The sequence below is a fragment of the Streptomyces sp. NPDC057565 genome (assembly GCF_042801455.1).
GTDB classification, from domain to species: domain Bacteria; phylum Actinomycetota; class Actinomycetes; order Streptomycetales; family Streptomycetaceae; genus Streptomyces; species Streptomyces yanii.
In genome coordinates this window covers 1-56108 of sequence record NZ_JBHVFU010000029.1, presented here as the reverse complement: position 1 = coordinate 56108, position 56108 = coordinate 1, and the positions used below count along the sequence as shown (strand labels likewise).

The following is a 56108-nucleotide window of genomic DNA, read 5'->3' as shown; positions in this document are numbered from 1 at the left end:
TGGGCGGTGGAGACGAACCAGGACTCGAACGCGGACGGGGGCAGATAGACGCCCTGCGACAGCATCGAGTGGAAGAAGGCGGTGAAGCGGAAAGCTTCCTGCTTCTTGGCGTCCTCGTAGTTACGCACCGGCTGGTCCGTGAAGAACACGGAGAACATGTTGCTCGCCGCGGACACCGTGTGCGCGACGCCCTCCTTGGTGAACGCCTCGCTCACCAGGGACCGGATCTCCGCGGAGACCGCGTCGACCTTCGTGTACGCCGCGTCGTCGAGCAGCCGCAGCTGGGCGAGACCGGCGGCGGTGGCGATCGGGTTTCCGGAGAGGGTGCCCGCCTGGTACACGGGGCCGACCGGGGCGAGGTGCGCCATCACATCGGCGCGCCCGCCGAAGGCCGCGGCCGGGAAACCCCCGCCCATGACCTTGCCGAAGGTCATCAGGTCGGGCCGCACGCCGTCGATGCCGAACCAGCCGGCCCTCGAGGTACGGAATCCGGTCATGACCTCGTCGGAGATGTACAGCGCACCGCCCTCGGCGCAGAGCTCCTTGAGCCCGGCGTTGAAACCGTCCAGCGGCGGCACCACGCCCATGTTGCCGGGCGAGGCCTCGGTGATCACACAGGCGATCTCACCGGGGTGCGCGGCGAACGCGGCCCGCACGGCCTCCAGGTCGTTGTACGGCAGCACGATCGTGTCGCCTGCCTGCGCGCCGGTGACGCCCGGAGTGTCCGGCAGGCCGAAGGTCGCGACCCCGGACCCGGCGGCGGCAAGCAGCGCGTCGACGTGCCCGTGGTAGCAGCCGGCGAACTTCACGACCTTCGCCCGGCCGGTGAACCCGCGGGCCAGCCGGATCGCGGACATGGTCGCCTCGGTGCCGGAGGACACCAGCCGCACCTGCTCCACGGGCTCGATCCGGGCCACGATCTCCTCGGCGAGCGCGACCTCGCCCTCACCGGGCGTACCGAACGAGGTGCCGCGGGCGACAGCCTCCTGGACTGCGGCGATGACCTCGGGGTGGGAGTGGCCGAGGATCATCGGCCCCCACGAGCACACGAGGTCGACGTACTCACGGCCGTCGGCATCGGTGAGGTACGGACCGGTACCGGACACCATGAAGCGGGGCGTACCGCCCACGGCCCGGAAGGCACGTACGGGAGAGTTCACGCCACCGGGCGTCACGAGGGACGCACGGTCGAAAAGCGTCTGCGAAACTGGGGCTTCGTATGAATACGGCACTTTGGTCCTGATCTGCGATTCGGAAGGTCGGGGGGCCGGGCCGGAAATCCGGCCGCCAATGAGCAGGAAGCGTGATCTCCTCGTATGACGAAAGGACGTCAGCCCTCTCTCGTCTGCAAAACTGGGGCGTCATAGGGAAAGCTCACACAAGCCATGGTGTCAGAGCCTCCGGCGGTCTTGCGGACAGGTGTTTCACACCACGCCCGTGGGGGAGGTCACTGGCACGATGATCGGGTTGCGCGGCGGGGGCTGTGTCTCCTAAGTAGTAGTCGGATGGATGAGATATGCATCGCGGTGGCGAAGTGGGCGAAGGGACCGACGACCTGGGGCCCGAGCCTGCCCGCCGAGGTCGGCACCGGCGTGAGGCCGAGCGTCGGCAGGGCATTCAGGCCGGCAGTGCGCAGTCCGGAAGCGGGAGTGGTGGCCGGGTGGGGGTGACCTACAAATATTTCGGGGCCCCCGACGGGGCCACGGCCGCGCGGGTGCCCATTTCCATGCGCCCCGAGGAGCTCGGCGGCGACGAGCTGGGCATGGGCGGCATGTTCACCAAGATCAAACCGGAGACGGTGGCGGCCATGGTCCTCACCGGCATCCAGGGCATACCCCTGCACAGGGTCCCCCCACTGGAACTGGTCGTCCTGCATCCGGACTACGCCGTGGTCAAACTCCCCATGACGGTCGTCGACCCGCTGCGCGGCGTCGGCGAGGAGTCGGTCGGCGCCGCGGCCTTCATCTGGTCCACGGTCCCGGACCGCGGCGGCCCGCGCGACGCGTTCAACGTCTACCAACTGCTGCACGAGTGGCAGGATTTCAGCCACCGCCTGCATGACGCGGGGCATCAGGCGTACTGCCTGGTCTGGCCCTGACCTGAGGTTTCGATGATTTCGGGCGGAGTTTCCGGACCCCCGCCCTCGTGGATGACCGAGGGCCGGCCGAGGGACCGCAGCTCATGTCGGCCGAGGTGCTCGACGATGTGGTTGCGGACGGTCGCCTCATGGCGGAGCGCGGTCGTCGGGCCGACGGAGTTCGCGTCGAGCCACTTCTGCGCGTAGGCGCCGAGCGTCTGTTTCACCCCGGCAGGGACGGCGTAGGAGCCGCGCCGGAGTTCGACATCCACCTCGGCAGCGCGATTGTCGGCCTCTGCTTCCGCGTGGCGGGCGTGTCGTGAAAGTGCTCCGGCGCCGTCGGAGGTGGCTGCAAGGCAGCGCTGCACGCCTGCGACCTGCGTCTCCTGCCGGATCCCCGGCGACCTGACACACGCCCCGTGCCGCCACAGCAGCGTGGCAGGCTTGACGTATTCCCATATCGGCATACGATGCTGCCATGGCACGGGCCTCGACGACAGCAGACGCGTTCAACGCCGTGGCGGAACCGCAGCGCCGGCGGATCCTCGACGTCCTGGCCGGCGGTGAACACACCGTCACCGCCCTGGTCGAGGAGCTTGGGCTGACGCAGCCGCAGGTCTCCAAGCACCTGCGCGTCCTGCGGGACGTCGGTGCCGTGGACGTCCGGGAGGACGGCCGACACCGGCTCTACCGGCTCAACGCCGAGGCGCTGAAGCCGATCCACGACTGGGTCGGGAGATACGAGCGGTTCTGGTCGGCGCGGTTCGACCGGCTGGACGCCGTCATCGAGGACCTGGGGCGACAAGAGCACCACGACGAGAGAACGGAGAACAGACCATGACCAGCAACTGCACCGCGACCCTCACCCTGCCTGCGGACGACCAGATCCTCATCACCCGGGACTTCGACGCGCCCCGCCGACTGGTCTACCGGGCGTGGACCACGCCCGAACTGGTCAAGCGCTGGTGGTGCGGCGAGCGCGGCACGATGGACACGGTCGAGATGGACTTCCGTGTCGGCGGCAAGTGGCGGTACGTCATGACGGCGAACGGCGGATTCGAGGTCGCCTTCCACGGCGAGTACCGCGAGATCGTTCCCGAGGAGCGGATCGTCTGGACCGAGGTATTCGAGGGTGCGCCGGGAATGACCCCGGAGGAGGCGGAGAAGAACGCCGCGGTGAACACCGCCGTCTTCACCGAGAAGGACGGTCGCACGTCACTGTGGATGCTCACCGAGGTGCCGGACCGCACCGTCCGCGACGCGATCATCCAGTCCGGCATGGAGACCGGCATGCAGGAGCAGATGGTGGCGCTGGAGAAGCTGGCGATCTCGCTGGCCGACTAGGGTGTGCGTTGAATGCGCTGGTCACAGCCACTCGTTGATGGCCACCACGAGGACGTCTCCTCGGAGCGGACCGCCGACTTGTCGTACCTCGTGGCCACGGCCAGATGCCTCTTGAGGCAGTTGACACCGCATTCCACCGCGTGCCGCTCGCGGTGGTCGACCGGCGCGGACTTCGGCGGCCGACCACCCCGGATGCCGCGTTTCCTGCGGAGGATTTCAGCCATCTTCTGCTGACGCGGGGCATCGGGCGTACTGCCCGGTCCGGCCCTGAGCTGGGGTTCCCGCACGTCCCGACCGCCCCGAGCCGGTCCCGACCCCACCCCGTAGCCCGGCTGTCACCCATGGGCTCTACGGTTCTCCCCTGTTCTGGTGCACGCCGCAGGCTGCACGTTCGGGAGGGGAACCATGATCACCAGCGCCGTAACCGCGCGTCTTGTCGCCACATTCACCGCGCCCCTGGACCGGGAGCGCGACGCCGCGTACGCCCCGTCCGTTCTGCGGTGGCCGGACCGGCGGCTGCTGATACAGCGGGGCGATGTCGAGGCGGTCGCCGTCGGGCTGGACGACGGGTCCGTCCCGCGGACCCGCTTCCCGGCGCCGTGGCCGCGCCGTTTCGGTACGTTCACGGTGGCGCCGGGCGGGGAGCTCGCGGTCTTCGCGGGGGTGCATGCGGTGCGCGCCGTCGATCCGGCGGGCGTGGTGCGCTGGGAGGTGCGGCACGGCTGCTGGGAGGGCGGCTGCCGCGTGCTGCACGAGTCGTACGAGGAGTACGCGGACGACAAGGCGCACCTGTACGCGGACAGCGGCTCGGCAGTGTTCTCGGCGGACGGGTCGCTCGTGTGGGCCCATGTCCGCGGCCCCGTCGCCTCGGCCGGCCCGGATCCGGAGGCGCTCGACGAGTGGCTGGTCATCGATGCCGCCGACGGGCGGGTGCTGGGCCGGGCGGACGCGGAGACCGTGGCCGCGGGCTCGGAGCACGTACCGCACCCGGATCCGGCACAGATGGGGTTGAGCGTCGGCGAGGGCCAGGACGGGGCACCGCTGCTGTGGGGGCGGTGGGACGGGGTGGAGCTCTCCGTGGAGCAGTTCGGCGAGCAGGAGCGGATCCTGACGTCGGTGAGCCCCACCGGTGAGTACTTCCTGACCGTGGCCCACGACCTGGACTCGCTCGCCCTGCACCGGGTCGCGGACGGCGAGGTGGTGGCCGAACTGCATGCGGAGGACGCCGTGCCCCGTCATCCCGACGCGGATCCGGACGACTGTGAGGCCGACGAGGTGATGTGGGACTACGAGTGCGGCTTCCTGGACCGGGAGACGGCGATCACCAGTACGGACCAGGAGGAGGAGTTCGGCCCGGTCCGGCACTGGCTGCTGGAGACGGCGGGAATGCGGCCTGCCGGGCAGATCGCGTACCCTTTCCCGGTCTGCGGCACGCCCACGGCGCTCGGCGACGGCACCTGGTACACGGTGTCCAGGGACGGGGATGCCCTGCACGTGTGGACTCCGGACAACCCGAGGGTGTCCGATTGACGCCCACATCCGGCCATTCATTGGCCGAAGACTAATCTTCAGCCCGCCTGCCGGACATGCCGATGCAGCCCGTACTGCCCACGTGGGCATATACGGGGCATCGACATCGAGGAGGTCCGCCATGGGTGACACGCTGCTGGCCCTGTCCATCCCCCTGCTGGTCTTCGCCGGGGGGATCTACGCAGGGTGCGAGAACTGGTGGCGGCGCCGGCACCCGGCGCCGCCGTCGCCGTACACCCATCAGGCGGCCCGCCTCGCCGAGCGCGAGATGGCCGAGGCGGCGACGGAGATCGTCGACGAGGCGTACGCGACGCTCGGTGCGTTCTACGGCGCCGCGGAAGCGCCGGAACCGGCCGCACAGAGGCCGACGCCGACGGAAACCATCGGCGCCGCGAGCGCCCCGGGCGTCCCCGGGGTCACGCCCGGGGCGGCTGCCAGGCCGGGTCGCGGCCGGTCATACCCAGCATCCGCTCAAAGGGGCTAGCACTGTCCGGCACGGGAAAGGGTTCGCCGTACACCTTCGCCTTCCGTGCGTTCGGCGCCATGTCGGCGATACCGGGCCCGAGTTCACGCACCACGGCCTCGTCCGGAACGAATTCCTGCCCGGTGGCGCGCGCCAGGTCCCATGCGTGCACGGTCAGATCGCCCAGCACCATCTGTGCGACGGTTCTGGCGGGGAACCCCATGGAACCCGCGGTCCCCTCGTCCGCACCCGGCGCGCCCCACGCCGCCACCAACTCGGCCGTCTCCTCGCCGAAGCGGCTGCGCCAGTCGCCGGTGACCGCGGTCGGCCTCGCGCCGAAGTCCGGCTCCTCCCTGGCCGCCAGGGCCTGGAAGTTGACGACCACCTGGAAGAGATGATCGACCAGGGCCCGTACGTCGTACTCCGTGCACGGCGTGGGATCGCCCAGTTGGCCGTCGTCGATCCCGCGCACCACGGGAATCGCCCGCTGTGCGGCCACGTCCAGCAAGTCACTGATCTTCTTCATGCTTCAACCGTGCATCCGGCGATCGCCCGCTTCTTGAAGAAACGCGGCACAGATGACTCGAACTTTTGTGCGGCATAGGATCGCCGCCATGTCAGGTCCTCGACGCGACTACCGCGGCATCGTCGACGCCCACGAACTCTTCTCGCACGTGCACTTCCGCCGACGCGAGCCCGCCCCCGGGCTGCGGACGCAGGTGGCGAACTACTGGCTGATCGACTGGGACCTGCCGGAGCCGTACGTCTCGCACGTGGTGCCGCACCCTTCGGTGAACCTGGTCTTCCAGCGCTACGAGAGCGTCGGCGAACCCCCCTTCGCGGAGGTCGCGGGCATCGGGCTCCAGCTGTTCAGCCAGAAACTGGAGGGCCGGGGACGGGTCTGCGGGGTGAAGTTCCGGCCGGGCGGCTTCCGGCCCTTCGCACCGGACCACCCGGTGTCGCGGTGGTCGGGCCGCCGGCTCGTGGCGGACGAGGTCCTCGCCGTACCCGCGCCCGTGGCGGCCGTGCTGGACCCGGCCGAGGAGGACGCACGGGTCGCGGCGCTGGACGCGTACCTGCTGGCGCTCGCCCCGGAACCCGACCCGCAGGCCGAGCGCGTGATGGCGCTGGTCGAGCGCGTCCGCACCGACCGTACGATCCGCCGCGTCGACGAACTCGCCCGCACCGAAGGGCTGTCGGCGAGGTCGCTGCAGCGGCTCTTCGCGACCTATGTGGGCGTCGGCCCCAAATGGGTCATCCTGCGCTACCGCATCCACGAGGCGCTGGAACGCGCCGAGACCGACCCCGAGGTGGACTGGGCCACGCTCGCGGCGGAACTCGGTTACAGCGACCAGGCGCACCTGGTCAGGGACTTCACGACGACGCTCGGAGTGCCGCCGACGGCACTCGCCGGGCGCTGATTGTCATTGCCGCGCCCTACTGTTGGCGCATGGAGCACACTCCCTCGTCATCCGCGTCTCCCGTACGGATCGAGCCCTGGTCGGACGGCGACCTGGAGCTCCTGCGCCGAGTCAACGCGCCGGAACTGATGGATCATCTGGGCGGCCCGGAGTCGGAGGAGCAGCTCATGGTGCGCCACGGCCGCTATGTGGAGATGAGCGCGGACCGCACGGGCCGGGGCAGGATGTTCCGGATCACCCTGACCGACGGAAGCAGGGGCGAGGCCGTGGGGACGATCGGATTCTGGGAGCGCACCTGGCAGGGCCAGGAGGTGTACGAGACGGGATGGGCCGTCCTCGCCGGCCACCAGGGGCGGGGCATCGCCACGGCCGCGACCAGGGCCGTCGTCGAGCAGGCGCGGGCCGAGCACAAGCACCGCTATCTGCACGCCTACCCGTCCGTCGACAACGGCGCGTCGAACGCGGTGTGCCGCAGGGTGGGCTTCATCCTGATCGGCGAGTGCGACTTCGAGTACCCGCCCGGCCATGCGCTGCTGACGAACGACTGGCGACTGGACCTCACTCCGGAGCTCGGTTCCGGGCCCGGCCCCGGGCTCAGTCCGAATTCCGGGCCAGAGGCTTGCTGAAGCTGAACGCGACGATGTCCAGCCGCTCCCGCAGATAGAAGCGGTGGGCATCGGTGCGCTGGGTGCCCGAGTCCAGACTCAGGTCCAGGCAGCCGGCCTCCCGGGCGCGCTGCTCCAGATACCCCAGCAGCCGGCGGCCGACACCGGTGGACCGGGCGTGCTCGGCGGTGACCAGATCGTCGACGTACAGCTTGCGGATCTGGCTGGTGTTGTCGACGATCCGCCATCCGGCCGCGCCCACGCATGCGCCGTCGCCGTCGTGGACGGCGGTGAAGCGGAGCCCCTGCGGGTACCCCTTGTCGTACACCTCGCGGAAGAGGTCCTCCGTCAGATGCGGACGGAGTTCGCGCAGCACGGGGAGAAGGTCCGTGGCCAGTCGGGGGTCGCCGGGTTCGAGGTCCGTGATCTTCATGCGGGAACTGTAGGCGCAGCCCCGGGGCTTGCGAGGGGGATCCGGCAGCCATTCTCATGGTCGATGGCCCATCAACCACGAGAACCGCTTCACCGAGCGACGGGGGGACCCGATGCTGCTGGCGCACATCAGCGATCTGCATCTCGACGGAACGGCCCGTGCCACGGACCGCGCGAGCAGGGTGGTGAACTACCTCAACTCCCTGGCCCGGCAGCCGGACGCGGTCCTGGTCACCGGCGACATCGCGGACCACGGCGCACCCGAGGAGTACGCCGAGGCGGCCCGCCTGCTGGCCGCGCTGACCGCGCCCGCCCTCCCGTGCCCCGGCAATCATGACGACCGGTCCGCGTACCGCAAGGTCCTGCTGGCCGACGAAGAGGGAGAGGGGACGGGCGACGGCACCGCGCCCATCAACCGGCTGCACCACGTGGCCGGTTACGCCCTGCTGCTCTGCGACTCGACGATCCCCGGCGAGGACCCGGGCCGGTTCGACGACGAGACCCTGGAGTGGCTCGCGCGCACGCTCGACGAGCTGGGCGACACCCCGGCCATTCCTGCGTTCCACCACCCCCCGGCCGCCGTCCACCACCCGTACCTGGACTCGACGAACCTGACCAACGCGGCACGGTTCGCCCAACTCCTCGCCGAGCGCCCCGTCGTCAACGTCCCGGCGATCCTGACCGGCCACGCCCACACCCCGATGGCATCGACCTTCGCCGGGCGGCCTCTGCTCGTGGCACCCGGAGTCGTGTCGACGCTGCGGCTGCCGTGGGAGAGCGGCGAGGGGCTGATCGATCCGGAGGCGCCGCCCGGGGTCGCCTTCCACGTTCTGGACGAGGGCGACCCGGGCGCGGGTGGCCGCATCACCACGCACTACCGCGTCGTGCCGTAACCGGCGGCGCTCAGCCCGGCGCCACCCGCGGGCCCGCCCAAAACGTTTGACGGGCGGGCCCCCCTCATGGATATTTATCTGCGCTGCGCAGCTTATGTGTTACGCACAAAATAACTGAAGGAGCTCACCCCGTCATGCTCACTCTCGTCACCGGAAGCCGCGGCCGTGTCGGTTCCGCACTCGTTTCACTCCTGCACCGCGGCGGCCACGCCGTGCGCGCCGCCTCTCGTGACCCCGCCCGGCTCGACCCGCCCGCCGGAGTACCGGCCGTGGCGTGCGATCTCACCGATCCCGCCACCTTCGCCCCCGCGCTGGACGGCGTCGACTCCGTCTTCCTGTACGCCGAACCTGCCGGGATCGACTCGTTCCTCACCCGGGCGGAGGCAGCCGGAGTCCGGCACATCGTGCTGCTCTCCTCCAGCTCGGTACTCGACCCGGACGCGCAGGAGAACCCGATCGCCCGCTCCCACCACACGGTCGAGCAGGCGCTCGCCGCCTCGCCGCTCACCACGACCTTCCTGCGCCCGGGCGCCTTCGCGACCAACGCGTACCAGTGGTCCGCGGCGGTACGGAGTCACGGCGCCGTGGACCTGCCCTACCCGTGCAGCCACACCAGTCCGATCCATGAGGCGGACATCGCCGAGGCCGCCCTCGCGGTCCTCACCGAGCACCGGCTGCAGGGCGCGGCGTACCACCTGACCGGTCCCCAATCGCTCACAGCCGCCGAACAGATCGGCCTGCTGGCAACAACCTCGGGGCGCCCCGTCACGGTCAACGCCGTGAGCCGGGAGGCCTGGAAGGAATCCGTGGTCCCGCACATCCCCGAGGAGGTCGCCGAGGGACTGCTCAGTTACTGGGCATCCACGGACGGTTCACCGGCCGAGGTGACCGGCGAGACCGAGAAGCTGACCGGCCACCCGGCCCGTACGTTCGCCGCCTGGGCCGAGGAGCATGCGGACGCGTTCCGCGCCTGAGCCGACCCACCCCCCTCCTGCTGCCCCACGTCCATGTATTCCCTGGCTCACACAGACCGCCCGGTGGCATGCTGACGACGTGAACGGACCGGAGATCCACCTCGAAGTCGCCCCTGAACTGTGGCTCTTCGTTGCCCATGAACGCCGCAACGGACGCACGTCAGTGACCACCGACGGAGCCTCGACGCTCGGCCATGTCGTGGAATCGCTCGGCGTCCCGCTCACCGAGGCCGGCCAACTGCTCGTGGACGGCCGCCCCGTCCCCGTCTCGCACATCCCGGGGGCGGGCGAACTGGTGGAGGTGCGCGCGGTGGCGCGACCCCAGCGCGTCGAGGGCGCGCCACTGCGCTTCCTGCTCGACGTCCACCTCGGCACGCTCGCCCGGCGGCTGCGGCTGCTGGGCGTCGACGCCGCGTACGAGAGCGAGGACCTCGGCGACCCGGCGCTGGCCGCCCTGTCGGCGAAGGAGCAGCGGGTCCTTCTCTCCCGGGACCGGGGACTGCTGAGGCGGCGGGAGATCTGGGCTGGGGCGTACATCTACAGCGATCGTCCGGACGACCAGCTGCGGGACGTGCTGGAGCGGTTCACACCGGAACTGGCCCCGTGGACCCGGTGCACGGCCTGCAACGGACCGCTGACCGACGCGGACAAGGAATCCGTCCGGGATCAGCTGGAGCACGGCACACGGCAGTCGTACGACGTCTTCGCGCAGTGCACGGAGTGCGGTCGGGTGTACTGGCGCGGCGCCCACCACTCCCACCTGGAGACGATCGTCGCCGACGCGGTGCACGAGTTCGGAACCAGGGATCAGACCGGCCCGGTCCGGTAGGGCCGTCCGGCGGGGCGCGGCCGGACGCGATCCGCACGGCACACCTGACGAATCGCCCTATGCCCCGCCCTGTGCCGCATCGAACTCCCCGCTCCGCAGCCGCGCGATCTGGCCCGCACCGAGCTCGACCGTCCGCCGCATATGAGCGATGAGAAGTGCCACCTCGTCGTCGTCGTACGCCTCGAACATCGCCGCCCAGTCCCGACTCAGCCTCTCCCAGACGGCGCCGAACTCCGCCATCCGCTCCGGCACGGTCGCGACGAGCACCCGCCGCCGGTCCGCCGTGTCGCGCTCGCGCGTCACATAACCGGCGCGTTCCAGCCGGTCGACGAGCCGGGTCGCCGACCCGGTGGTGAGCCCGGTCAGCTCCGCGATACGTCCCGTGGTGACGGGTTGCGCTTCGAGGCTGAGCAGGTTGAGGCACTGCAGATCGGTGGGGTGGATCCGCAGGTGGTCGGCGACGGTCTGATTGAAGAGGGCGTACGCGGCCATGTAGCGGCGCGACTCGGTGGACAGCTCGGCCAGCAGAGCACTGCGCCGGACCGGGGGCTTCTGCGGCATGCACAGAGTGTACGAAGCAGACACTGCCCCTGCGTCATCCCCGCAGGCCCGGACCGCCGCACTCACTACGGCTGCTCGGCGGTCAGATAGCGCTGGACGGTGGGCGCGAGCCAGGCGATCACCTCGTCACGAGGCATCGAGACAGCGGGCGCGACGCGCAGGACGTAGCGGGCGAGCGCCATCCCGAGGATCTGGGACGCGACGAGCGCCGCGCGGCGCGGGGCCTCGGCGGGGACCGGGCAGACACCGGCAGCTATCGGACCGAGCTGCTCCGCGAAGACGGCCCGCATGCGCTCGGCCCCCGCGTCATTGGTGACGCCGACCCTGAGCAGAGCCGTCAGCACGTCGTCCTGCTCCCAGCGGTCCAGGAAGTGCGCGACCAGCACGGCCCCGATGTGCTTCCCGGGCAGCGCCCCGAGCTCCGGCACCCGCAGGTCGATCACGGACGCGGCCGCGAACAGCCCTTCCTTGTTGCCGTAGTAGCGCATCACCATCGACGGGTCGATGTTCGCGTCGCGCGCGATGGCCCGGATGGTGGCGCGCTCATAGCCATCGGCGGCGAACCGCTCACGGGCGGCTTCGAGGATCGCGGCCTTCGTCGCGTCCGAGCGGCGGGGGGCTTCGCGGGCTTTCGTCGTCATACCAACAATCGTAGGCCAACAGGTGTTGACGTGCCAGTGGCGTCGGCTCTACATTTACCAACAAGCGTTGACCCACATCCGTTGGCAAACAACTGTTGGTATCGGATGACCGTTGGCAAACGGCTTCAGGAGGCCGCCATGACCAGCAAGCCCAGCACCCGCACGAACACCGACTCCACCCCCGACGCCCCCGACACCGTCGATGTACTCGTCGTGGGTGCGGGACCCACCGGAATGCTGCTCGCCGGCGACCTCGCCGCACGCGGTCTGTCGGTCACCGTCGTCGAGCGCCGCCCGCAGAGCACCGGCAACATGACGCGCGCCTTCGCCGTCCACGCCCGCACTCTCGAAGCGCTCGACACCCGCGGCCTCGCCGACGAACTGGTCAAGACAGGCTCCGTCCTCACCGGGATGCGGCTCTTCGGCCGCCTCTCGCTCGACCTGTCCCGGCTCACGTCCCGCTTTCCCTTTCTCCTGATCACCCCGCAGTACGAGGTCGAGAGCCTGCTGAAGCGCCGCGCGCTGTCCGCGGGCGTGGACTTCCGGTACGGCACGAGGCTGACGGACCTGCGCCAGTCCGCCGACGCGGTCACCGCCGAGGTGGAGAGCGCCGACGGGACGCGGAGCACGCTCTCGGCCCGCTACGCCGTGGGCACCGACGGAGTGCGCAGCGCCGTGCGCGAGGCGCTCGGGCTCCCGTTCCCCGGCAGGTCCGTGATCCGCTCCATCGTCCTCGCCGATGTCCGGCTCACCGAAGCGCCCACCGGCCTCCTCACGGTCAACGGCGTGGGGGATGCCTTCGCCTTCATCGCCCCCTTCGGCGACGGCTGGTACCGGGTCATGGGCTGGGACCGCAGGCACCAGGCCGCCGACAGCGACCCCGTGGAGCTGGACGAACTGCGCGAGATCGCCCGGCTGGCCCTCGGCAGCGACCATGGCATGCACGACGCCCGCTGGATCTCGCGATTCCACAGCGATGAGCGCCAGGTGCCCGCCTACCGCGTGGGCCGGGTCTTCCTCGCCGGAGACGCCGCCCACGTCCACTCCCCCGCGGGCGGGCAGGGCATGAACACCGGGCTGCAGGACGCCGCCAACCTCTCCTGGAAGCTCGCCGCCGTCCTGCGGGGAGAGTCGCGGGCCCCGGAGGCGCTCCTCGACAGCTACCACGCCGAGCGGCACCCGGTCGGCACCAAGGTGCTGCACAGCAGCGGTGCGATGGTCCGTCTCGCCATGGCCCGCACCCTGCCGCAGCGAGCGGTTCGCGCGACCGTCGCCGGCCTCCTGGCCAGGATCCGGCCGGCCGGGGACAAGGCCATGGGCCTGATCTCAGGCATAGGCATCGCATACCCGGCGCCGCGCGGCTCCCATCCCCTCACCGGCAAGCGGGCCCCGGACCTGGGACTTGCGGAGGGCCGCCTCCAGGAGCTGCTGCGCGACGGCGCGTTCGTCCTCGTGACTCCCGCCGACGCCCCCACACCGACGTCCCGGACCCCGCTGGTCCACGCCCACTGGACGAGCGACCGCGCGACCACGCTGCTCGTCCGCCCCGACGGCTATGTCGCCTGGGCGAGCGACCGGCCCGACCCGGCGGCGCTGCAGGCCGCTCTCACCCGATGACCACCGATCGGCCCGGGCACCGTGCACGTCGCGCGTCCACGGTGCCCGCGGCCACCACCGCACCGGCCCCTCGCGCCACCAGAGGTCAGAAGACGTACTCGTCACCGGTGGCGGGCACCAGCACCTCATGCCGGTTGTTGTCGGGGTTCCGGTCGGTCGCACCACCGTTCCAGACGGTGTCGATCCGTACGACCACCTCGTTCGGCCGCCTCGCCAGCTGCAGCTCGAGCGCGAGCCGGCGGCCCGCCCACTCGTCCGCCCGCAGCGGACCCGTCCGGCACAGCACGGTTCGGGCGCTCGCCTGCAGACACTCGACCGGCATCTCCTGCCGGCCGCTGAGGGGCACCGAGAAGCGGAACCGTACGGTCACGCTCACCGGACTCGACGGACCGTGGTTCTGGCTGTGCAGCCAGACCCCGAGCCCCCTGCCCCACAGCGAGACATGCCCGTGGTGCGAGACGTCCGCTTCCCGCGCCACCCGCCGGTCCGCCGGCACGGGCACGGGCCCCGTCGCGACCGCCTGCCCGGCCCCCCATGCCCCTGTCGACACCGTTGCCGCCATCGCCGCCGCGGCGGAAACCGCCAGCCGAGCCTTACGCGTGACTACCATGCCCCGAAGATAGCGATCACCCCGAATTATCCGTATTTACACACCGGTTCTCCGCTCCACTCCACCCGCTTGCCCCACCCATCCGAACCCACCCGACCGGCATGAAACGCTGTTCCCATGGTCGTCGCCCGCTCTGTCGCACTCTTCGCCGTTGCCGCGCTCTTCGAGATCGGCGGTGCCTGGCTCGTCTGGCAGGGCGTGCGGGAACACCGGGGCTGGATCTGGATCGGCGCCGGAGTCATCGCCCTGGGGGCGTACGGCTTCGTCGCCACGCTGCAGCCGGACGGTGAGTTCGGCCGCATCCTCGCCGCGTACGGCGGCGTCTTCGTCGCGGGCTCGCTCGCCTGGGGCATGGTCGCCGACGGCTACCGCCCCGACCGCTGGGACGTCATCGGCGCGCTGATCTGCCTGGCCGGCATGGCCGTGATCATGTACGCCCCCCGCAACCACTGAGAATCAGCACCCCACCGGCCACGTCGTCGACACCCACTACCGACCGACCACGCCGATACCCCCACTGCTCGGGCGATGCGGCCGCCGAACGGAACCTCGCGCCGCCTGCCTATCCTGACCCCGTACCGATCAGCTGTCCGAGGAGTCGAGTCCGCATGGCCGCCACCCCCATCGCCGTCATCACCGGAGCGAGCAGCGGCATCGGTGCCGCGACCGCCCGGCAGCTGGCCGCCGCCGGCTACCGCGTCGTCCTGACCGCCCGCCGCAAGGACCGCATCGAGGCGCTCGCCGCCGAGATCAACGAGGCGGGCCACGAGGCCACGGCGTACGCCCTGGACGTCACGGACCGCGAGGCGGTCGACGCTTTCGCCACTGCCTTCCGCTCCCTCGCCGTCCTCGTCAACAACGCGGGCGGCGCGCTCGGCGCGGACCCCGTCGCCACCGGCGACCCGGCCGACTGGCGCCAGATGTACGAGACGAACGTCATCGGCACGCTCAACGTCACCCAGGCCCTGCTCCCCGCCCTCACTGCGGGCGGTGACGGCACGATCGTGATCCTCTCCTCGACGGCGGGCCTGTCCACGTACGAGGGCGGCGGTGGCTACGTGGCCGCCAAGCACGGCGAACACGTCCTCGCCGAGACCCTCCGCCTGGAGATCGTCGGCACGCCGGTCCGCGTCATCGAGGTCGCCCCCGGCATGGTCAAGACGGAGGAATTCGCCACCACCCGCTTCCGCGGCGACACCGAGAAGGCCGCCAAGGTCTACGCCGGCGTCGATGCCCCCCTCACCGCCGACGACGTGGCCGACACGATCACCTGGGCCGTCACCCGCCCCAGCCACGTCAACATCGACCTCCTGGTGGTCCGCCCCCGCGCCCAGGCGTCCAACTCCAAGGTCCACCGCACGCTCTGAAGCCATCGGCCCGCACGGAAGAGCCCCGGACCACCACCACAGGGTCCGGGGCTCGTCTTCGTAGCGGCGCCAAGGGCAATCAGCCCTTCACACACACCACCTGCTTCAGCTTCGCGACGACCTCCACCAGGTCCCGCTGCCGCTCGATGACCTGCTCGATCGGCTTGTAGGCACCCGGGATCTCGTCCACGACGCCGGAGTCCTTACGGCACTCCACGCCTCGCGTCTGCTCCTCCAGGTCCCGCGTCGAGAAGCGCCGCTTGGCCGCGTTGCGGCTCATCTTCCGGCCGGCGCCGTGCGAGGCCGAATTGAACGACTTCGCGTTCCCGAGCCCCTTCACGATGTACGAGCCGGTGCCCATCGACCCCGGGATGATGCCGAAGTCGCCCGAACCGGCACGGATCGCCCCCTTGCGGGTGACCAGCAGGTCCATGCCCTCGTACCGCTCCTCCGACACATAGTTGTGGTGGCAGGAGATGACCGGCTCGAAGGTGACCCGGGCCTTCTTGAACTCCTTGCGGACGACGTCCTGGAAGAGCCCCATCATGATCGCGCGGTTGCGCTTCGCGTACTCCTGGGCCCAGAACAGGTCGTTCCGGTACGCCGCCATCTGCGGGGTGTCCGCGATGAAGACCGCCAGGTCACGGTCGATCAAGCCCTGGTTGTGCGTCAGCTTCTGCGCCACCCCGATGTGGTACTCGGCGAGTTCCTTGCCGATGTTCCGGGACCCGGAGTGCAGCATCAGCCACACCGAACCCGCCTCGTCGAGGCAGAACTCGATGAAGTGGTTTCCGGATCCAAGCGTTCCCATCTGCCTGGTGGCACGTTCATGACGGAATTTGACCGCATCCGCAATGCCGTCGAACCGTCCCCAGAAGTCGTCCCAGCCCGCGGTCGGGGAGCCGTGCAGCCGGCCGGGGTCCACGACGTCGTCATGCATGCCCCGGCCCACCGGAATGGCCTGCTCGATCTTCGACCGGAGCCGCGACAGGTCGCCCGGAAGGTCATTGGCCGTCAGGGAGGTCTTCACCGCGGACATGCCGCACCCGATGTCCACTCCCACCGCCGCCGGACAGACCGCACCACTCATCGCGATCACCGAACCGACGGTCGCGCCCTTGCCGTAATGCACGTCGGGCATGACGGCCAGCCCCTTGATCCAGGGCAGCGTGGCGACGTTCTGCAGCTGCTGCATCGCGCCGTCCTCGACCGAAGCCGGGTCGGCCCACATGCGGATGGGGACCTTCGCCCCCGGCACCTCGACGTACGACATAGCTCCTCGATTCCCCCGAAAAGTCTGAAAGCGCAAAACCGGTGCCAAGGTCGGCAAAAGAGTCGGCCGACCGGCAATCACAGCGGCGCGTGCGATACACATTGTGTCCACCGGCCGCCATCGAGCGGCAACTTCTTTTCGCTCGAAGGGAGCCCGGACCGTGCGACGAATGGCGTACGTACCCGGCGTCGCACTCCTCGCAGTGCTGACGGCCGGCTGCACCGGTGGCACCGGCACCGAAGGCCCCGCCGCCGACCACAAACCCGGCAGCCCGAGCATCGCCGCCGCACCGTCGGGCAAGTACCGCACGCTTCCCGAGCCCTGTCGCTCCATCGCGCGATCCATGCTGAAGGACCTGCTTCCGGGCATCGCCGAACTGCCGGAGAACCAGCAGGAGAAGGCGTACAGGGGCACGGCCGCCGTCACCTACGACACCGACCGCAGGGTCGGCTGCCAGTGGAAGTCGGAGACCGCGGCCTCGTCCCGCTCCGTCGTGCTCGACTTCGAGCGCGTCGTCTCGTACGACACCTCGGTGAGCGACGAGGACCGCGCCCGCGAGGTGTACGGAACGAAGGAGACCGCGGCCCACCTGCCGTCCGGCACCTTCACCCCCGACGACGCGGAGAAGGTGACGGCCTCGCCGTCGGACTCCCCGTCCGGCTCTGCACAGGGCGCCGACGGCGACGCGGACGCGGGCTCCGAGGACCTCCGTCCGCGCGCGCTCGACGACCTGGGGGATGCCGCATTTCTGGACGATCTACTCACTCGGGCAGGATCCAGCGCACAACACCGCACGGTGAGCGTGGTATTTCGCACATCGAACGTCATCGTGACCGTCCGGTACTCCGAGCAGCCCGCCCTCACGAGCCAGGTCCCGGACAGCAAGGAACTGCAGGAGAAGGCGCAGGCGCTGGCCAGCAAGCTGGTCGACAAGTTCAGCGAATAGCCCGCCGCGGGGCGCCACCGACCCGCACCCACGTCGGTCGGCGGAGGCGGCATCCGTCCGCCGTCCGTCGTACCGTGGCCCTCCGGAACACCCGCCCGAGCACCATGCCACCCGCCCGTCGCGCCACCCAACTGAAGGAACCATGCACCGAACAGCCCCGCGACTCACCCGCATACTCGCCTGCGCCGCCGTCCCGGTGATGCTCGTCGTCGCCGGCTGCTCGTCGGACTCCGACAGCAAGAAGGAGTCGGGCTCGTCCTCGGCCTCCGCTCCGAGCCCGCAGAAGACGGAGGCGACGGTCGAGCCGGCGAAGTTCGCCAAGCTGCCCGACCCGTGCGACGCGATCTCCGCAAAGACGATCACCTCGCTGGTGCCCAAGGCCAAGAACAAGGCCGGTACGCCGGCCCGGTCCAGCGACACCGCGGCGCGCGCCGGTTGTTCCTGGAACGGCCTCGACGACAACGGCGTCAAGGGTTCGCAGTACCGCTGGCTCGACGTCGGCTTCACCCGCTTCGAATCGGACCAGGCACTCGGCAGCGGCGCCAAGCGCGCCCAGGAGGACCTCGCGAACCAGATCGCCAAGAGCAAGGGGACCGAGGGCGCCAAGAAGGTCGTCGAAGCCCCCGTCAGCGGTATCGGCGACCAGGCCACCACGGTCACGTACGACCTCACCAAGACGAAAGAGGACTTCAAGTACGCGACGGTCGTGGCCCGTACGGGGAACGTCGTCGTCACCCTGACCTACAACGGCGCGGGTTACGCGGGCGCGAAGACGCCGTCCGGCGACGACATCCTGAAGGGCGCCGAGAAGGCCGCCAAGGAGGCCGTCGCGGCGGTCACCGATGCCAACGCGAAGAAGTCGAGCCCGTCCGCGGGCACATCGAAGTCTCCGGCAGCGACGAAGTCCGCGGCGTCCGCGAAGTCCGGCTCGTCCCCGAAGTCGACGAAGTCCGCGTCGTAAGACCGCGCCACCGCCCGCCGGGCATTCCCGCAAGGCCCACGGCAGGTACCCGAACAACCCTGCGCAGAAGCAGTCTTACGAAGCCCGGCCCTCCCCCGAGAGCCGGGCTTCGCCCCTCCCCGGGCACCGCATCCCACGCGCATGTGCCAGGCTGTGCCCGCCAGAAGTCGAAGTCGGGAACGCAGGGAGGGGATCGCGGGTGGCCGCGATGCAGCTGACACGCACGCACCGGATACTGATCGGGATCGTCGTCGCCGGCGCGGCGGTCATTGCCGCGATCGGCTTCGCGGGCTCGTACGCCGCGGTACGGGCGCTCGCCGAACAGAAGGGCTTCGGGAACTTCTCCCTGGTCTTCCCGATCGGCATCGACGCGGGCATCTGTGTCCTGCTGGCGCTGGACCTGCTGCTGACCTGGATGCGGATCCCGTTCCCGCTGCTGCGCCAGACGGCCTGGCTGCTGACCGCCGCGACGATCGCCTTCAACGGCGCCGCGGCCTGGCCGGATCCGCTGGGCGTCGGCATGCACGCGGTGATCCCGGTGCTGTTCGTGGTCGCCGTCGAGGCCGCCCGGCACGCGGTCGGCCGGATCGCCGACCTCACGGCCGACAAGCACATGGAGGGTGTCCGTCTCACCCGCTGGCTGCTCTCCCCGGTCCCCACGTTCAAGCTGTGGCGCCGGATGAAGCTGTGGGAGCTGCGTTCGTACGAGCAGGTCATCAAGCTCGAACAGGACCGGCTGATCTACCAGGCAAGGCTCCAGGCCCGCTTCGGCCGCAACTGGCGCCGCAAGGCACCGGTCGAGTCCCTGATGCCCCTGCGGCTGGCGAAGTTCGGTGTCCCGCTGGCCGACACCGGCCCGGCCGGGCTGGCCGCAGCCGGCATCGAACCGGCCCTGCTGCCCCCGGCCCCGGCCGCCGCCGAAACGGTGCCCCCTCAGCCCGAGCTGCCGTACGCCGCCCAACAACAGCAGCAGTACGCCGAGCCCCGGCAGCACCCGCAGCAGGCCGCACAGCAGTACGCCCACCCCTCCGACCCGGCCGCCGAGGAGTGGCCCCCCGAGGGCCCCGGCACCCACGAGAGCCCCTGGTTCGCGGCGTCGCAGGCCCCGAACGGCGCGTACGAGGGCGCGTACAACCCCACGCATGTCGAGGGCCTGGAGCCCACCCCGGTCATGATCCCGTCGGGCCCGGGCGGCCGCACCCGTCCCCTGGGCAACGTGGGCACGATCGGCGCGGTCCCTCACCCCCGCAGCGAGGAACCCCTGCCGGAGCAGCTGGAGCAGCTGGAGGGTCCGCCCCCGGAGGAGCCGCAGCCCCAGCAGGAAGCTGATCCGGCGGAGTGGGCCGAGGCGGAGATCGAGTTCGGCAACATCGCGTACGAGGTGTTCTCCGACCTCACGCACCAGCACCAGGCCCACCCGAGCGCCGAGGTCCTCGACATAACGCTCTCGGACGTCCACGGCGTCAGTCACCCGCGCAGCACGGCCCTGCTCCGGCGCCTGCTCCCAGGCTTCAAGCAGCGATTCGACAACGAGATGGCCGAGAACCACATCGCGTAGCCGCCCCCGAGTCCGTCCGCCGCACGAGAACGGACCGGAACCGACAGTACGAAGGGCCGTCACCCGCATCCCCGGGTGACGGCCCTCCGTACGACCGACTCCTACGCGCCCAGCAGCTTCCGCACCCGGTCCGCGCCGACGGCCAGCAGCAGCGTGGGCAGCCGCGGACCGGTGTCACGGCCGACCAGGAGCTGGTACAGCAGCACGAAGAACGACCGCTGCGCGGCCTTCAGCTCGGGCGTCGGCTTGGCGTCCGGCTCCAGCCCCGCCAGGACCTTCGGCACCCCGTAGACGAGCGTCGTGAGGCCGTCCAGCGACCAGTGCGTGTCCAGCCCGTCCAGGAGCAGTCGCAGCGACCGGCGCCCCTGGTCGTCCAGCGAGCCGAGCAGTTCCTTGTCCGGCTCGTCGCGAACGATGGTGCGGGCGTCGGCGGGGACCTGGTTGGTGATCCAGTTCTCCGCGCGGTCGAGCCGCGGCCGCGCCTCGTCGAGCGAGCCGATCGGGTTCTCCGGGTCCAGCTCGCTCAGGATGCGCAGCGTCTGCTCGTCGTGGCCTGCGGTGATGTCGACGACGGACGCGAGGGTGCGGTACGGCAGCGGGCGCGGTGTGCTCGGCAGCTCACCGGCGGCCGTGCCGATGGCCCGTGCGTACGCGGCGGCGTCGGCGGGCAGCGCGGAGCCGTCGGCGACCTTGCGCGCCAGCGAGTCCCACTCGTCGTACAGCCGCTGGATCTCCTGGTCGAAGGCGATCTTGAAGGACTGGTTGGGCTTGCGGCGCGCGTACAGCCAGCGCAGCAGCGGTGCCTCCATGATCTTCAGTGCGTCGGCCGGGGTCGGTACGCCGCCCTTGCTGGAGGACATCTTCGCCATGCCGGAGATGCCGACGAAGGCGTACATCGGGCCGATCGGCTGCACACCGTCGAAGACCTCGCGGACGATCTGGCCGCCGACGACGAACGACGAACCGGGCGAGGAGTGGTCCACGCCGCTGGGCTCGAAGATCACTCCTTCGTATGCCCAGCGCATCGGCCAGTCGACCTTCCAGACCAGCTTGCCGCGGTTGAACTCGTTGAGCCGGACGGTCTCGGCGAAGCCGCAGGCGGTGCACGTGTAGTTCAGCTCGGTCGTCTCGTCGTCGTACGACGTGACAGTCGTGAGGTCCTTCTCGCAGTTGCCGCAGTAGGGCTTGTACGGGAAGTAGCCGGCGGAGCCACCGCTGCCGTCGTCCTCGCTCGCCGCGCCGGAGCCCGCCTCGGCCTCCAGCTCGGCCTCGTCGACCTTCTTCTGCTGCTGCGGCTTCTTGCCCTTGCCGGCGGCCGCCGGGTCCTTCTTCGTGCGGTACCGATCGAGGACGGCGTCGATGTCGGCGCGGTGCCTCATGGCGTGCAGGATCTGCTCGCGATACGCCCCCATCGTGTACTGCTCGGTCTGGCTGATGCCGTCGTACTCGACACCCAGCTCGTCCAGCGCGGCCGTCATGGCGGCCTTGAAGTGCTCCGCCCAGTTCGGGTACGCGGACCCGGCCGGGGCGGGCACGGACGTCAGCGGCTTGCCGATGTGCTCGGCCCACGACTCGTCGACACCGGGGACGCCCGCCGGGACCTTCCGGTAGCGGTCGTAGTCGTCCCACGAGATGAGGTGCCGGACCTGGTGCCCGCGGCGGCGGATCTCGTCCGCGACCAGGTGCGGGGTCATGACCTCGCGGAGGTTGCCGAGGTGGATCGGGCCCGACGGCGAAAGACCGGACGCGACGACGACCGGTTTGCCAGGCGCACGACGCTCCGATTCGGCGATGACATCGTCCGCGAAACGGGAGACCCAGTCGGCCTCGGTGCTGCTCTGACTCTGAGCCACGGTCGGCACGTCCTTCTCTCTGGTAGGGCTCGTAGGGGCACCGTCCATTCTCCCAGGTCCCACCGGCAGCGCGAAAACGGCTTTACAGTGCGTGGGATACTGGGCGTGATCCCTTGTACCCCTACGGAAACGGCAGCCATCCCATGGCCTCGGTCAATTCCCTCGCTTCCACGCTCCAGCAGCAGCTCGCGGACGCCCTGACGGCAGCACTGCCGGATGCCGGCACCGCGGACCCGCTGCTGCGCCGAAGCGACCGGGCCGACTTCCAGGCCAACGGAATCCTGGCCCTCGCCAAGAAGCTGAAGGGCAACCCGCGCGAGCTGGCGTCCCAGGTGACGGCCGCGATCCCGGCGGGCGACCTGATCAAGGAGATCGAGGTCTCCGGCCCCGGCTTCCTGAACATCACGCTCAGCGACAAGGCCATCATCGAGACCCTCGCCGCGCGCGCCGCGGACGACGCGGGCCGGCTCGGCGTGCCGTACGCGCAGAACGCGGGCACGACGGTGGTCGACTACGCGCAGCCGAACGTGGCCAAGGAGATGCACGTCGGGCACCTCCGCTCCGCGGTGATCGGTGCCGCGATGGTGGAGGTCCTGGAGTTCACGGGTGAGAGCGTGGTCCGGCGCCACCACATCGGCGACTGGGGCACTCAGTTCGGCATGCTCATCCAGTACCTGATCGAGCACCCGCAGGAGCTCGACCACCGGGGCGGCGAGGAGCAGGACGGCGAGGCCGCCATGTCCTCGCTGAACCGGCTCTACAAGGCGTCGCGGGCGCTCTTCGACTCCGACGAGGAGTTCAAGGCCCGCTCCCGGGACCGGGTGGTGGCGCTCCAGGCCGGTGACGAGGAGACGGTCACGCTCTGGCAGCGGTTCGTCGACGAGTCGAAGATCTACTTCTACTCGGTCTTCAACAAGCTCGACATGGAGATCCGCGACCCCGACATCGTCGGCGAGTCCGGCTACAACGACATGCTCGAAGAGACCTGCCGGCTCCTGGAGGAGACGGGCGTCGCCGTCCGCTCCGAAGGTGCGCTGTGCGTCTTCTTCGACGACGTGAAGGGTCCGGACGGCAACCCGGTCCCGCTGATCGTCAAGAAGACGAACGGCGGCTACGGCTACGCGGCGACCGACCTCTCCGCGATCCGTGACCGGGTCCAGAACCTCAAGGCGAGCACCCTGCTGTACGTCGTGGACGCGCGGCAGTCGCTCCACTTCAAGATGGTCTTCGAGACGGCCCGCCGGGCAGGCTGGCTGAACGAGGACGTGAAGGCGCACCAGTTGGCGTTCGGCACGGTCCTCGGCAAGGACGGCAAGCCGTTCAAGACCCGTGAGGGCGAGACGGTCCGGCTGGTCGACCTGCTCGACGAGGCGATCGAGCGGGCGACGGCCGTCGTGCGCGAGAAGGCCGAGAAGGTCGGCCTGACCGAGCAGGAGATCGTCGAGAACGGCGAGTACGTCGGTATCGGCGCGGTGAAGTATGCCGACCTCTCCACGTCCGCCGTCCGGGACTACAAGTTCGATCTGGACCAGATGGTGTCGCTGAACGGCGACACGTCCGTGTACCTCCAGTACGCGTACGCCCGTATCAAGTCCATCCTCCGCAAGGCGGGCGAGACCCGGCCGGTCGCGCACCCGGAGCTGCAGCTGGCCCCGGCCGAGCGGGCGCTGGGTCTGCACCTGGACCAGTTCGGCGAGAACCTGGCCGAGGTGGCGTCGACGTACGAGCCGCACAAGCTGGCCGCGTACCTCTACCAGCTGGCCTCGCTCTACACGACGTTCTACGACCAGTGCCATGTGCTGAGCGACGACAACCCCGCCGAGGTGGTCGAGAACCGGCTCTTCCTCTGCGACCTGACCGCCCGCACCCTGCACCAGGGCATGGCGCTGCTCGGCATCCGCACCCCCGAGCGTCTCTGACCCTCTGTCTCCCCCCTGTGACCTGCTGAAATCGCCTATTGACCGGGTGTCGGCCACCAAGTGATCGTGTACGCGGCCGACCTGTTCGGCCGCGTACACAACAGTCACAGGGTGGGGGGACGGACCTATGCAGGTCGACGGGGAAGGGGACAGACCGGCGCGCGCGGAAGCGGAAGCACTGTTGCGGGCCGGGCGGCTCTTCGAAGCCCGGTGCACGGCACAGGACGCGCTCGACGCTGACGGGCCGGACGCCGGGCTCTACGCCGTTCTGGGGCGGTCCCATGCGGCGGAGGACGCGGACGACGAGGACGATCTCGCCGAACGGGTCTACCGCAGAGGGCTCGCCGCTTTCCCCGACGACCTCGACCTGCTCGCCGCCTATGCGGAACTCTGCCTGAACAGCGACCCGTTCGACCGCCCCGCCCGGTACGGGCGCGGCCCCGCGCTGGTCGAGCGGCTGCGCGAACTGGCGCCGGGCTCTCCGCAGGCGCTCCGCGTCGAGCAGGCCGCCTCGCACCGCGGCAGGCTCACCGGCAGGACCGGCCCGCAGCCGCCGTCGGCGTCCCGCACCCAGCGCCACGACGCCCGCGAGGCACTGACCTCGGCAGCGGCGGCAGGCGCGGCCCCGCACGAGGCCGCGCGCAGCGCCCGGGAACAGGCGGGCGAGCGCCCCTTCGACCTCCGTCTCGCCGTGCGCGCCGAGACCCTTGCGGCACTGACCCGCCCGGGCCTGGCTCCGCTCCGTCTTCTGGTACGTGCTCCGCTGGCAAGTCTGGCGGCGCTCTCGGTGACCGTGGGCGCCGCCGCCCTGGCCGTACCGGCGTTCCACCTGCCGTGGTGGGTGTCGTTCGCGGGCCTGGTGCTCTGCCTGCCGGGCCGGCTGCTCGCGCTCCTGCTGCGCGCGGCCCGTCGCCGGGCCGCGACGACCGCCCCGCCCACCGGCGCCGAGGAACCGGACCCGACCGCATACCCCCTGCTGCAGCCCGTACCGACGATCTCGCGCAGGGAGCGGACCGTGTCCCTGACCGCAGCTCTCGTCGTCGTCGCCGCGGTGACCACCGCCGGAGTGTGGTCGGACGCCCAGGACCGGTCCTACCCGCACTACACAGCATCCCCTCCGGCCGTCTTCCGGGGAGCGCGGCTGCTCCCCGGCACCCCGGCCGGAACCGCCATCAGCGATGCGCTGACCATCGAATGGGACTCCGAGATCGGGGAGCCGTTCACCTACGTCTACGGGACGCCGGGCCGAGCACAGCCCGACGTCATGGTGTTCGGCGCGATCGGCGACTTCCACGACACCTCGCCCGATGTCGTCGAGTTCTTCGAGAAGGGGCTGCGGGGCACCTCCTCGATGGCCGGCACCGCCTGGAACGCCGACCCGGGCGACGACGGCGGATGGCTGCGCTGTGTGGCGTACACGCCCGTCGTCGACAGCAGGGCGCGCCAAGTGGCGTGCAGTTGGGCCGACAAGGGCAGCCTGGGCACGGTCGTCGTCAACGAGGAGGGGCTGGACCACGAGTCCGCAGCCGGGCTGACCCGGGCGCTGCGCCATGCGATCCTGCACGCCGGCCCCGAGGCCTGACAGGCTCCGCCGTCAGTGACCCCGGACCGGCCCTCGAGCGCCGTGGCCAGGTCCTCGTATCAGCCGGTGAGCCACTCGGCGGTGTCGGCGACATGGCCGACGCCCTCACCTACTGAGTCCGCACCCACTGAACCGCCAACTCGCCGTCTCCCAAAGGGAGTAGACCGTAGGATCGAAGATCGAAACCTGAAGGAGGCAGCGTGCGGGCAAAAGGTGGCGGCAGGCCAACAACGCCGAACACACGGACAGCGGCAGCCATCGCAGCCGCAGTCGCATCGCTGGCGCTGATCACCAGCTGCGGCCAGGCGTCGGGATACCGCGCGTCGGACAACGCGTCCAGCACCTCCTCGCCGACCCCGAGCGTGAACCCGTCCTACGGCGCGAAGTTCCTTGCCATCAACGAGTGCGCCGCCCCCGAACCCGGCCGGACGGACGTCTACCGCGAGGTCCCGTGCGACGACCCCGAGGCCGTCGCACGGGTGACCAACCGGATGAACACCGGCCACGCCGAGCCGTTGTCGGGCACCAGCTGCTTGGATTACACGGACTTCGCGATCGATGTGCCGGTCAGTCTCGCCGTCCTGGAGGGCACACAGGCGACGGGTGAGGGCTACGCCTGCATGCGCAACCTGAAGCCTCCGCACCCCGGCGAGCCCGGCGGGGGCGGCGGCCCGCGGATCGAGGTCGGCGACTGCGTGAGCGGCGGGTCGAAGGACGGGGACGTGATCACGGAGGCCGCCTGCCGGACCAAGGGCAAGAAGGACGGCGCGACCCACAAGATCATAGAGATCGTTGAGGGCGGGTTCGTGGGCGGCTTCGACGACCCGTGCGACTACAAGGCCGACGCCGTGTTCACCGAGAACCCGATCTTCGACTCCGACCCGGCCAGGAACGACCGCGTCCTGTGCGGCAAGAAGCTCTGACCCACACGACCGGGGGGGGGCAGCCCCGCCACCGGCCCCTGCTCCCCCTCTCCCGGCTCAGTCCCGGTAGTCCGGCGCCACCCGGTCCAGCAAGCGCAGCATCGCTGCCCAGGCCAGGTCGTACGCCCCGTCGTCCTGGAAGTCCGCGTCCGCCTCGCCCGCGAGCTGACGGGCGGTGTACTCGCAGGTCTCGGGAGAGGGGACGATCAGCGGTCCGCCACCGGCCTGGGCGGTGACCTGGATCTCGCAGGCCCTCTCCAGGTAGTACATGCGCAGGAAGGCCTGCGCGGCGCTCTCTCCCACCGTCAGCAGACCGTGGTTGCGCAGGATCAGCGCCGGGTGGGTGCCGATGTCGTCGACCAGGCGCTTCTGCTCGTCGAGGTTGAGGGCGACGCCCTCGTAGTCGTGGTAGCCGACGCGGTTGTAGAACTCCATCGACATCTGGTTGAGCGGCAGCAGCCCGTCGCGCTGTGCGGCCACGGCGCAGCCGGCCCTGGTGTGGGTGTGCAGCACGCAGTGGGCGTCCTCGCGCGCGGCGTGGATCGCGCTGTGGATGACGAAGCCCGCGGGGTTGACCGGATACGGGGTGGGCTCGACCGGGTTGCCCGCCAAATCGATCTTGACCAGGTTGGAGGCGGTGATCTCCTCGAAGAGGAGACCGTAGGGGTTGATGAGGAAGTGGTGATCGGGCCCCGGAAGCCGCAGCGAGATGTGCGTGAAGATCAGGTCGGTCATCCGGAAGTGCGCCACGAGCCGGTACACGGCGGCGAGTTCGCGCCGCAGTCGCGTCTCCTCATCGACAGTTGCGTCGGCGGTCTGCACGTCGGTCATGAGGGGGCTCCTTCGAGGGTCGGGTCGACCACGGGGGTGAGGGGTCGCCCGGTGCGGTGCCAGGCGATGACGTTCTCGGCGGGTGCGCACACGTAGGCCCGCTGCGACGCGTCGGACAGATAGGCGCTGTGCGGGGACAGCTGGATGCGCGGGTGGCTGCGCAACGGGTCGTCGAGCGGCGGGGGTTCGACCGGGAACACGTCCAGTGCCGCCGCCCCGAGCCGTCCGCTGTCCAGGGCGGCCAGCAGGGCCGCTGTGTCGACGAGTTCGCCGCGGGCGACGTTCACGAGGAAGGCGCCGGGCCGCATCCGGGCGAGCAGCGCCGTATCGACCATGCCGCGGGTCTGCGGAGTCAGCGGTGTGTGCAGGGAGAGTACGTCGGAGCCGGCGACCAGTTCGTCCAGGCCGAGCCGCTCGACACCGTCGGGCCACCCGGCCGCGTCGGCGTGCGGGTCGTACGCGGCGACGCGTCCGAAGACGGGGGCCGCGATCCGGGCCAGGACCCGCGCGATGCGTCCGAATCCCCACAGTCCGAGCGTCAACTCCCCCGCCCTGCGCGGCAGTGCGACGAATTCGGTGTTCCAGCCGCCACCGCGCACGGTGGCGTCCGCCTGGGGCAGCGCGCGCACCAGGCTGAGCGCACTGGCGAGCGCATGCACCGCGACGTCCTCGGTCGCGGCGTGCGGAAGGTTGCTCACCCACAGACCGCGGCGCCGCGCCTGCGCCGTGTCGATCATGTCATACCCGGCGGACATGGTGGCCAGCATCCCGACACCGGGGAGGCGGTCGAGCAGCGCGGCGTCCACGGGCGCGTAGCCGACGATCAGCGCGACGGCGTCACGCGCGGCTGCGGCGATGGCGTCCGGGTCGCGGCTGCCGACGACGCGCGTGTCGAATCCCGCGTCGGTCAGCAGTCGTACACCCGGACCGACGTCGAGTTCCTCGGGGTCGGTGAACACCACCAGGGGCCGGCTCATCCCATCCTCCTCAAGTTCCTCAGAGCGTCACGTAATGATGATTCGTTCGCCACACTCGCGCAGAACCTACGTTTCATCCGAGATGATTGTCCAGTGATGGTGATGCGATCGTCAGTGATGCACGCCGTCCGGGTCCGGACCTCGAACCCCGGTGTTCGAGAATGGACCCCGCCCCGGGCGCACCCGCCCCGGGCTGTCGAGCCGAGGGGAACCGCTCAGGTGGATCTGGACCACACCGATCTGGCCGTCGTCCGCGAACTGCAGACGGACGGCCGCCTGACGTACGAGACGCTGGCGCAGCGCGTCGGTCTCTCCCGCCCCGCCACCCGCGCCCGGGTGCAGCGACTGCTCGCGGGTGGCGGCGTGCGGGTGGTGGCCGTCGTGCATCCCGCCGTACGGGAGCTGACCGCATCGGCCCACCTGTCGATCGGCGCGACCGGCCCGGCCGAGCCGGTGGCCCGCACGATCGCCGCCATGCCGCAGGCGCCGTTCGTCACGCTCACCGCGGGCAGCCGCGCCATCATGGCGGAACTGCGCACCAAGGGACTGGCCGAACTGGACCGGGCCGTGGAGTCCATCCGCTCCCTGAAGGGTGTGGACGTGGTGGATCCACTGATCTCCCTGGAGCACCTCAAGGATCCGTATCTGCTGGCGAGCCGGCCCGAGGTGCCGGAGCTGGACGAGACGGACCGGCTGATCCTGGACGAGCTGGAGCGCGACGGGCGGCTGCCCTTCGCGGAACTCGCCGAGCGCGTGGGCCTCTCACCCGGCGCCGCCCGCGCCCGCACGCTGCGCCTCCTCGACTGCGGTGTCGCCAAGGTGCTCGCACTGGTGCGCCCCGAGCTGCTGGGGCTGGGCTTCCTGTGCGGGTTCGCCGTACGGCTGGACGGCGAACGGGACGCGGTCGCGCGACGCATGGCGGCCTGGGACCGGGTCTCGTTCCTCTCCGCCTGCGTGGGGCGCGCGGAACTCGTCGGAACGATCAGCGCGGAGTCCCTCGCGGCGGTGCGCGACACGCTGGAGGACATGCGGGCCTGCCCGGGCGTGCGCGCGGTGGAGAGCTGGATCCATCTGGAGTTGATCAAGGAGCGCTACGACCTCACCACCCACCCGTCCTGACGAGAAACCCCTCCCCCTGCGACCGCACGCCGGACGATACGTAAGTAGAAACCGCCATCACATTCCGAAAAATTTGTGAGTGAAGGGTCTAGGCAAGGCATCGTCTGCTGCATATCGTCCATGCGAACGAATCAGCCGTCGCGGACTCTCCGCGCGTACGGCTCCTCATGGACGTCCCCCGGTCGAAAGCAGGCCCCCTCATGCACCACCCCCTCGACGACGCCGACCGCACGCTCCTGGTGACCGGCGCGGCCGTCGCCACGCCCGGCACCTCCGTACGCGCCGAGGCCCTGGCCGTCCGCGGCGGTCGGGTCGTCCACGTCGGCACCGCCGAAGACGCCCGCGCCGCGCTCGGCGGCCGCGCCGACGACGTCCTCGACCTCGACGGCGGCCTCGTCCACCCCGGATTCGTCGACGCCCACTGCCACCCGGTCATGTACGGGCAGGCGCTCGCCTGGGTCGACTGCCGCCCCGAACGCGTACCCGACATCGAGACGCTCGTCGCCGTTCTCACCGACGCCGCCCGCGAACTGCCCGCCGGAGTCCCCGTGCGCGGCTTCGGCTACGAGCACCGCCGGCTCGCCGAGCGCCGCCACCCCACCTGCCACGACCTGGACCGCGTCGCCACCGACCGCGAGGTGTACGTGATGAACGCCTCCGGCCACGGCGGCGTCGTCAACTCCCACACCCTGCGCACCTGCGGCGTCACCGCGGGCACCCCCGACCCCGAGGGCGGCAGCATCGGCCGCTTCACCTCCGGCGAGCCCGACGGCCAGCTCTGGGACGCCGCCTGCGACCTGCTCACCGGCCCCGGCGGCGTGAAGATCGGCAACCACGGCCCGAACTTCCACCTCTCCGAGCCCGACGCCATCATGGCCGACCACCTCCAGCGCGCCCAGGACGTCTTCCTCGCCGCCGGAGTCACCACCGTCGGCGACGCCCAGGCGTCCCGCCGCGAGATGGAGACGTATCTGCGCGCCCGCGCCGACGGCTCCCTGCGCATGCGCGTCTCCGCCTACCTCACCTCCGCCCTCCTCGACACCGCGCTCGACCTGGGCGTGGTGAACGGCTTCGGTGACGACCTGTTCCGTGTCCAGGGCGTCAAGTTCTACGCCGACGGGACACTCGGCGGCTGGACCGCGTACTTCCCCGAGGGATACGCCGCCGACTGCTGCCACCACGGGCAGCTGTACCACTCGGCGGAGGAGTACGCCGAGATCGTCGCCCGCGCCCACCGGGCAGGCCTCCAGACCGCCACGCACGCCCAGTCCCCGTACGCCATCGGCATGGTCCTCGACGCCATCGAGAAGGCACAGGCCGACCGGGAGCGCCCCGACATGCGCCACCGGATCGAGCACTCCGGCCTGCCCACCGACGAACAGATCGCCCGCATGGGCCGGTTGGGCGTCATCCCGGTCATGCAGCCCCAGCACCACCTGCGCACCGGCGACGGCACACTGACCGCCGTCGGCGACCTCGGCCACCGCTACAACCCGGCAGGCACCTGCCTCGCCGCCGGCGTCCCCGTCGTCTTCAGCTCGGACGCCCCCGTCGCCCCGCCCGCCCCACTGGAGGCCGTCTCCGCCGCCGCGACCCGGCGCACCGTCCTCGGCACCGTCCTCGGCAACACCTCGCTGCGGATGCCCGTGGCGGACGGTCTGCGCGCACACACCGAGTCGGCCGCCCGGGCCCTGCACCGCGAACACGCCGTGGGCGCCCTGGCTCCGGGCATGCTCGCCGACTTCGTCGTCCTGGACAGCGACCCGCTCACCGCGGACCCGGCCGGACTCGCCTCCATCGGCGTACGCGAGACCTGGATCGGCGGCACCCGCGCCTGGTCCGCCCCCGGCCGCTGACCCACCCCTTCCGCTCCTCCTCCGCTCGCCCCACCCCCTCCCCGCCGCCCCTCCCGCCCCCGGAGGCCCCATGTCCCCGCAGCCCAGCACCGATAAGAGCCCGTACAGAGCCGCCGTCGCGGCACTGGCCGGGACCTCCATCGAGTGGTACGACTTCTACGCGTTCGCCACCGCAGCGGCGATCATCTTCAACGACGTGTTCTTCCCGCCGGAGATGTCGCCGTACCTCAGGACCCTGTCCGCCTTCGCGACCTTCGCCATCGGCTTCCTGCTGCGACCGCTCGGCGGCATCGTCTTCGGACACATCGGTGACCGCGTCGGGCGCAAGAAGACCCTGGTCATCACGCTGGTGATGATGGGCGTCGCGTCCTTCGCCATCGGCCTGCTGCCCACGTACGCCCAGGTCGGCGCCCTCGCCCCGATCCTGCTGATCGTGCTGCGCCTGGTCCAGGGCATCGCGATCGGCGGGGAGTGGGGCGGCGCGGTACTGATCGCCGTGGAGAACGCCCCGCGCGGCAAGGCCGCCTTCTTCGGATCGTTCGCCCAACTCGGATCATCCGTCGGCGCATTGCTCTCCACGGGCGCCTTCAGCCTGATGAACCTCTTCGGCGACGACGCGTTCATGAGCTGGGGCTGGCGCGTGCCGTTCCTGGCTTCCGCCGTGCTGGTGGTCGTGGGCCTGATCGTCCGGGTCAAGCTGGAGGAGTCCCCGGTCATGGAGGAGGTGCGCAAGGAACAGGAGGCAAAGGAGGAAGGGGCGGCCAAGCTGCCCGTCGTGGAGGTCTTCCAGAAGGCCTGGCGGACGGTCCTCATCGGCGTCTTCGCACTGGCCACCGCGACCGGCGGCTACTACGTCGTCACCAGCTTCCTGCTCTCGTACGGCACCGGAGACCTCCACCTGTCGGAGTCCATGCTGCTGAACGGCCTCACCCTGGCGGCCTTCCTGGAACTCCTCGTCACGCCCTGGCTGTCCTGGCTCGCCGACCGGGTCGGACCGCACAAGGTCGTGATCGCCGGCCTGGCGGGCGTCGTCGTCCTCGCCGTGCCGCAGTTCATGGTGCTGGGCACCGGCAGCGTCTTCCTCATCTGGCTGATGATGCTGGCCATGCGCCTGGTGATGTCCGCGCTGTACGGGCCCATCGCATCGATCCTCGTCGAGGGCTTCGCCCCGCACGTCCGCTACACCGGCATCTCCCTCTCCTACCAGATCTGCAACATGATCTTCGGTGGCCTCGCACCGCTGGCCGCGGTCTCCCTCGCGGCGGCTGCGGGCGGCCACTACTGGCCGCCGGCCGTGATGCTGATGGTGATCTCGGCGATCGGCATCGCCTGCACGGCGCGCCTGCGTCGACTCGGCACGCCACCGTCCGACGACCGTACGCCGGACCCGGCCCGGCAGGCGGTACAGACCGCCTCGTAGGACCTGCGGCCACGCCGTGTCCTCCATCGCCGGACGGCCTTGAATTTCAAGCCCGTCCGGCGATCGAGGCACAACGGAACCGTACGGACCCGGTCGAGCCATGCGACCGCAGCTCTCTTGGCGGTCACGGCACTAGCATCGGCCCCATGGCGATGTTCGTGCACCTGACACCCACCGCGAACGCGGCCCGCATCCGCCGCTCCGGGATACGGGCCATCAGCCACGGCCGCGACGGATCGCGGGGCCTGTTCTGCTTCCCGGTCCTCCCGTCGTACACCCTCACCCACCAGTGGCTGCGCGAACTCGCCCGGCACGGCGGTCCCCGCGGCCTCGTCGCCGTACACATCCGCCTGCCGGACGACGAACCCGTCACGGTCGGCCGCTACAACGACCGCCCCGGCCGAGGACCCACGGCAACCACAGCGAGCGAAGCCGTACGCCGCATCGCCGCCCTGGACGACCCACGCGGCTGGGAAGTGTTCGTCCCCAGAGCCGTCACCAAACGCGAAGTGCACCGGCTCCGCGCCGTCAGCCAGGTGAACGGATGGCGCTACTTCCCCGACTCCAACGGCAGGACACCCTGCACCTGTTACGGATGCAGAGTGCGCGGCGAATACGGCTCACAACGCCTGCGCGAACGCCGCCCGCACCCCCTCGACGGCCCGGCCCCCGCCACCCCGGTCCTCCTCCGCCGGATCGCCGCAGCGGGTAACCCCGGCGACCCCACCGCGCTCACCGAGACCCTCCACTGGTTCGGTCTGCGCCGACGCGGGCCGGTCGACCAGCTGGCCCGCCTCGGGGACCACCCGGACCCACGGGTCCGCGTGGCCCTCGTCGAGGCCGTCGCCAACTGGTCGACACCGGGTGTCAAGGAACTCCTCCACCGGCTCGGACAGGACCCCGACGCGGATGTCCGGGAGGCCGTCGAGCACACCCGGTCCGAACAGCCCTGACGGCTCGGGCGGCCACGGCCGACCCACAGCCCCGACCCGCCACCGCCCGCGCCACGAAGCGAGCCGCGGCCCGGCACAGCCGCGCTCCCTACGACGAGCCGCTCACCCGCACCGAGGATCAGCGGCGGTGCAGCACGGCATCGCCGAGGGCCACCTCGGGAGCGGCCGTCGCGGTCACCCCCGTACACCAGCGCGTTGGTGGCCGGCTCGCTCACACAGAGCAGTACGTCATCCAGTCGCACACCGAACCCCAGTCGGCAACTGCTCCTCCGGAGACTCCGGGCTACCGACAAATCGCCTGCACCGAAACTCGGCGCGGCAGCCAACTCATCTCCGACCCGGACGAGATCGGCCTCCTTGCGCAGAGGTATGCGATGCTGCGGACGCAGGCTCTCAACACTGAGGGAATACCGTCGCCCCCCGCCGCTCGGCCGGCCTTCGCCGACTCGCCGTCGGCCGGCGACTCGTCTGAGCCCACGGGAGGGATACCACCGTCATGGCTTTCATCCACCACACCACGCTGACACCCAGCAAGCTGGAACTCCTCGCCGACTGGCTGCCCGCGCAGCCGTGGTACCGCGGCAAGGCAGGGCAACAGCCCGAGTTGGTGAAGTCCGGCGGATTCCGGCTGGACGACCCGGAGGGCGAAGTCGGGATCGAATTCATGGCGGTCACCGACACGTCGGGGGACCGCCCGGTCACGTACCAGGTGCCGTTCACCTACCGTGGCGCACCGGTCGCGGGCGCCGACGCGGCACTCATCGGCATGACCGAGCACGGGGAGCTGGGGCAACGGTGGGTGTACGACGGGACGCGTGACCCGGTTCTCGTCGCCCAGTTGTTCGCGCTGATCGTCGGCAAGGCCGAGCCGCAGATGCAGAGCACGAGCCACACCCCCGACCCTTCCGTCAGCGGTTGGTTCGCGGAGTCCGGCGTCACGACGGCGATCGCCTCCACGACCGTGAGCGACGACCCGGACGGTACGGACCTCCTCGTGGAGACAGCATCCGACGGACGCCGCCTGACCATTCACATCAACCGCGTTCTCCGGCCCGGTCAGGACACCGAGGGGCAGGTACTCGGCCACGTCACCGCGGACGCGCCGATGCCCGACGGCACCACGGCGCGCACCGCGTTCGCCGTCGTTCACGCACGCCCGTAGCCCACTTGGGCACCGGGGCGGCCGCAGGCGGGCGCGAAGGCCGGCCGCGCCCCACCGCTGTCAGTGACCGCGTCTAGAGTCGCCGTCATGGCGACGCTCCCGAACCCGCTTCCGTCCCTGGTCACATCCGGGCTCCAACTCCCGCCCGGCACACTGGTGGACGAGACGCACGACGGCCCGTGGCACGAACCGCTGCTCTGGTACGCGGACGGGCCCGCGACCCCGGACACCTGGCCGCGACTGCTCGCCGAAGGCAGGGCGGTCGGGCTGCTCCCCGTACTGCTGGACGGCGGGACACGCGGTGAGTGGCCCGAGAACTGGGAGCTCAGCCCCGGCATGACGTCGTACCCCGGCGATCACGACGCCGAAGAGGTGCTGGGCGAACTCTGGGAGGAGTACGCGGAGGACGAACTCGAAGGCGCCGCGATCGAGCCGTTCGGCCCGGACTGGCCGGGCCTCGCACCCGACCCGTCCGTGAGCGACACCGTCGACGCGGAGGAACGGGCCGCCGGGATCGTCGCCCGGCTCACCGCCGAGGACAGCCGGATGCCGGGAGCCCGCGCGGCCCTGGTGCCCGCCCGGCGCAGCGCGGACATACCGGCGGCGATCGGCTGGACGGGCCCGCTCAATTACGAGAACGACGTGGCGCGGCTCTGTGCGGTGCTCCGGTCCTGGGAGGACCGCTTCGGCATACGGGTCGTGGCGCTCGGCTTCGACCACCTGACCGTCTCGGTGGCCACACCGCCCACCACTGTCGACGAGGCGGTGGCGGTCGCCGCCGAGCACTTCGCGTTCTGCCCCGACAACATCGCCCACAACACCCCGGACACCCTACGCGCCTACGCGGACCAGTACGTGCTGGGCAAGGAGTCCTGGTCGTTCTGGTGGGACTGAGGGCCGGGGCCCGGGACCTCGCCCCAGGTCCCGGCCCCCTCTCCCGCTAGTGGATCCTGAAACTGTCGACGATCATGTAGTCGCCCGTCTTCATGACGCCCTTGAGGGTGTGGATTCCGGGTGCCAGCCCGGTCGCGCTGAAGACGGTCTTCTGGTGCACGCGAGTGGCGTTGTAGTTGTCGATCGTGCCGACGGACCGGCCGTCGAGGAAGAGCTCGACCTCGCCCTCGTCGGTGTTGACCTGGGTGATGAGGTCGATCGCGGTGCCGTTGAAGGCGAGCTCGAAGGAGTCGCCCGGGGCCTGCGTGGCATGCACGTCGTCGGCCCATCCACCGGCCCCGCCCCGGGACTTGTTCTTCCAGTCCCATCCGGCGCCCGTGTACACAACCCCTGAGGTGTTGTTGATCTGCTCGCCGTCGACGGGCTTGCGCAGGGTCACGTCGGCCGATGTCTGGTTGCGCCAGACCTTCAGTGGAACGTCGGTGCCGGGAGCCGCCTGGTTGTACACGAGCCAGAAACTGTTGCGGTCGGTGACCTGGCGGCCTCCGATCTCTCTGATGACGTCATTGGCGCGCAGCCCCTGCCGGTACGCCTCCGAGGTGTTCGGCACGGAGGCCAGGTGCAGACCGTTGGTGTCGGTCAGGCCCGTGGCGGACTTGATCGCGTCGGAGTGGATCCGCGTCACCGGGGCGCCCAGCAGCGGTTCCGGGAAGGCGTCGAGGGTGTCGGTGGCGGGAGGCACGGTGGGCCAGGTGAGCGGCGGCGGCGTGGGGGAACCGGCCTTGCCGAAGCCGTCCATCGCGATGTTGCGGAAGCCGAGCGCCAGCGCGGGAGAATCGGACCCGACGGTGTAGTCGAGCTTCTTCGGGTCGTCGAAGGGGGAGGCGCCCGTGAACTTCGGGTCGGCGATCACCGACCGGGTGTCCAGCCCCTGGGCGCGCCAGGCGTCGCCGATCCCCTGGACGCTCTTCCCGTTGTTCCAGAACAGGTTGTCGTTGATGACGGGCTTGCTCCTGGCCATGTCGACCTGGATCAGGCTGTAGGGGGCATCGGTGACGAAGACGTTCTTCTCGACGACATCGCCACTGTCCGCGAACCAGACATGGAAGTGCGCGCCGCCGTTGACGAACACGTTGTTGCGTACGGTCCGGTGGAAGCCTTCGCGCAGCTTGACCCCGCCGTTGAGCAGCAGATTGTCCTCGATGAGGTAGTTGGAGCTGCCGTCGTCGAGGTCGATGTCCCAGTGCGAGGAGTGCCGGATCCGGTTGTGGCGGATGACGGTCGTCTCCATGGCGTCCAGTCCTGCGTACGACTTCTTCGTCGCGTCGTCGGCGGTCAGCGGCCAGAAGCGGTCGCGGCCCCAGGAGTTGAACGGCCCGTGGTCGGACGTCTCCTTCACGCAGTTGAAGATGTCGTTGTTCTCGATGAGGTGCCCGCCCCACGTGCCGTCGTTGATGTCGACGCATGCACGGGGACCGTCGTGGATGGTGTTGCCGTCGACGGTGACGCGGCGGCTCATCGATATCTGCACGCCGGAGGTCTGCTTCTCGAACTGACCGTTGTCGTGCATGTAGTTGTCGCGGATGCTGATGTCGCGGGGGTAGTTCTCGGTCTTCGGTCCCGGCTGGGTGTCGCTGATGGTCCTGCGCATGCTGTCCCAGGTGGACGGCTCGCGGACCGCGTCAGGACTGCCGATGACAGCGACATCGGAGGCTCCGGAGTGGCTGAACTCATTGCCCGAGACGGCGTCACGGCTGTTGTACCCGTCGACGAGTACCGCGTTGCCGCCCACCTGGTCGAAGTGCGAGTCGCTCACCACGACGTTCTCGGTGTTCTTCAGATGGACCGCAGCCGCTCGCGCGAATGCCCAGTCGCCGAGCTGGAGCTTCTCGTACGGCTGGTTGAACAGCGTGCGATGGGTCTGGGTGAAGGTGAAGCCGGAGAAGGTCAGATGGTGGACGGCGTCGCCCGGACTATCGCCCTCCACTCGGATCAATTCGTTCTGCTCTGCCGTCTCGACACGCGCCTTCGCGGGATCGACGCCCTCGGGGGGATGGAAGTAGAGCTTCCCGGCGGGCTTGTCGTAGAACCACTCGCCGGGCGCGTCGAGCTCCTCGAAGACGTTCTCGACCATGCGGTACGTACCGTGCAGACCGCTGCCCCGGTTGTTGTCACCGACCCAGGCAAGCTCCGGCGTGCCGTCCGCCTTCACGCCCGTGACCTTGAAGGAGTTCCCGCCCCACATGCCGTTGTGCAGACCACGCACGAGAGCCGTCGTCGGATTCTTCCAACGGGCCACGCGTTGCGCGGAGACGGCGTCGGATGCGTACCCACCGAGGATCGCCGTGTCCGGGTCGTGGTTCGGGTAGCGGGCAAGCGTCTGCCGCTCCCCGTCGAGGAAGAGCCCGTCGAAGTCGAGGCCGGCTCCGATGTCGGCGACCTCGACGGCGCCCGAGTAGGAGCGCCACTGGGGTGCGAGAGAGCGGCCGCCGCTGATGACGACACGCTCGCCGGGCGCCGCGGCATAGCGGACCGGGGCTCTCGCGGTACCCGAGTCGGCGGCGCCGAATCTCAGCGTGGACTGCACCCGGTACGTACCGCCGTGCACCACGACATCGACCGGTCTTCCCTGACGCACCGCCGTACGAAGCGATGTGCGGACGGCCTTCTGAACCCGCTCCAGCGTCTGGAACGGCTTGGCCGCCGACCCCTTGGCCTTGTCACTGCCGGTGGGTGAGACATGAAAGACGATCGGCGCCCCGCTCCCGGCGGCGGCAGGGGCGACGGGCAGTACAACCAGCCCGACGCCCATCGCGGCGACGGCCACGACGGAAGTCAGCGCTGAGGCCGGGGTTCGGCGGCCGGGACACAGGCCTGGGACGGTGCGCATGGGCACTCCTCATCGACGGTCACGTCGGGTCGGCTTTCCAGGGAAGTCAGGCATCCAATGTCTGCGCCCAACTTCTGCGAGTTGTACGGGGATTACCGCGCCGAAAGCTATAAATACATCGGATGACCGTCAAGAGGTTGGGACGCCCAGGATCGCAACAGAGCTTCCGGAAGAGCTCCGCCCGAACGCACGAAGGCCCGGCCCACGGGAACTCCGTGGGCCGGGCCGCTTCGAGAATGCGTCTGCTCAGCGCCGCCCGAGCCGCTGCGCGACCTCCGTCGCCCAGTACGTCAGGATCATCTGCGCACCCGCGCGCCGGATCCCGGTCAGGCTCTCCATGATCGCCGCGTCGCGGTCGATCCAGCCCTTCTCGGCGGCGGCCTCGATCATCGCGTACTCGCCGCTGATCTGGTACGCGGCGACCGGCACGTCCACCGAGTCGGCGACCTTCGCCAGAATGTCCAGGTACGGGCCGGCCGGCTTGACCATGACCATGTCGGCGCCCTCTTCGAGGTCGAGCGCCAGCTCGCGCAGGGACTCGCGGGTGTTCGCCGGGTCCTGCTGGTACGTCTTGCGGTCGCCCTTGAGCGAGGAGCCGACCGCCTCACGGAACGGCCCGTAGAACGCCGACGAGTACTTCGCCGTGTAGGCGAGGATCGAAACGTCCTCGTGGCCCGTCTGGTCGAGCGCGTCACGGATGACGCCGACCTGGCCGTCCATCATGCCGCTGGGGCCGACCACATGGGCGCCCGCGTCCGCCTGGACCTGGGCCATCTCGGCGTACCGCTCGAGGGTGGCGTCGTTGTCGACGCGGCCGTCGGCGGTCAGGACGCCGCAGTGACCGTGGTCCGTGTACTCGTCGAGGCACAGGTCCGACATGACGACGAGGTCGTCACCGACCTCTTCGCGCACCGCGCGCAGACCGACCTGAAGGATGCCGTCCGGGTCGGTGCCCGCCGTCCCCCGGGCGTCCTTCTTCTCGTCCGCCGGAACACCGAAGAGCATGATCCCGGACACCCCGGCCGAGACCGCGTCGACCGCGGCCTTCCGCAGGGTGTCCAGGGTGTGCTGCTGGACACCGGGCATGGCCGAGATGGCGACGGGCGCCGTGATGCCCTCGCGTACGAACGCGGGCAGGATCAGGTTCGCCGGGTCGAGCCGTGTCTCGGCGACCATCCGTCGCATCGCCGGGGTCGTCCGCAGCCGCCGGGGGCGGGAGCCGGGGAAGTTTCCGTACACAGTCATCCTTCGACGATAGACCCGTACACATCACCCTCTTACCGACACCCGTGCCGGAAAAACGGACCGGAGAACGGGCAGGGGCCCGGCCGCCGAAGCAACCGAGCCCCTGAACACCCCCGAACGGGCCGGTCAGGTCGTCGTACGACGCCTGCGCGCACCCGGACGCCGCTCGCTCGGCCGCGTCACCGGGTCACCGGCCTCCTTCGCCGCCTCCCGGCGCTGCGCGCCGAACTCGGCGAGCGCCTCGGCCAGCTTGTGCACCGACGGCTCCGGGGAGAGCACGTCGACCCGCAGACCGTGCTCCTCCGCGGTCTTCGCCGTGGCGGGGCCGATGCACGCGATGACGGTCACGTTGTGCGGCTTGCCCGCGATACCGACCAGGTTCCGGACGGTCGACGACGAGGTGAAGAGCACCGCGTCGAAACCGCCGCCCTTGATCGCCTCACGGGTGTCGGACGGCGGCGGCGAGGCGCGGACCGTGCGGTACGCGGTGACGTCGTCGACCTCCCAGCCCAGCTCGATGAGGCCGGCGACGAGCGTCTCCGTGGCGATGTCGGCGCGCGGCAGGAAGACACGGTCGATCGGGTCGAAGACCGGGTCGTACGGCGGCCAGTCCTCCAGCAGACCGGCGGCGGACTGCTCACCGGACGGCACCAGGTCCGGCTTCACCCCGAAATCGATCAGTGCGGCGGCGGTCTGTTCACCGACCGCGGCGACCTTGATCCCGGCGAAGGCACGGGCGTCGAGCCCGTACTCCTCGAACTTCTCCCGGACCGCCTTGACCGCGTTGACGCTGGTGAAGGCGATCCACTCGTAGCGGCCCGTGACGAGACCCTTGACCGCGCGCTCCATCTGCTGGGGCGTACGCGGCGGCTCGACGGCGATCGTCGGGACCTCGTGCGGCACGGCGCCGTACGAACGCAGCTGGTCGGAGAGCGACGCCGCCTGCTCCTTCGTCCGCGGCACGAGCACCTTCCAGCCGAAGAGCGGCTTGGACTCGAACCACGAGAGCTGGTCGCGCTGGGCGGCGGAGCTGCGCTCACCGACCACGGCTATGACCGGCTGGTGCCCGTCCGGCGACGGCAGCACCTTCGCCTGCTTCAGGACCTGGGCGATCGTCCCGAGGGTCGCCGTCCAGGTGCGCTGGCGCGTCGTCGTACCCGCGACCGTCACGGTCAGCGGGGTGTCGGGCTTGCGGCCCGCCGAGACCAGCTCGCCCGCGGCGGCCGCGACCGAGTCCAGCGTCGTCGAGACGACCGCCGTGGCATCGCTCGCTCCGACCTCGGCCCAGCAGCGGTCCGACGCGGTCCGGGCATCGACGAACCGGACGTCGGCGCCCTGCGCATCACGCAGCGGCACACCGGCGTACGCGGGCACGCCGACGGCGTTCGCGACACCTGGCACGACCTCGAAGGGAACGCCGGCCGCGGCACAGGCGAGCATCTCCGCGCCCGCGTTCCCGTCCAGGCCCGGGTCCCCGGAGACGGCACGGACGACCCGCCTGCCGCCCTTCGCGGCCTCCATGACAAGATTGGCCGCGTCCCTGAGAACGGGCACCCCGGCGGCTGTTGACGTCACGTCAACAACCGCCAGCTCGGGCGTGCTTACGCCTGCCCGCGCATGGCCGCGGACGACGCCGAGAACGTCCGGCTCGGCGACAAGGACGTCCGCGCTCGCGAGCGCCTCGACAGCGCGCAGAGTCAGCAGTCCCGGATCGCCGGGACCGGCGCCGAGGAAGGTGACGTGCCCTGCGGGCAGGACCGGAAAGTCGGATGCGGCGGGGCCGGTGGGGCTCAAAGTGCTCGCTCCCCCATAAGACCGGCCGCACCCTTGGCAAGCATCTCGGTCGCGAGCTCGCGACCGAGGGCCGCCGCGTCGTCGGGCGACGTGGGGACGGGACCGGTGGTGGACATCTGTACCAGCGAGGAACCGTCGGTGGAACCGACGACACCGCGCAGGCGCAGTTCGTTGACAACCTGTCCGTCGACCAGGAGGTCGGCCAGCGCACCCACAGGTGCGGAGCAGCCGGCCTCCAGGGCGGCGAGCAGGGCGCGCTCGGCGGTCACGGCGGCCCGGGTGTACGGGTCGTCGAGCTCGGCGAGTGCTGCGGCGAGGTCCGCGCTGGCTGCAGCGCATTCGATCGCCAGTGCTCCCTGGCCGGGAGCGGGCAGAACGGTGTCGACCGGCAGGAAGTCGGTCACCTCACCGATCCGGCCGAGGCGGCTGAGCCCGGCCGCGGCAAGAACCACCGCGTCCAGTTCACCGCTTCGTACAAATCCGATACGCGTATCGACGTTGCCGCGGATCGGCACGGTCTCGATGTCGAGGCCATGGCTACGGGCGTACGCGTTGAGCTGCGCCATGCGTCGGGGCGAACCCGTGCCGATGCGGGCACCGGACGGCAGCTGCTCGAAGGTCAGCCCGTCCCTCGCCACCAGCACGTCGCGCGGGTCCTCGCGCACCGGCACAGCGGCGAGGACGAGACCCTCGGGCTGCGCGGTCGGCAGGTCCTTCAGCGAGTGGACGGCGAAGTCCACCTCACCGCGCAGCAGCGCCTCCCGCAACGCCGCGACGAACACACCGGTGCCGCCGATCTGCGCGAGGTGCTCGCGGGAGACATCTCCGTACGTGGTGATCTCGACGAGCTCGACGGCGCGCCCGGTCACCTCGCTGATCGCGTCGGCGACGAGGCCGGACTGCGCCATGGCGAGTTTGCTGCGCCGGGTGCCCAGCCGGAGCGGCGCGTCGGCCTGCGCCCGCTGGGATGAGTTGTCGGTCATGACCGCCCTCTATTCGGGTCGTTCAGGTCTGCCCGGGAGACGGCGGCGACCGTCTGCGGGTCGAGGTCGAAGAGTTCCCGCAGCGCATCGGCGTACCCGGCGCCGCCGGGCTCGCTGGCGAGCTGCTTGACCCGCACGGTGGGCGCGTGCAGGAGCTTGTCGACGACGCGGCGCACGGTCTGCGTGATCTCGGCGCGCTGCTTCTCGTCCAGGTCGGGGAGGCGTCCGTCGAGCCGTGCGATCTCGCCGGCCACCACATCCGCGGCCATCGTGCGCAGGGCGACGACGGTCGGCGTGATGTGGGCGGCGCGCTGGGCGGCACCGAACGCGGCGACCTCGTCGGCGACGATGGTGCGCACCTGGTCCACATCCGCGGCCATCGGGGCGTCCGCGGACGCCTCGGCGAGCGACTCGATGTCGACGAGGCGTACACCGTCGAGGCGCGTCGAGGCGCCGTCGATGTCACGCGGCATCGCGAGGTCGAGCAGGGCGAGCCTGACCGGCCCGGCGGACTGGGACTGCGCGGGCACGGTGGCCCGGCGGACGGTCTGCACCTGCGCGGTCGTGGTGGCTGAGCCGTTCTCCACCCACGCGGCGTGCTGATCCAGGTCGGCGGTCGGCACGGCGGGCGCCGGGGGCGCGGTGACGGCTGCGTCGAAGGGCAGCCCGAGCGCTCCGGCGACGGCTTCGGCGGTCAGCACGAGACCGGTCGCACCGGTGCAGGAGACGACGACATCGGCACGTGTCAGTTCGTCGGAGACCGCGGCCATCTCCACGGCGCGGGCGGTCACTCCCGTACCGCCGGGCTGATGCAGGATCTCGACGAGCCGGTCGGCGCGGGCCCGGGTCCGGTTGGCGACGACGATCTCGGCGACACCGGCACGAGCCAGCGTGGCGGCAGCCAGCGAGGACATCGAACCGGCGCCGATCACCAGGGCACGCTTGCCCTTCGCCCAGACGGCGACATCGACGCCGTCGGCGAGCTGCTGCAGACCGAAGGTGACGAGCGACTGCCCGGCCCGGTCGATCCCGGTCTCGCTGTGGGCACGCTTACCGACCCGCAGGGCCTGCTGGAACAGGTCGTTCAGCAGCCGGCCGGCCGTGTGGAGCTCCTGCCCCAGCGCCAGCGCGTCCTTGATCTGGCCGAGGATCTGGCCCTCGCCGACGACCATCGAGTCCAGCCCGCACGCCACCGAGAAGAGGTGGTGGACGGCCCGGTCCTCGTAGTGCACATAGAGATACGGAGTGAGCTCGTCCAGCCCGACCCCGCTGTGCTGGGCGAGGAGCGTGGACAGCTCGGCAACACCGGCGTGGAACTTGTCCACGTCGGCGTACAGCTCGATGCGGTTGCACGTGGCCAGGACGGCGGCCTCGGCCGCGGGCTCCGCGGCAAGGACGTCCTGCAGCAGCTTGGCCTGCGTCCCGGCAGCCAGCGAGGCCCGCTCCAGTACGGAGACGGGGGCGCTGCGGTGGCTCAGTCCTACGACAAGAAGACTCATGCCGGCATCACGGCGGGAACGTCCCCGTCGGGTCCCTTCCGGCTGCTGTCCGTGACGGCGCGCACGGGCGGCGCGGCCGGGTCGACGCTGCTCCCGCCGACGGCTTCCTCGCCCGCCTTCCGCTGCTCGTGGAAGGCAAGGATCTGGAGCTCGATCGACAGGTCGACCTTGCGGACGTCGACGCCGTCGGGCACGGAGAGCACCGTCGGCGCGAAGTTCAGGATGGAGGTCACGCCCGCGGCGACGAGCCGGTCGCAGACCTGCTGCGCGGCACCGGCCGGGGTCGAGATGACACCGATCGACACGCCGTTGTCGGTGACGATCTTCTCCAGCTCGTCGGCGTGCTGGACGGGAATGCCGGCGACGGGCGTACCGGCCATCGCCGGGTCGGCGTCGATCAGCGCGGCGACCCGGAAGCCACGGGAGGCGAAGCCGCCGTAGTTGGCGAGCGCGGCGCCGAGGTTACCGATACCGACGATGACGACCGGCCAGTCCTGGGTGAGCCCGAGCTCACGGGAGATCTGGTAGACGAGATACTCGACGTCGTAGCCGACGCCGCGCGTCCCGTACGACCCGAGGTAGCTGAAGTCCTTGCGCAGCTTGGCGGAGTTGACCCCCGCCGCCGCGGCGAGTTCCTCGGACGAGACCGTGGGGACCGAGCGCTCGGAGAGCGCGGTCAGTGCGCGGAGATACAGCGGAAGCCGGGCGACGGTGGCCTCGGGGATTCCTCGGCTACGGGTCGCCGGTCGGTGAGTTCGGCCAGTTGCCACGGTGCTCCTGCGGGATGAGCGGGGCTGCAGGCGGCCATATGTTCCAAGACCGCCCCGTCGAATGCAGGCTATGTCTTTGTGAACGCGTGCACAAAGATGGTGTCCGTTTTGTCCGGTCAAAGTGACCGGGGTCACGCACATTCGTCGCGCGATCCCGGAACCATGGATCGCATCAGCCCGTTGCAGGCCCGAAGGGGGCAAGGCGGTACACACTCCTCACAACTACACCCCCGAGACCACTCAAAACGCCCACGATGGTAACCGGGTTTCACTCAGGAAAGCAGTGCGCTGCGCAGCCTCGCCGGGTCCACACGCCAGAATGTGTGCTGTTCGTTATCAATGAGGACGACCGGAATCTGCTCCCAGTACTCCCGGTGCAGCTCCTCGTCCTGGGTGATGTCCTTCTCCTCCCAGGACGCGCCGGTCTCCTCGCAGACCTTCCTCACCACCAGCCGCGCGTCGTCACAGAGGTGACAACCGGGTTTCCCGACCAGGGTCACGACACGGTCCGCGGGCTTCTTCTTCGTGCGACGCAACAAGGCACTCATGTCTTTATTCTGCGCCGCCCGCCCACCGTTTCCGGAGGCCGTCGGGCGCCGATCCGTTACGCCCGGAATCGCCCGTTTAACAATTCGGTCCCCGAGAGTTCACGCCACCGCATCCCGGCACGTCGGGAAAGGCCGAACGGACTGGCTATGCTCACGACATGGCCGCTCTTGGATGGCTCACACCCCGTAGGCGTTCCGCGACAGCACGGAGCGTGCTGGCAGGCGAGGCAGCAGCCGAGGCAGCGCGGAAGTCGTCACTCCCCGCCGAACAGCCCGCCGGACGATCCACCGGCACGGCCCCCGTCACGACCGAGGAGCCGGAACCGGCCTTCCCGGTCGTCGGCGACGAACGGGCCGCCGCCTTCTTCGACCTGGACAACACCGTCATGCAGGGCGCGGCGATCTTCCACTTCGGCCGCGGCCTGTACAAGCGCAAGTTCTTCCAGCGCCGTGAGCTGACCCGGTTCGCCTGGCAGCAGGCCTGGTTCAGACTGGCCGGCGTCGAGGACCCGGAACACATGCAGGACGCCCGCGACAGCGCCCTGTCCATCGTCAAGGGCCACCGCGTCTCCGAGCTGATGTCCATCGGCGAGGAGATCTACGACGAGTACATGGCCGACCGCATCTGGCCCGGCACCCGCGCCCTCGCCCAGGCCCACCTCGACGCCGGACAGAGGGTCTGGCTGGTCACCGCCGCCCCGGTGGAGACGGCCACGATCATCGCCCGCCGCCTCGGCCTGACCGGCGCGCTCGGCACGGTCGCCGAGTCCGTCGACGGTGTCTACACCGGCCGCCTGGTCGGCGAACCGCTGCACGGGCCCGCGAAGGCCGAGGCGGTCCGCGCCCTGGCCGCCGCCGAGGGCCTCGACCTGGCGCGTTGCGCGGCGTACAGCGACTCGCACAACGACATCCCGATGCTGTCCCTGGTCGGACACCCGTACGCGATCAACCCGGACACCAAGCTCCGCAAGCACGCCCGGGCCCTGGACTGGCGGCTGCGCGACTACCGCACGGGCCGCAAGGCGGCCAAGGTCGGCATCCCGGCCGCCGCCGGTGTCGGCGCTCTCGCGGGCGGCACCGCGGCCGCAGTCGCCCTGCACCGCCGCCGTCGCTGACCCGCGGACGCACCGACGCACCGACGCACCGACGCACCGACCATGTGGCCCGGCCCCCGCCTCGGGGGGCCGGGCCACGCCCGGCCGCGCCACCAATCGGGACCCCTTACCCACCGACTGCTCCCGCCAGTCGGATTGCGCGCACCCGACCACAACCCGTCGCGGCCGCAGCCAGATCACGAAGTAATCCGATCAATAACCGGTCACGATGTGCTACCTGATGCGTCGCATAGTCGCCACAGAAGCGACGGAATCGATGATTTGAGCAACTGGGTGTAGCACTGCCTGTACGAAGCGTTATTCTCCTCAGACGCATTCCGGAACCTCCGCTCACTACGACGAGTGACGGTTTCGCACTGCACGTGATGGAAGCTCTGCCTCTGGGAGTCCCGTGTACCCACACGTCGGGGTTGACGCCTCGGGCCTGGCTACGCTGCGCGCAACGGTCGCCGACCGCTTGCGCGGCTTCGTCCCCACCGCGTACGCCGTACCCGCCTTTGCCACCCCTGCACCTGTCGGCCCTTGCTACGCCCTGGCCGAACGCGGTGCGGCGGTCGGAAGACGCAGCAACCGCGGCGCAACGACCACGTCCACCGTTCGTCGGCCGACCGCCGACAGCGACAGCGCGCGCATGATGGATCTCGTCGAGCGCGCACAGGCCGGAGAGGCTGACGCCTTCGGCCGCCTCTACGACCAGTACAGCGACACCGTCTACCGGTACATCTACTACCGGGTGGGCGGCAAGGCGACGGCGGAGGACCTCACCAGTGAGACCTTCCTGCGCGCCCTGCGTCGCATCTCCACCTTCACCTGGCAGGGCCGCGACTTCGGCGCCTGGCTGGTCACGATCGCCCGCAACCTGGTCGCCGACCACTTCAAGTCCAGTCGGTTCCGGCTGGAAGTGACCACCGGCGAAATGCTCGACGCCAACGAGGTCGAGCGCAGCCCCGAGGACTCCGTCCTGGAGTCCCTCTCCAACGCCGCGCTGCTGCAAGCCGTGCGCCGACTCAACCCCCAGCAGCAGGAGTGCGTGACGCTGCGCTTCCTGCAGGGCCTCTCGGTCGCCGAGACGGCCCGCGTGATGGGCAAGAACGAGGGCGCGATCAAGACCTTGCAGTACCGCGCCGTCCGCACCCTTGCCCGGCTGCTGCCCGACGATGCCCGCTGAGAACACCCTCGGCGACTCCCCGATCACGCACTGGTCCGATCATCTTTCGTGCGTAACCCAAGTGCCGCGCCACTCGTTGTGCCGGTTGCAGGCCCCCTGTCGTCACTCCATGTCCGCCGACACTCACTCTTTCGTGTGGAAGCGCTCAAGGTGTGCAACCTTCCGGACCCCCAGGGGAGTCGACCGTCATGACGAGAGGAGGTGCCGCCAGTGATCGCAAACGTTTCGGCACACCGGCGGGCGAACGCCTTCGCCCAGGCCCTGGAGGAGCAGGAACTCCAGGGTGCGGCGGCCGTACAGCCCGAGGAACCGGCCGAACCGGCCGACCACGGAACGCTGTTGGCCCTGGCGAACGGCCTCGGTGAGCTGCCGAGACCGGAGTTGGATCCCCAGGTCAAAGTGGTGCAGCGAGCGCAGCTCGTGGCCGCCATGGAGGCCATGTTTGCCGAGGGCGGCGCGTCCACGGGCCCTACGGTGCCTGAACAACGGAGCAAGGGGGCCCACCGGGCCTCCCCGCTCCGAAAACTGCGCCCCCGCTCCCGCTGGACAAAGGGTCTCGCCGCCGGCGGGCTCACCGTCGGCGTGGCCGCGGGAGCCTTCGGCGGAGTAGCCGCTGCCAGTTCCGACGCCCTTCCGGGTGATTCGCTGTACGGGCTGAAGCGTGGCATGGAGGACATCCACCTCGGTATGGCCAACGGCGATACCGACCGCGGCAAGGTCTACCTCGACCAGGCATCGACGCGGCTGAGCGAGGCCCGCAGGCTCATGGAACGCGACCGCGTGGGCGATCTGGACCACGAATCACTGGGCGAGATCAGGCGCACGCTGAACGGCATGACGCACGACGCCACCGAGGGCCACCGCCTGCTCCACGCCGCGTACCAGCGCGACGGAACACTCGGCCCGATCCAGACCCTGGACTCCTTCTCCCGCAACCACCGCGGAAGCTGGAGCAGCCTGCGCGACCGCCTGCCGGTCCAGCTGACGGACGTCGGGGACGAGGTCAGCTCGGTCTTCGAGGCCATAGACCAAGAGGTCGCACCACTGCAGTCCCTGCTGCCCGTCACGCCGGACCGGATCACCGACTCGCAAGAGTCCGGCTCGTCGCAGCAGTCCGACGACCCGTCCCTCATGGACAGCCCGGCGCCCTCGTCCCCCGACGCCTCACAGGGCCGGCGGGGCGACACCGGCATCCCGGACCCGTCCGGTTCGCCCTCCACCCCGGCCGACGGCCTGATCGCAGGCGCGAGCGGCCTCCTGGACCCCCCGTCACCGGGCGCCACCCCGTCCACAACGGGCAGGGGATCCACCTCACCCACCCCGGACATCACACTGCCCCCGCTGCTCCCCGGGCTGCTCCCAGGCCTGGGAATCAACAACGAGAGCGCAGACGACTAGCGGACCCGTGGCCCAACCGTCCTCAATCGCCGGCACATCAAGCCTGCCCGGCGATTGAGGACAAACCGGCCCCCGGACGCCCCGGGCGCACGCACCGTCAGAAGAACACCGACCGCCGCTGAACCAACAACTTGTACAGCGTGTGCTGAATCTGCTCCCGCACCTGATCCGTCAAGTTGAACATCAGCATCGGATCCTCCGCCGCCTCCACCGGATACCCGTCCGTGGAAATCGGCTCACCGAACTGAATCGTCCACTTCGTCGGCAGCGGAACCGCACCCAACGGTCCCAGCCAGGGAAACGTGGGCGTGATCGGGAAGTACGGAATCCCCAGCACCCGTGCCAGCGTCTTCGCGTTGCCGATCATCGGGTAGATCTCCTCCGCCCCCACGATCGAGCACGGCACGATCGGCACCCCGGCCCGCAGCGCCGTCGACACGAAGCCGCCCCGCCCGAACCGCTGCAGCTTGTACCGATCGCCGAACGGCTTGCCGATGCCCTTGAAGCCCTCCGGCATCACCCCGACGACCTCGCCCTGCCTCAGCAGCCGCTCCGCGTCCTCCGCGCAGGCCAGCGTGTGGCCGGCCTTCCTGGCCAGTTCGTTCACCACCGGCATCACGAACACCAGGTCCGCGGCGAGCAGCCGCAGATGCCGGTCGGCCGGGTGGGTGTCGTGCACGGCGACCTGAAGCATCAGCCCGTCCAGCGGCAACGTCCCCGAGTGGTTGGCCACGACCAGTGCCCCGCCGTCCGACGGGATGTTCTCGATGCCCTTCACCTCGACCCGGAAGTACTTCTCGTACATCGGTCTCAGCACCGACATCAGAACCTGATCGGTGAGCTCCTTGTCGTACCCGAACTCGTCGACCTCGTACTCACCGGTGACCCGCCGCCGCAGAAACGCGAGCCCACTCGCGATCCGCCGGTCCCAGCTGCCGCGCCGAGCCCCTTCCTGAGCCTGCGCACCCCCCACGGGTTCCCCGCCCCCCTGTCCCACCTCCTGCGCCTGCACGGTGTCGTGCTGCCCCGGCAGGGCACTGAGGGCGGCGGTGCCCACAGCGGGCCCCGCCGCCGCCCGCCGGCGGGCGGAACGCTGCGCGCCACCCGACCGTGAACGGTCGTCATCGAACGGAATGACCTTGGCATCCGCCATCGTCGGTGCGCTCCTCTACCTGACGCCGGGGGTCGGTTGTGTGTCGCCTGCCCCGGTGATCACCGGAACCTCGCCGGTCCCGCCGGCGAACGGCATCGCCGCCAGCCGGTCGACGGCCCTGCCCACCGTCCCGGGCGGCAGCAGTCCGGGGCCCAGGCTGCCCGCGAACGCGGCGAACGTCTCCGAGGTGGTGAATCCCGGGTGGAAGCCCAGCGTCTCGCGCATCTGGACAGTGGAGACCACCCTGCCATGCGTGAGCAGCCGGATCTGCTCCGGCGAGAAGTCCGTCATGCCGACCGTACGAAGCGCCTGCCCCACCCAGGTGACGGCGGGCAGCAGCACCGGCATCGTCGGCCGCCCGAGCCGTCGCGCGCACTGCGAGAGCAGCAGCACCCCGTCGCCGGCGATATTGAACGTGCCACTGTTCAGCGTCCCGCGCCGCGGCTCGTGCGAGGCGATCCTCAGTACGTCGATGACATCGTCCTCATGCACGAACTGGAGCCGCGGGTCGTACCCGAACACCGTCAGCAGCACGGGCAGTGCCAGGTAGTCGGCGAGCGGCGAGTCCGCGTCCGGCCCGAGGATGTTCGCGAACCGCAGCACGCACACGGCCACGTCGGGCCGGCGGCGAGCGAAGCCCCGTACGTATCCCTCGACCTCCACGGCGTCCTTCGCGAAGCCCCCACTCGGCAGGGACTTGGGTGGGGTGGTCTCGGTGAAGACCGCCGGATCGCGCGGCGCGGAGCCATACACACTCGTACTGGACTTGACCACCAGCCGCCGGACCGTCGGCGACTTCTGGCAGACACCGAGCAATTGCATGGTGCCGATGACGTTGGTCTCCTTGACGGTGGTCCGGCCACCCGCTCCGAGCGCCTTGCCGCTCACGTCCAGATGCACGACCGTGTCGACGGCGTGCGCGGCAAGGACTCTGGCGATCGCGGGCCGGCGGATGTCCACACGTACGAAGTCGGCGTCACCCAACTGGTGTGCGGGCGCGACCGCGTCGACGGCGATCACCCGGTCCACGTCCGGATCACGCTGGATGCGCCGCACGAATCGGCCGCCCAGTTGCCGGGCCGCTCCCGTGACGAGCACGACCTTCCCCAAGATCAGCGCCTTCCGTCGAAGAGGTTTCCCCTGGCCGTCACCGTAGCGGGTGGATGTTGCCCTGTGATGACTGCGCGGCGGCCTTCTGCCGAGTCTTTGGCCCAAATGTGCGTCACACGGCCCAGGCACGCCCGCAGAGGCCCCTCCCGCAAACGCACCGCAGCCCTCCCGCCGTACTGGCGGGAGGGCTGCGGATTCACGAACTGCGTTCGCTTACTTCTTGTTGCGACGCTGAACGCGCGTGCGCTTGAGCAGCTTGCGGTGCTTCTTCTTGGCCATCCGCTTGCGCCGCTTCTTGATAACAGAGCCCACGACTACCCTCGCTCACTTCTCTTCACTGGTGCGGGGCGTCTGGGCCCACACGACCTACGTCGGCCTAGCCTACCCGCCACCGGGTGAGGGACGTAATCCGAGGCGACCGTCAGGCGGACTCCACCCCCACAAAGGACTCGCGGAGATACTCGTGAACCGCTTGCTCCGGGACCCGGAAGGACCTGCCCACCCGGATCGCCGGCAGATGACCACTGTGCACCAAGCGGTACACGGTCATCTTCGACACGCGCATGACCGAGGCGACTTCCGCCACGGTCAGAAACTTGACCTCGTTGAGAGGCCTCTCGCTGCCAGCACCAGCCATGACCCACCTGTACCTTCCGCACGAGACGCGCACCGGCTTCCCCTCCGGTGACTCTTCGTCGTTGTGCGCTCACTCCCCAGATTAGGGGCGGGTGATGCGAGTGGGGAAGAGGAGGGACCATCGGCCGCCTACTGTGACAGACGCGCCCGATTGAGTACATAGCGAGTAAGCGGCCGGTAGTGAGCGGACCGCACGGCGTCGTCGAGCGGAACGGCGACCGAAACCCGCCCCTCGGCCTCCCCGACGAACAGTGCGGGATCGTCCGTATCCGCCAGACCGATTGCCTCAATGCCCAACTGACCTGCGCCGCAGACCCAGCCATGGTCCCCGACGACGAGCTCAGGAAGCCGCCCGTGAACCATCACCGCCGCCTCCAGCGCCACCCGGACCGGCAGCGGCGAGTGGGTATGTGCGCCCGGCTCACTACCGTGGGGCCGCACGCCCGGTTCGCGCACCATGGCGACTCCCCGTACGTAGTCGAGCTTGTACGTGCGTACGCCGAACCGGGTCGTTATGTCGATACATCTCCCCTGCGCGGGGGTGAGTACGGCGCACCCCGCCGCCGACATGGCGTCTGCCAGCGCGACGTAGAACCCGAGCAGCCGGTGCGGATGACCGGTCCCGAACAGCACCGGTGCCCTCCGGACCGCCGCGCTCGACAACCGCTGGGCAAACGCATCCAGACCGGCCAACGTCCGCTCCGGATCGATCACATCAGGACCCGCAACGTGAGCGGGATCGTTCGAAACCCCGCACTTGTCAGCCATCAGTCGAAGCAGATCCGGCTCCTTCCACCCCCATGCGGGGTCGAGCCCGAGCATCACCCGCGGATCCCTGGCCGCGAACAGCCGATAGCTCCGCAGACTCACCTCCCGCGAGGTGGCCACGGGTCCGGCCAGCCGGGCCGCCAGCAGATGCGCGCGCAGCGCTCCGGTGCTCAACACTCTGCCGATGCTGCCTCAATCACCCGGACGGAGGGCCAAAAGAGGGGTTGGGCCCCACAGTTGGCGTAACTCGTCCCCACCACCGCGCAGAAACGGCCGAACCGGACCGCCCCCGCCCACCTCAGGCCAGCAGCCCCCGCAACGGGAACGCCGCCCGCCTGGTCGCCCGCACCGCCTGGTCCAGCCGGTCCGCCGGGTCGTACCCCGTCTCCCACGACTGCCACGAAGGCGTACGCCCGTCGGTCATCCGAGCCGGCCCCAGCTGCCGGGTCCGGGCATAGACCTCGTCCCGCCACGAGGCAGGAATCACCGCCGCAGGGTCCACCGGCGCATGCGCGGTGATCCCCACCAGATGCGTCCAGGACCTCGGCACCACATCGACGACCGCATACCCGCCCCCGCCGAGCGCCACCCACCGCCCGCCCTCCGCATGCGCGTGGGCGAGCTCATGGCACGACTCCATGACCGCCCGCTGCGCGTCCAGCGACACCGCCAGATGCGCGAGCGGATCCTCGAAATGCGTATCGGCCCCGTGCTGGGTCACCAGCACCTGCGGCCGGAAGTCCGCGATCAGCTCCGGTACCACCGCGTGGAACGCCCGCAGCCACCCCGCGTCACCCGTACCGGCGGGCAGTGCCACATTCACCGCGGCTCCCTCTCCCGCACCGGAACCGGTCTCCTCCGGCCAGCCGGTCTGCGGGAACAGCGTCCGTGGATGTTCGTGCAGCGACACGGTCAGAACCCGCGGGTCCTCCCAGAACGCGGCCTGCACCCCGTCACCGTGGTGGACGTCCACATCGATGTACGCGACCCGCTCCGCACCCAGTTCCAGCAGCCGGGCAATGGCGAGCGCCGGGTCGTTGTAGATGCAGAACCCCGCCGCAGCGCCCGGCATCGCATGGTGCAGCCCGCCCGCGAAGTTCACCGCATGCGCGGTGTCCCCGCGCCACACCGCCTCGGCGGCGGCCACCGACTGCCCGGCGATCAGCGCCGACACCTCGTGCATCCCCACGAACGCCGGATCGTCCATCGTCCCGAGCCCGTAGTTCTGATCGGCCGCCCTGGGATTCGCGGAGGCCGCGCGCACGGCCGCCACGTAGTCCTCACGGTGCACGAGCCGCAGAGTGGATTCCCCGGCCGGCTTGGCGGCCACCACATCCACCACGCTGTCGAGACCGAAGGCCCGCACCAGCCCCATCGTCAGGGCCAGCCTGACGGGGTCCATCGGGTGACCGTCCCCGAAGTCGTATCCCGTTACTGCGTCATCCCACATCAACTGTGCGCGGCCGCTCATGCCCGCCACCGTATCGGGCAGGCTCCGAACCGAACGACTTGGCGTACACGAGCGTGGCGAGCACCAGCACCATCGGGACCAGCATCGCGCCCCGGTAGCTCCACGCATCCCCGAGCGCACCCACCAGAGGCGACCCCACCAGGAACCCCACATAGTTGAAGACATTCAGCCGGGCGATCGCCGTATCGCTCGCCCCCGGGAACATCCGCCCGGCAGCCGCGAACGTCTGCGGCACGATCACACAGAGCCCGAGCCCCAGCATGGTGAACCCGAGCATCCCGATCCACGCCCCGGAAGCCACCGCCACCACCGCGAAACCCGCCGCAGCCAGCACACTCCCGAACCGTACGACAGCCACGGCCCCGAACCGCCGCACCCCGAAGTCCCCCACGGCCCGCCCGAGCAGCGTCGTCACCATGTAGACGTTGTACGGAACGGTCGACAGCTGCTCGGAACTCCCCAGCACGTCCTGCAGATACTTCGCACTCCAGTTGGAGACCGTCGAGTCCCCGATGTACGCGAAGCTCATCACCAGACAGAGCGGCATCAGCAGCTTGAACGAGACCGAGCCGCCCTGACGCTCTGTCTCCTGCCTGTCGTCCTCGGCCTTCCCCTCGACGTACCACCGGCTCCCGATGAACGCGCCAGGCAGCAGCAGGACGACCGCGGGAAGGTACGACACAAGCAGTGTGAGATCCCAGTGCGCCCCGGCCCACGCCATCGACGCCCCGGCGATCCCGCCCAGGCTGTACGCGGCGTGGAACCCCAGCATGATGCTGCGTCCGTACGCCCGCTGAAGGCTGACCCCCATCATGTTCATGGAGGCGTCGAGCGCCCCGACGGACAGTCCGAACACCCCGAGCGCGACGGCCGCCTGCCACAGCTCGCTGCCGGCACCGACACCGAGCAGCGCCAGCAGCACAAGGGGCTGCGCCCACCTCAGTACGACCCGGGGCCGTACCCGCGCGACCACCTTCTCGGTGACCACGCTGCCCACACCGGCCAGGATCGGCACAGCGGCAAGGAACACGGGCAGCAGCCCGTCGGATATCCCGTACCGGTCCTGAATGGCAGGAATGCGCGTCACGAGCAGGGCAAAGGTGACCCCTTGCACGAAGAAGCTCAACGCCAAGGAGGCCCTACCGTGCCGCAACCGCGCATCCGTCATGGCCGCAGCGTAGGGCCCTGGCCTACCCATGGGTAGATGGATCAGGCGAGCATTTCCCGCAGTTGGGCCATGTCGGAGAAGTGCCCGGTCACCCCGGCGAGCTGGTCGGCGGGCATCATCGACGTGAACCCGTACACATCCATCCCCGCGGCCCGCGCCGCCTCCACCCCGAGCGGGCTGTCCTCGATGACGACACACCTCTCGGGCGGAACGCCCATCCGCTCAGCGGCAAGGAGGAACAGATCGGGGGCCGGCTTACCGTGCCCGACGTCCTCCGCGCTGAAGATCCACTCCTCCTCGAACCACTGGTCGAGCCCGGTCTTGCGGTGCCCGACCCGGATCCGTTCGTGGCTCCCGGAGGACGCGACGCAGTACGGCACGCCGTCGGCGACGAGCTTTCCCAGCACGTCGTCGACGCCCTCGACCGGTTCCAGCTCCTCCTGGAACGCGGCGAAGATCCGGGAGTGGAGCGTCTCGTCGAAGTCCGCGGGCAGCTTCTCTCCCGTCCTTTCCTCGACGAGGTCGTGCACCCGGTGCACGGCCGACCCCATGTAGTCACGGAGCGATTCCTCGTACGAGGTGGGGTGACCGAGCTCGGTCAGGTAGCCGGAGAGGACGGTGTTGGAGATCGGCTCACTGTCGACGAGCACACCATCGTTGTCGAAGATGACCAGTTCGTAGCGCATGGTTCGAGCCTAGACGCTCAGAACGCAGAAAAGCCCCGTGCCACAAGGGCACGGGGCTTTCCCGGAATAATTGTTCGGCGGCGTCCTACTCTCCCACAGGGTCCCCCCTGCAGTA

53 protein-coding genes and 1 pseudogene (1 of these 54 running past the window's edge) are annotated in these 56108 nt (G+C 70.0%); 28 read left to right on the top strand and 26 right to left on the bottom strand.

What is annotated here, in order from left to right; genetic code table 11:
* Window positions 1-1232, bottom strand: the 5' portion of a protein-coding gene (gene hemL, locus ACFU8W_RS33555) for a glutamate-1-semialdehyde 2,1-aminomutase (RefSeq protein WP_384045331.1). The gene continues 76 nt to the left of window position 1, outside the view; the window shows 1232 of its 1308 coding nt (coding positions 1-1232); its start codon is at window positions 1230-1232; the stop codon falls past the left edge of the window.
* A 284-nt stretch (window positions 1233-1516) separates the two neighbouring features.
* Here hemL and ACFU8W_RS33550 point away from each other — a divergent pair, with 284 nt between their 5' ends.
* On the top strand, window positions 1517-2098 hold the full coding sequence (locus ACFU8W_RS33550; RefSeq protein WP_345517574.1) for a hypothetical protein: 582 nt from the start codon (window positions 1517-1519) through the stop codon (window positions 2096-2098).
* A gap of 50 nt (window positions 2099-2148) precedes the next feature.
* Here ACFU8W_RS33550 and ACFU8W_RS33545 read toward each other — a convergent pair.
* Window positions 2149-2385: pseudogene (locus ACFU8W_RS33545) on the bottom strand (site-specific integrase); the annotation flags it as partial.
* A 170-nt stretch (window positions 2386-2555) separates the two neighbouring features.
* Here ACFU8W_RS33545 and ACFU8W_RS33540 point away from each other — a divergent pair.
* From ACFU8W_RS33540 to ACFU8W_RS33525, 4 genes are all read left to right on the top strand, one after another.
* Window positions 2556-2918: an ArsR/SmtB family transcription factor gene (locus tag ACFU8W_RS33540; RefSeq protein ID WP_384045328.1), complete on the top strand. Its 363-nt coding sequence runs from the start codon at window positions 2556-2558 to the stop codon at window positions 2916-2918.
* Window positions 2915-3421 carry an SRPBCC family protein gene (locus tag ACFU8W_RS33535; RefSeq protein WP_384045325.1) on the top strand — a complete coding sequence of 169 codons (507 nt, stop codon included), beginning with the start codon at window positions 2915-2917 and terminating at the stop codon, window positions 3419-3421. The genes ACFU8W_RS33540 and ACFU8W_RS33535 overlap by 4 nt, the downstream gene beginning before the upstream one ends.
* A gap of 405 nt (window positions 3422-3826) precedes the next feature.
* On the top strand, window positions 3827-4951 hold the full coding sequence (locus tag ACFU8W_RS33530) for a hypothetical protein (protein ID WP_384045322.1): 1125 nt from the start codon (window positions 3827-3829) through the stop codon (window positions 4949-4951).
* Window positions 4952-5072: 121 nt separating this feature from the next.
* A complete protein-coding gene (locus ACFU8W_RS33525) occupies window positions 5073-5435 on the top strand; it encodes a hypothetical protein (RefSeq protein WP_384045319.1) in 363 nt (120 codons plus the stop codon).
* On the opposite strand, the gene ACFU8W_RS33520 is transcribed toward ACFU8W_RS33525, so the two are convergent.
* Complete coding sequence (locus ACFU8W_RS33520; protein WP_384045316.1) at window positions 5368-5940, bottom strand: TIGR03086 family metal-binding protein; 573 nt, start codon at window positions 5938-5940, stop codon at window positions 5368-5370. The genes ACFU8W_RS33525 and ACFU8W_RS33520 overlap by 68 nt on opposite strands.
* Window positions 5941-6028: 88 nt before the next feature.
* On the opposite strand from ACFU8W_RS33520, the gene ACFU8W_RS33515 reads away from it, so the two are divergent.
* Both ACFU8W_RS33515 and ACFU8W_RS33510 read left to right on the top strand, forming a co-directional pair.
* Window positions 6029-6835: a DUF6597 domain-containing transcriptional factor gene (locus ACFU8W_RS33515; protein WP_384045313.1), complete on the top strand. Its 807-nt coding sequence runs from the start codon at window positions 6029-6031 to the stop codon at window positions 6833-6835.
* Window positions 6836-6864: 29 nt separating this feature from the next.
* Window positions 6865-7461 carry a GNAT family N-acetyltransferase gene (locus ACFU8W_RS33510; protein WP_384045310.1) on the top strand — a complete coding sequence of 199 codons (597 nt, stop codon included), beginning with the start codon at window positions 6865-6867 and terminating at the stop codon, window positions 7459-7461.
* Here the strand turns inward: ACFU8W_RS33510 and ACFU8W_RS33505 are convergent.
* Window positions 7430-7873 (bottom strand): GNAT family N-acetyltransferase, encoded by a 444-nt coding sequence (locus ACFU8W_RS33505; RefSeq protein WP_384045305.1) that lies wholly within the window; start codon window positions 7871-7873, stop codon window positions 7430-7432. The two genes, ACFU8W_RS33510 and ACFU8W_RS33505, sit on opposite strands and share 32 nt — an antisense overlap.
* A gap of 112 nt (window positions 7874-7985) precedes the next feature.
* Between ACFU8W_RS33505 and ACFU8W_RS33500 the strand changes: the two genes are divergently transcribed.
* From ACFU8W_RS33500 to ACFU8W_RS33490, 3 genes are all read left to right on the top strand, one after another.
* Entirely contained in the window at window positions 7986-8765 is a 780-nt protein-coding gene (locus ACFU8W_RS33500; RefSeq protein ID WP_384045302.1) for a metallophosphoesterase, read from the top strand.
* A gap of 134 nt (window positions 8766-8899) precedes the next feature.
* Window positions 8900-9739, top strand: a complete 840-nt coding sequence (locus tag ACFU8W_RS33495; protein ID WP_384045299.1) for an NAD(P)H-binding protein — start codon at window positions 8900-8902, stop codon at window positions 9737-9739.
* A gap of 79 nt (window positions 9740-9818) precedes the next feature.
* Window positions 9819-10568, top strand: coding sequence for a Mut7-C RNAse domain-containing protein (locus ACFU8W_RS33490; RefSeq protein ID WP_384045296.1), 750 nt, complete (start codon window positions 9819-9821; stop codon window positions 10566-10568).
* A gap of 57 nt (window positions 10569-10625) precedes the next feature.
* Here the strand turns inward: ACFU8W_RS33490 and ACFU8W_RS33485 are convergent, their stop codons facing one another.
* Together ACFU8W_RS33485 and ACFU8W_RS33480 are read right to left on the bottom strand one after the other, a co-directional pair.
* Window positions 10626-11129 carry a MarR family winged helix-turn-helix transcriptional regulator gene (locus ACFU8W_RS33485; protein ID WP_384045294.1) on the bottom strand — a complete coding sequence of 168 codons (504 nt, stop codon included), beginning with the start codon at window positions 11127-11129 and terminating at the stop codon, window positions 10626-10628.
* A 65-nt stretch (window positions 11130-11194) separates the two neighbouring features.
* Complete coding sequence (locus ACFU8W_RS33480; RefSeq protein ID WP_384045291.1) at window positions 11195-11770, bottom strand: TetR family transcriptional regulator; 576 nt, start codon at window positions 11768-11770, stop codon at window positions 11195-11197.
* A 138-nt stretch (window positions 11771-11908) separates the two neighbouring features.
* Here ACFU8W_RS33480 and ACFU8W_RS33475 point away from each other — a divergent pair, with 138 nt between their 5' ends.
* Window positions 11909-13387 (top strand): FAD-dependent oxidoreductase, encoded by a 1479-nt coding sequence (locus ACFU8W_RS33475; protein ID WP_384045288.1) that lies wholly within the window; start codon window positions 11909-11911, stop codon window positions 13385-13387.
* Window positions 13388-13472: 85 nt separating this feature from the next.
* Here ACFU8W_RS33475 and ACFU8W_RS33470 read toward each other — a convergent pair whose 3' ends face one another.
* Window positions 13473-13997, bottom strand: a complete 525-nt coding sequence (locus ACFU8W_RS33470; protein WP_384045285.1) for a hypothetical protein — start codon at window positions 13995-13997, stop codon at window positions 13473-13475.
* Between the two features lie 117 nt (window positions 13998-14114).
* Between ACFU8W_RS33470 and ACFU8W_RS33465 the strand changes: the two genes are divergently transcribed.
* On the top strand, window positions 14115-14450 hold the full coding sequence (locus ACFU8W_RS33465) for a YnfA family protein (RefSeq protein WP_266984500.1): 336 nt from the start codon (window positions 14115-14117) through the stop codon (window positions 14448-14450).
* 155 nt (window positions 14451-14605) lie between these two features.
* Window positions 14606-15364, top strand: a complete 759-nt coding sequence (locus ACFU8W_RS33460; protein ID WP_376338732.1) for an SDR family NAD(P)-dependent oxidoreductase — start codon at window positions 14606-14608, stop codon at window positions 15362-15364.
* A gap of 79 nt (window positions 15365-15443) precedes the next feature.
* Here the strand turns inward: ACFU8W_RS33460 and ACFU8W_RS33455 are convergent, their stop codons facing one another.
* Window positions 15444-16637 (bottom strand): RtcB family protein, encoded by a 1194-nt coding sequence (locus ACFU8W_RS33455; RefSeq protein ID WP_384045282.1) that lies wholly within the window; start codon window positions 16635-16637, stop codon window positions 15444-15446.
* 169 nt (window positions 16638-16806) lie between these two features.
* Between ACFU8W_RS33455 and ACFU8W_RS33450 the strand changes: the two genes are divergently transcribed.
* From ACFU8W_RS33450 to ACFU8W_RS33440, 3 genes are all read left to right on the top strand, one after another.
* On the top strand, window positions 16807-17583 hold the full coding sequence (locus ACFU8W_RS33450) for a DUF3558 domain-containing protein (protein WP_384045420.1): 777 nt from the start codon (window positions 16807-16809) through the stop codon (window positions 17581-17583).
* A gap of 142 nt (window positions 17584-17725) precedes the next feature.
* Complete coding sequence (locus ACFU8W_RS33445) at window positions 17726-18544, top strand: DUF3558 family protein (RefSeq protein WP_384045280.1); 819 nt, start codon at window positions 17726-17728, stop codon at window positions 18542-18544.
* Window positions 18545-18743: 199 nt separating this feature from the next.
* Complete coding sequence (locus ACFU8W_RS33440) at window positions 18744-20102, top strand: DUF2637 domain-containing protein (RefSeq protein ID WP_384045277.1); 1359 nt, start codon at window positions 18744-18746, stop codon at window positions 20100-20102.
* A 101-nt stretch (window positions 20103-20203) separates the two neighbouring features.
* On the opposite strand, the gene lysS is transcribed toward ACFU8W_RS33440, so the two are convergent.
* Window positions 20204-21964: a lysine--tRNA ligase gene (gene lysS, locus ACFU8W_RS33435; RefSeq protein WP_384045274.1), complete on the bottom strand. Its 1761-nt coding sequence runs from the start codon at window positions 21962-21964 to the stop codon at window positions 20204-20206.
* 134 nt (window positions 21965-22098) lie between these two features.
* On the opposite strand from lysS, the gene argS reads away from it, so the two are divergent.
* The 3 genes from argS (at window position 22099) to ACFU8W_RS33420 (ending at window position 26379) form a co-directional block, all read left to right on the top strand.
* The gene (argS, locus tag ACFU8W_RS33430) at window positions 22099-23874 is read left to right on the top strand and encodes an arginine--tRNA ligase (protein WP_384045271.1); all 1776 of its coding nucleotides are present in this window, start codon (window positions 22099-22101) and stop codon (window positions 23872-23874) included.
* A 127-nt stretch (window positions 23875-24001) separates the two neighbouring features.
* Window positions 24002-25456 carry a hypothetical protein gene (locus ACFU8W_RS33425; protein ID WP_384045268.1) on the top strand — a complete coding sequence of 485 codons (1455 nt, stop codon included), beginning with the start codon at window positions 24002-24004 and terminating at the stop codon, window positions 25454-25456.
* A 200-nt stretch (window positions 25457-25656) separates the two neighbouring features.
* Window positions 25657-26379 (top strand): hypothetical protein, encoded by a 723-nt coding sequence (locus tag ACFU8W_RS33420; RefSeq protein ID WP_384045265.1) that lies wholly within the window; start codon window positions 25657-25659, stop codon window positions 26377-26379.
* Window positions 26380-26436: 57 nt separating this feature from the next.
* On the opposite strand, the gene ACFU8W_RS33415 is transcribed toward ACFU8W_RS33420, so the two are convergent.
* Together ACFU8W_RS33415 and ACFU8W_RS33410 are read right to left on the bottom strand one after the other, a co-directional pair.
* Window positions 26437-27210 carry a class II aldolase/adducin family protein gene (locus tag ACFU8W_RS33415; RefSeq protein ID WP_345517547.1) on the bottom strand — a complete coding sequence of 258 codons (774 nt, stop codon included), beginning with the start codon at window positions 27208-27210 and terminating at the stop codon, window positions 26437-26439.
* On the bottom strand, window positions 27207-28187 hold the full coding sequence (locus tag ACFU8W_RS33410) for a C-terminal binding protein (RefSeq protein ID WP_384045258.1): 981 nt from the start codon (window positions 28185-28187) through the stop codon (window positions 27207-27209). Before ACFU8W_RS33410 ends, ACFU8W_RS33415 begins: the two co-directional genes overlap by 4 nt.
* Before the next feature lie 219 nt (window positions 28188-28406).
* Between ACFU8W_RS33410 and ACFU8W_RS33405 the strand changes: the two genes are divergently transcribed.
* The 6 genes from ACFU8W_RS33405 to ACFU8W_RS33380 all read left to right on the top strand — a co-directional run bounded on the left by ACFU8W_RS33405 (window position 28407) and on the right by ACFU8W_RS33380 (window position 35591).
* Complete coding sequence (locus tag ACFU8W_RS33405) at window positions 28407-29306, top strand: Lrp/AsnC family transcriptional regulator (RefSeq protein WP_384045254.1); 900 nt, start codon at window positions 28407-28409, stop codon at window positions 29304-29306.
* 200 nt (window positions 29307-29506) lie between these two features.
* Window positions 29507-31162 (top strand): amidohydrolase, encoded by a 1656-nt coding sequence (locus ACFU8W_RS33400; protein WP_384045250.1) that lies wholly within the window; start codon window positions 29507-29509, stop codon window positions 31160-31162.
* Between the two features lie 70 nt (window positions 31163-31232).
* Complete coding sequence (locus ACFU8W_RS33395; RefSeq protein WP_384045248.1) at window positions 31233-32582, top strand: MFS transporter; 1350 nt, start codon at window positions 31233-31235, stop codon at window positions 32580-32582.
* A gap of 146 nt (window positions 32583-32728) precedes the next feature.
* On the top strand, window positions 32729-33535 hold the full coding sequence (locus ACFU8W_RS33390; protein WP_384045245.1) for a HEAT repeat domain-containing protein: 807 nt from the start codon (window positions 32729-32731) through the stop codon (window positions 33533-33535).
* A 496-nt stretch (window positions 33536-34031) separates the two neighbouring features.
* Window positions 34032-34697: a 1,4-alpha-glucan branching protein gene (locus tag ACFU8W_RS33385; RefSeq protein WP_384045242.1), complete on the top strand. Its 666-nt coding sequence runs from the start codon at window positions 34032-34034 to the stop codon at window positions 34695-34697.
* 87 nt (window positions 34698-34784) lie between these two features.
* Complete coding sequence (locus ACFU8W_RS33380) at window positions 34785-35591, top strand: DUF4253 domain-containing protein (RefSeq protein ID WP_384045239.1); 807 nt, start codon at window positions 34785-34787, stop codon at window positions 35589-35591.
* Between the two features lie 46 nt (window positions 35592-35637).
* Here the strand turns inward: ACFU8W_RS33380 and ACFU8W_RS33375 are convergent, their stop codons facing one another.
* The 7 genes from ACFU8W_RS33375 to ACFU8W_RS33345 form a co-directional block, all read right to left on the bottom strand.
* A complete protein-coding gene (locus tag ACFU8W_RS33375) occupies window positions 35638-38481 on the bottom strand; it encodes a right-handed parallel beta-helix repeat-containing protein (protein WP_384045236.1) in 2844 nt (947 codons plus the stop codon).
* 246 nt (window positions 38482-38727) lie between these two features.
* Window positions 38728-39726, bottom strand: coding sequence for a porphobilinogen synthase (gene hemB / locus ACFU8W_RS33370; RefSeq protein WP_384045233.1), 999 nt, complete (start codon window positions 39724-39726; stop codon window positions 38728-38730).
* A 126-nt stretch (window positions 39727-39852) separates the two neighbouring features.
* Window positions 39853-41520: a bifunctional uroporphyrinogen-III C-methyltransferase/uroporphyrinogen-III synthase gene (locus ACFU8W_RS33365; RefSeq protein WP_345517536.1), complete on the bottom strand. Its 1668-nt coding sequence runs from the start codon at window positions 41518-41520 to the stop codon at window positions 39853-39855.
* On the bottom strand, window positions 41517-42503 hold the full coding sequence (hemC, locus tag ACFU8W_RS33360) for a hydroxymethylbilane synthase (protein ID WP_384045230.1): 987 nt from the start codon (window positions 42501-42503) through the stop codon (window positions 41517-41519). Before hemC ends, ACFU8W_RS33365 begins: the two co-directional genes overlap by 4 nt.
* Window positions 42500-44002, bottom strand: a complete 1503-nt coding sequence (locus ACFU8W_RS33355) for a glutamyl-tRNA reductase (protein ID WP_384045227.1) — start codon at window positions 44000-44002, stop codon at window positions 42500-42502. The genes hemC and ACFU8W_RS33355 overlap by 4 nt, the downstream gene beginning before the upstream one ends.
* Window positions 43999-44772 carry a redox-sensing transcriptional repressor Rex gene (locus tag ACFU8W_RS33350; RefSeq protein WP_384045224.1) on the bottom strand — a complete coding sequence of 258 codons (774 nt, stop codon included), beginning with the start codon at window positions 44770-44772 and terminating at the stop codon, window positions 43999-44001. The genes ACFU8W_RS33355 and ACFU8W_RS33350 overlap by 4 nt, the downstream gene beginning before the upstream one ends.
* Window positions 44773-45044: 272 nt before the next feature.
* Complete coding sequence (locus tag ACFU8W_RS33345) at window positions 45045-45320, bottom strand: glutaredoxin family protein (protein WP_384045221.1); 276 nt, start codon at window positions 45318-45320, stop codon at window positions 45045-45047.
* 158 nt (window positions 45321-45478) lie between these two features.
* On the opposite strand from ACFU8W_RS33345, the gene ACFU8W_RS33340 reads away from it, so the two are divergent.
* From ACFU8W_RS33340 to ACFU8W_RS33330, 3 genes are all read left to right on the top strand, one after another.
* A complete protein-coding gene (locus tag ACFU8W_RS33340) occupies window positions 45479-46435 on the top strand; it encodes an HAD-IB family hydrolase (protein WP_327245754.1) in 957 nt (318 codons plus the stop codon).
* 391 nt (window positions 46436-46826) lie between these two features.
* Window positions 46827-47603, top strand: coding sequence for an ECF subfamily RNA polymerase sigma factor, BldN family (locus ACFU8W_RS33335; RefSeq protein WP_030928170.1), 777 nt, complete (start codon window positions 46827-46829; stop codon window positions 47601-47603).
* Window positions 47604-47813: 210 nt separating this feature from the next.
* Window positions 47814-49001, top strand: coding sequence for a DUF5667 domain-containing protein (locus ACFU8W_RS33330; RefSeq protein ID WP_384045218.1), 1188 nt, complete (start codon window positions 47814-47816; stop codon window positions 48999-49001).
* A 97-nt stretch (window positions 49002-49098) separates the two neighbouring features.
* Here the strand turns inward: ACFU8W_RS33330 and ACFU8W_RS33325 are convergent, their stop codons facing one another.
* The 8 genes from ACFU8W_RS33325 to ACFU8W_RS33290 all read right to left on the bottom strand — a co-directional run bounded on the left by ACFU8W_RS33325 (window position 49099) and on the right by ACFU8W_RS33290 (window position 55993).
* Entirely contained in the window at window positions 49099-50154 is a 1056-nt protein-coding gene (locus tag ACFU8W_RS33325) for a lysophospholipid acyltransferase family protein (RefSeq protein ID WP_384045215.1), read from the bottom strand.
* Between the two features lie 15 nt (window positions 50155-50169).
* On the bottom strand, window positions 50170-51264 hold the full coding sequence (locus tag ACFU8W_RS33320) for an NAD-dependent epimerase/dehydratase family protein (RefSeq protein ID WP_384045212.1): 1095 nt from the start codon (window positions 51262-51264) through the stop codon (window positions 50170-50172).
* Window positions 51265-51477: 213 nt separating this feature from the next.
* On the bottom strand, window positions 51478-51576 hold the full coding sequence (locus ACFU8W_RS33315) for a 30S ribosomal protein bS22 (RefSeq protein ID WP_003948845.1): 99 nt from the start codon (window positions 51574-51576) through the stop codon (window positions 51478-51480).
* 109 nt (window positions 51577-51685) lie between these two features.
* Window positions 51686-51901 (bottom strand): helix-turn-helix domain-containing protein, encoded by a 216-nt coding sequence (locus ACFU8W_RS33310; RefSeq protein ID WP_266984444.1) that lies wholly within the window; start codon window positions 51899-51901, stop codon window positions 51686-51688.
* Between the two features lie 128 nt (window positions 51902-52029).
* Window positions 52030-52845 carry a phosphatase gene (locus tag ACFU8W_RS33305; protein ID WP_345517528.1) on the bottom strand — a complete coding sequence of 272 codons (816 nt, stop codon included), beginning with the start codon at window positions 52843-52845 and terminating at the stop codon, window positions 52030-52032.
* A gap of 121 nt (window positions 52846-52966) precedes the next feature.
* Window positions 52967-54139, bottom strand: coding sequence for an acetoin utilization protein AcuC (locus ACFU8W_RS33300; protein WP_384045202.1), 1173 nt, complete (start codon window positions 54137-54139; stop codon window positions 52967-52969).
* Window positions 54108-55307 carry an MFS transporter gene (locus tag ACFU8W_RS33295; protein WP_384045200.1) on the bottom strand — a complete coding sequence of 400 codons (1200 nt, stop codon included), beginning with the start codon at window positions 55305-55307 and terminating at the stop codon, window positions 54108-54110. Before ACFU8W_RS33295 ends, ACFU8W_RS33300 begins: the two co-directional genes overlap by 32 nt.
* A 41-nt stretch (window positions 55308-55348) precedes the next feature.
* Window positions 55349-55993 carry an HAD family hydrolase gene (locus tag ACFU8W_RS33290; RefSeq protein WP_384045197.1) on the bottom strand — a complete coding sequence of 215 codons (645 nt, stop codon included), beginning with the start codon at window positions 55991-55993 and terminating at the stop codon, window positions 55349-55351.
* Window positions 55994-56108 lie beyond the last annotated feature (115 nt).

Excerpts from the sequence above, each read along its gene's own strand:
- ACFU8W_RS33475 (WP_384045288.1), top strand. The coding sequence starts at position 11,909 with ATGACCAGCAAGCCCAGCACCCGCACGAACACCGACTCCACCCCCGAC.
- ACFU8W_RS33540 (WP_384045328.1), top strand. The coding sequence starts at position 2,556 with ATGGCACGGGCCTCGACGACAGCAGACGCGTTCAACGCCGTGGCGGAA.
- ACFU8W_RS33310 (WP_266984444.1), bottom strand. The coding sequence starts at position 51,901 with ATGGCTGGTGCTGGCAGCGAGAGGCCTCTCAACGAGGTCAAGTTTCTG.
- ACFU8W_RS33470 (WP_384045285.1), bottom strand. The coding sequence starts at position 13,997 with ATGGTAGTCACGCGTAAGGCTCGGCTGGCGGTTTCCGCCGCGGCGGCG.
- ACFU8W_RS33345 (WP_384045221.1), bottom strand. The coding sequence starts at position 45,320 with ATGAGTGCCTTGTTGCGTCGCACGAAGAAGAAGCCCGCGGACCGTGTC.
- ACFU8W_RS33550 (WP_345517574.1), top strand. The coding sequence starts at position 1,517 with ATGCATCGCGGTGGCGAAGTGGGCGAAGGGACCGACGACCTGGGGCCC.
- ACFU8W_RS33445 (WP_384045280.1), top strand. The coding sequence starts at position 17,726 with ATGCACCGAACAGCCCCGCGACTCACCCGCATACTCGCCTGCGCCGCC.
- ACFU8W_RS33480 (WP_384045291.1), bottom strand. The coding sequence starts at position 11,770 with ATGACGACGAAAGCCCGCGAAGCCCCCCGCCGCTCGGACGCGACGAAG.
- ACFU8W_RS33515 (WP_384045313.1), top strand. The coding sequence starts at position 6,029 with ATGTCAGGTCCTCGACGCGACTACCGCGGCATCGTCGACGCCCACGAA.
- ACFU8W_RS33355 (WP_384045227.1), bottom strand. The coding sequence starts at position 44,002 with ATGAGTCTTCTTGTCGTAGGACTGAGCCACCGCAGCGCCCCCGTCTCC.
- ACFU8W_RS33425 (WP_384045268.1), top strand. The coding sequence starts at position 24,002 with ATGCAGGTCGACGGGGAAGGGGACAGACCGGCGCGCGCGGAAGCGGAA.
- ACFU8W_RS33390 (WP_384045245.1), top strand. The coding sequence starts at position 32,729 with ATGGCGATGTTCGTGCACCTGACACCCACCGCGAACGCGGCCCGCATC.
- hemB (WP_384045233.1), bottom strand. The coding sequence starts at position 39,726 with ATGACTGTGTACGGAAACTTCCCCGGCTCCCGCCCCCGGCGGCTGCGG.
- ACFU8W_RS33455 (WP_384045282.1), bottom strand. The coding sequence starts at position 16,637 with ATGTCGTACGTCGAGGTGCCGGGGGCGAAGGTCCCCATCCGCATGTGG.
- ACFU8W_RS33380 (WP_384045239.1), top strand. The coding sequence starts at position 34,785 with ATGGCGACGCTCCCGAACCCGCTTCCGTCCCTGGTCACATCCGGGCTC.
- ACFU8W_RS33520 (WP_384045316.1), bottom strand. The coding sequence starts at position 5,940 with ATGAAGAAGATCAGTGACTTGCTGGACGTGGCCGCACAGCGGGCGATT.
- ACFU8W_RS33495 (WP_384045299.1), top strand. The coding sequence starts at position 8,900 with ATGCTCACTCTCGTCACCGGAAGCCGCGGCCGTGTCGGTTCCGCACTC.
- ACFU8W_RS33415 (WP_345517547.1), bottom strand. The coding sequence starts at position 27,210 with ATGACCGACGTGCAGACCGCCGACGCAACTGTCGATGAGGAGACGCGA.
- ACFU8W_RS33375 (WP_384045236.1), bottom strand. The coding sequence starts at position 38,481 with ATGCGCACCGTCCCAGGCCTGTGTCCCGGCCGCCGAACCCCGGCCTCA.
- argS (WP_384045271.1), top strand. The coding sequence starts at position 22,099 with ATGGCCTCGGTCAATTCCCTCGCTTCCACGCTCCAGCAGCAGCTCGCG.
- ACFU8W_RS33460 (WP_376338732.1), top strand. The coding sequence starts at position 14,606 with ATGGCCGCCACCCCCATCGCCGTCATCACCGGAGCGAGCAGCGGCATC.
- ACFU8W_RS33450 (WP_384045420.1), top strand. The coding sequence starts at position 16,807 with ATGGCGTACGTACCCGGCGTCGCACTCCTCGCAGTGCTGACGGCCGGC.
- ACFU8W_RS33410 (WP_384045258.1), bottom strand. The coding sequence starts at position 28,187 with ATGAGCCGGCCCCTGGTGGTGTTCACCGACCCCGAGGAACTCGACGTC.
- ACFU8W_RS33290 (WP_384045197.1), bottom strand. The coding sequence starts at position 55,993 with ATGCGCTACGAACTGGTCATCTTCGACAACGATGGTGTGCTCGTCGAC.
- ACFU8W_RS33505 (WP_384045305.1), bottom strand. The coding sequence starts at position 7,873 with ATGAAGATCACGGACCTCGAACCCGGCGACCCCCGACTGGCCACGGAC.
- ACFU8W_RS33300 (WP_384045202.1), bottom strand. The coding sequence starts at position 54,139 with ATGAGCGGCCGCGCACAGTTGATGTGGGATGACGCAGTAACGGGATAC.
- ACFU8W_RS33325 (WP_384045215.1), bottom strand. The coding sequence starts at position 50,154 with ATGGCGGATGCCAAGGTCATTCCGTTCGATGACGACCGTTCACGGTCG.
- ACFU8W_RS33400 (WP_384045250.1), top strand. The coding sequence starts at position 29,507 with ATGCACCACCCCCTCGACGACGCCGACCGCACGCTCCTGGTGACCGGC.
- ACFU8W_RS33340 (WP_327245754.1), top strand. The coding sequence starts at position 45,479 with ATGGCCGCTCTTGGATGGCTCACACCCCGTAGGCGTTCCGCGACAGCA.
- ACFU8W_RS33385 (WP_384045242.1), top strand. The coding sequence starts at position 34,032 with ATGGCTTTCATCCACCACACCACGCTGACACCCAGCAAGCTGGAACTC.
- ACFU8W_RS33500 (WP_384045302.1), top strand. The coding sequence starts at position 7,986 with ATGCTGCTGGCGCACATCAGCGATCTGCATCTCGACGGAACGGCCCGT.
- ACFU8W_RS33465 (WP_266984500.1), top strand. The coding sequence starts at position 14,115 with ATGGTCGTCGCCCGCTCTGTCGCACTCTTCGCCGTTGCCGCGCTCTTC.
- ACFU8W_RS33525 (WP_384045319.1), top strand. The coding sequence starts at position 5,073 with ATGGGTGACACGCTGCTGGCCCTGTCCATCCCCCTGCTGGTCTTCGCC.
- ACFU8W_RS33535 (WP_384045325.1), top strand. The coding sequence starts at position 2,915 with ATGACCAGCAACTGCACCGCGACCCTCACCCTGCCTGCGGACGACCAG.
- ACFU8W_RS33510 (WP_384045310.1), top strand. The coding sequence starts at position 6,865 with ATGGAGCACACTCCCTCGTCATCCGCGTCTCCCGTACGGATCGAGCCC.
- ACFU8W_RS33530 (WP_384045322.1), top strand. The coding sequence starts at position 3,827 with ATGATCACCAGCGCCGTAACCGCGCGTCTTGTCGCCACATTCACCGCG.
- ACFU8W_RS33395 (WP_384045248.1), top strand. The coding sequence starts at position 31,233 with ATGTCCCCGCAGCCCAGCACCGATAAGAGCCCGTACAGAGCCGCCGTC.
- ACFU8W_RS33295 (WP_384045200.1), bottom strand. The coding sequence starts at position 55,307 with ATGACGGATGCGCGGTTGCGGCACGGTAGGGCCTCCTTGGCGTTGAGC.
- ACFU8W_RS33485 (WP_384045294.1), bottom strand. The coding sequence starts at position 11,129 with ATGCCGCAGAAGCCCCCGGTCCGGCGCAGTGCTCTGCTGGCCGAGCTG.
- hemC (WP_384045230.1), bottom strand. The coding sequence starts at position 42,503 with ATGACCGACAACTCATCCCAGCGGGCGCAGGCCGACGCGCCGCTCCGG.